The 57,671-nt window shown below is 36.3% G+C and carries 57 protein-coding genes, 3 pseudogenes and 1 riboswitch (1 of these 61 running past the window's edge); of the genes and pseudogenes, 42 read left to right on the top strand and 18 right to left on the bottom strand.

The window, feature by feature from the left end; all coding sequences use genetic code 11:
* The 5 genes from glgB to glgP form a co-directional block, all read left to right on the top strand.
* Positions 1-1,566, top strand: partial view of a 1,4-alpha-glucan branching protein GlgB gene (glgB, locus tag ACQKNI_RS12560; RefSeq protein ID WP_144559518.1) — the 3' portion only. The gene continues 372 nt to the left of window position 1, outside the view; 1,566 of the gene's 1,938 nt are visible here — the last part of the coding sequence; its start codon lies off the left edge, out of view; the stop codon is at positions 1,564-1,566.
* Positions 1,514-2,644: a glucose-1-phosphate adenylyltransferase gene (glgC, locus tag ACQKNI_RS12555; RefSeq protein WP_088232903.1), complete on the top strand. Its 1,131-nt coding sequence runs from the start codon at positions 1,514-1,516 to the stop codon at positions 2,642-2,644. The genes glgB and glgC overlap by 53 nt, the downstream gene beginning before the upstream one ends.
* Before the next feature lie 18 nt (positions 2,645-2,662).
* Positions 2,663-3,697, top strand: a complete 1,035-nt coding sequence (glgD, locus tag ACQKNI_RS12550; protein WP_088232902.1) for a glucose-1-phosphate adenylyltransferase subunit GlgD — start codon at positions 2,663-2,665, stop codon at positions 3,695-3,697.
* A 109-nt stretch (positions 3,698-3,806) separates the two neighbouring features.
* Positions 3,807-5,237, top strand: a complete 1,431-nt coding sequence (gene glgA, locus ACQKNI_RS12545; RefSeq protein WP_088232909.1) for a glycogen synthase GlgA — start codon at positions 3,807-3,809, stop codon at positions 5,235-5,237.
* Positions 5,238-5,255: 18 nt separating this feature from the next.
* Positions 5,256-7,664, top strand: a complete 2,409-nt coding sequence (gene glgP / locus ACQKNI_RS12540) for a glycogen phosphorylase (protein WP_088232901.1) — start codon at positions 5,256-5,258, stop codon at positions 7,662-7,664.
* A gap of 155 nt (positions 7,665-7,819) precedes the next feature.
* Here glgP and ACQKNI_RS12535 read toward each other — a convergent pair whose 3' ends face one another.
* On the bottom strand, positions 7,820-7,954 hold the full coding sequence (locus ACQKNI_RS12535) for a hypothetical protein (protein ID WP_088232900.1): 135 nt from the start codon (positions 7,952-7,954) through the stop codon (positions 7,820-7,822).
* Positions 7,955-8,031: 77 nt separating this feature from the next.
* Positions 8,032-8,754 carry a lipase family protein gene (locus ACQKNI_RS12530; protein WP_088232899.1) on the bottom strand — a complete coding sequence of 241 codons (723 nt, stop codon included), beginning with the start codon at positions 8,752-8,754 and terminating at the stop codon, positions 8,032-8,034.
* A 142-nt stretch (positions 8,755-8,896) separates the two neighbouring features.
* On the opposite strand from ACQKNI_RS12530, the gene ACQKNI_RS12525 reads away from it, so the two are divergent.
* Complete coding sequence (locus tag ACQKNI_RS12525; protein WP_088232898.1) at positions 8,897-9,664, top strand: MerR family transcriptional regulator; 768 nt, start codon at positions 8,897-8,899, stop codon at positions 9,662-9,664.
* A gap of 22 nt (positions 9,665-9,686) precedes the next feature.
* Here the strand turns inward: ACQKNI_RS12525 and ACQKNI_RS12520 are convergent, their stop codons facing one another.
* Positions 9,687-10,469: a TIGR00266 family protein gene (locus ACQKNI_RS12520; protein WP_427282411.1), complete on the bottom strand. Its 783-nt coding sequence runs from the start codon at positions 10,467-10,469 to the stop codon at positions 9,687-9,689.
* A gap of 320 nt (positions 10,470-10,789) precedes the next feature.
* Between ACQKNI_RS12520 and cspD the strand changes: the two genes are divergently transcribed.
* On the top strand, positions 10,790-10,990 hold the full coding sequence (cspD, locus tag ACQKNI_RS12515; RefSeq protein WP_001193054.1) for a cold-shock protein CspD: 201 nt from the start codon (positions 10,790-10,792) through the stop codon (positions 10,988-10,990).
* A gap of 44 nt (positions 10,991-11,034) precedes the next feature.
* Here cspD and ACQKNI_RS12510 read toward each other — a convergent pair whose 3' ends face one another.
* Positions 11,035-11,766 carry a yteA family sporulation protein gene (locus ACQKNI_RS12510; protein WP_088232896.1) on the bottom strand — a complete coding sequence of 244 codons (732 nt, stop codon included), beginning with the start codon at positions 11,764-11,766 and terminating at the stop codon, positions 11,035-11,037.
* Between the two features lie 123 nt (positions 11,767-11,889).
* Entirely contained in the window at positions 11,890-12,843 is a 954-nt protein-coding gene (locus ACQKNI_RS12505) for a 1,4-dihydroxy-2-naphthoate polyprenyltransferase (RefSeq protein ID WP_088232895.1), read from the bottom strand.
* A gap of 194 nt (positions 12,844-13,037) precedes the next feature.
* Here ACQKNI_RS12505 and ACQKNI_RS12500 point away from each other — a divergent pair, with 194 nt between their 5' ends.
* The 12 genes and pseudogenes from ACQKNI_RS12500 to ACQKNI_RS12445 all read left to right on the top strand — a co-directional run bounded on the left by ACQKNI_RS12500 (position 13,038) and on the right by ACQKNI_RS12445 (position 24,674).
* Entirely contained in the window at positions 13,038-14,432 is a 1,395-nt protein-coding gene (locus ACQKNI_RS12500) for an isochorismate synthase (RefSeq protein ID WP_088232894.1), read from the top strand.
* The gene (gene menD / locus ACQKNI_RS12495; RefSeq protein WP_098841408.1) at positions 14,429-16,183 is read left to right on the top strand and encodes a 2-succinyl-5-enolpyruvyl-6-hydroxy-3-cyclohexene-1-carboxylic-acid synthase; all 1,755 of its coding nucleotides are present in this window, start codon (positions 14,429-14,431) and stop codon (positions 16,181-16,183) included. Before ACQKNI_RS12500 ends, menD begins: the two co-directional genes overlap by 4 nt.
* Positions 16,180-16,992 (top strand): 2-succinyl-6-hydroxy-2,4-cyclohexadiene-1-carboxylate synthase, encoded by an 813-nt coding sequence (menH, locus tag ACQKNI_RS12490; RefSeq protein WP_098253020.1) that lies wholly within the window; start codon positions 16,180-16,182, stop codon positions 16,990-16,992. Before menD ends, menH begins: the two co-directional genes overlap by 4 nt.
* Positions 16,993-17,061: 69 nt before the next feature.
* Entirely contained in the window at positions 17,062-17,880 is an 819-nt protein-coding gene (gene menB, locus ACQKNI_RS12485; protein ID WP_000963892.1) for a 1,4-dihydroxy-2-naphthoyl-CoA synthase, read from the top strand.
* 248 nt (positions 17,881-18,128) lie between these two features.
* The gene (locus tag ACQKNI_RS12480) at positions 18,129-19,574 is read left to right on the top strand and encodes an o-succinylbenzoate--CoA ligase (protein WP_141524781.1); all 1,446 of its coding nucleotides are present in this window, start codon (positions 18,129-18,131) and stop codon (positions 19,572-19,574) included.
* Positions 19,575-20,681, top strand: a complete 1,107-nt coding sequence (menC, locus tag ACQKNI_RS12475) for an o-succinylbenzoate synthase (protein ID WP_427282410.1) — start codon at positions 19,575-19,577, stop codon at positions 20,679-20,681.
* A gap of 248 nt (positions 20,682-20,929) precedes the next feature.
* On the top strand, positions 20,930-21,628 hold the full coding sequence (locus tag ACQKNI_RS12470) for a response regulator transcription factor (RefSeq protein WP_088232889.1): 699 nt from the start codon (positions 20,930-20,932) through the stop codon (positions 21,626-21,628).
* The gene (locus ACQKNI_RS12465) at positions 21,621-22,727 is read left to right on the top strand and encodes a HAMP domain-containing sensor histidine kinase (RefSeq protein ID WP_098253016.1); all 1,107 of its coding nucleotides are present in this window, start codon (positions 21,621-21,623) and stop codon (positions 22,725-22,727) included. Before ACQKNI_RS12470 ends, ACQKNI_RS12465 begins: the two co-directional genes overlap by 8 nt.
* A gap of 82 nt (positions 22,728-22,809) precedes the next feature.
* Positions 22,810-23,670 carry a M15 family metallopeptidase gene (locus tag ACQKNI_RS12460; RefSeq protein WP_088232887.1) on the top strand — a complete coding sequence of 287 codons (861 nt, stop codon included), beginning with the start codon at positions 22,810-22,812 and terminating at the stop codon, positions 23,668-23,670.
* Between the two features lie 278 nt (positions 23,671-23,948).
* A pseudogene (locus ACQKNI_RS12455) lies at positions 23,949-24,143 on the top strand (sugar kinase); the annotation flags it as partial.
* 21 nt (positions 24,144-24,164) lie between these two features.
* Positions 24,165-24,269 (top strand): annotated as a pseudogene (locus ACQKNI_RS12450) (GntR family transcriptional regulator); the annotation flags it as partial.
* Positions 24,270-24,482: 213 nt separating this feature from the next.
* Entirely contained in the window at positions 24,483-24,674 is a 192-nt protein-coding gene (locus ACQKNI_RS12445) for a YjcZ family sporulation protein (RefSeq protein ID WP_088232886.1), read from the top strand.
* A gap of 53 nt (positions 24,675-24,727) precedes the next feature.
* Here ACQKNI_RS12445 and ACQKNI_RS12440 read toward each other — a convergent pair whose 3' ends face one another.
* The 6 genes from ACQKNI_RS12440 to ACQKNI_RS12415 form a co-directional block, all read right to left on the bottom strand.
* The gene (locus tag ACQKNI_RS12440) at positions 24,728-26,707 is read right to left on the bottom strand and encodes an FtsX-like permease family protein (RefSeq protein WP_098253015.1); all 1,980 of its coding nucleotides are present in this window, start codon (positions 26,705-26,707) and stop codon (positions 24,728-24,730) included.
* Entirely contained in the window at positions 26,704-27,456 is a 753-nt protein-coding gene (locus ACQKNI_RS12435; protein WP_427282409.1) for an ABC transporter ATP-binding protein, read from the bottom strand. Before ACQKNI_RS12435 ends, ACQKNI_RS12440 begins: the two co-directional genes overlap by 4 nt.
* Before the next feature lie 20 nt (positions 27,457-27,476).
* On the bottom strand, positions 27,477-29,432 hold the full coding sequence (locus tag ACQKNI_RS12430; RefSeq protein ID WP_088232884.1) for an FtsX-like permease family protein: 1,956 nt from the start codon (positions 29,430-29,432) through the stop codon (positions 27,477-27,479).
* 68 nt (positions 29,433-29,500) lie between these two features.
* A complete protein-coding gene (locus tag ACQKNI_RS12425; RefSeq protein WP_098253014.1) occupies positions 29,501-31,480 on the bottom strand; it encodes an FtsX-like permease family protein in 1,980 nt (659 codons plus the stop codon).
* Positions 31,481-31,571: 91 nt separating this feature from the next.
* Positions 31,572-32,585: a sensor histidine kinase gene (locus tag ACQKNI_RS12420; protein ID WP_088232882.1), complete on the bottom strand. Its 1,014-nt coding sequence runs from the start codon at positions 32,583-32,585 to the stop codon at positions 31,572-31,574.
* A gap of 2 nt (positions 32,586-32,587) precedes the next feature.
* A complete protein-coding gene (locus ACQKNI_RS12415; RefSeq protein WP_000276738.1) occupies positions 32,588-33,283 on the bottom strand; it encodes a response regulator transcription factor in 696 nt (231 codons plus the stop codon).
* A 208-nt stretch (positions 33,284-33,491) separates the two neighbouring features.
* Between ACQKNI_RS12415 and ACQKNI_RS12410 the strand changes: the two genes are divergently transcribed.
* From ACQKNI_RS12410 to ACQKNI_RS12395, 4 genes are all read left to right on the top strand, one after another.
* A complete protein-coding gene (locus tag ACQKNI_RS12410; protein ID WP_088232881.1) occupies positions 33,492-33,764 on the top strand; it encodes an autorepressor SdpR family transcription factor in 273 nt (90 codons plus the stop codon).
* Positions 33,761-34,396: an SdpI family protein gene (locus ACQKNI_RS12405; protein ID WP_088232880.1), complete on the top strand. Its 636-nt coding sequence runs from the start codon at positions 33,761-33,763 to the stop codon at positions 34,394-34,396. The genes ACQKNI_RS12410 and ACQKNI_RS12405 overlap by 4 nt, the downstream gene beginning before the upstream one ends.
* A gap of 145 nt (positions 34,397-34,541) precedes the next feature.
* Positions 34,542-35,258 (top strand): ABC transporter ATP-binding protein, encoded by a 717-nt coding sequence (locus ACQKNI_RS12400; protein WP_088232879.1) that lies wholly within the window; start codon positions 34,542-34,544, stop codon positions 35,256-35,258.
* Positions 35,248-36,822 (top strand): putative ABC transporter permease subunit, encoded by a 1,575-nt coding sequence (locus ACQKNI_RS12395; RefSeq protein ID WP_098356921.1) that lies wholly within the window; start codon positions 35,248-35,250, stop codon positions 36,820-36,822. The genes ACQKNI_RS12400 and ACQKNI_RS12395 overlap by 11 nt, the downstream gene beginning before the upstream one ends.
* Before the next feature lie 65 nt (positions 36,823-36,887).
* On the opposite strand, the gene ACQKNI_RS12390 is transcribed toward ACQKNI_RS12395, so the two are convergent.
* Positions 36,888-37,760, bottom strand: a complete 873-nt coding sequence (locus ACQKNI_RS12390; protein WP_098253012.1) for an AraC family transcriptional regulator — start codon at positions 37,758-37,760, stop codon at positions 36,888-36,890.
* 305 nt (positions 37,761-38,065) lie between these two features.
* Here ACQKNI_RS12390 and ACQKNI_RS12385 point away from each other — a divergent pair, with 305 nt between their 5' ends.
* Together ACQKNI_RS12385 and ACQKNI_RS12380 are read left to right on the top strand one after the other, a co-directional pair.
* Complete coding sequence (locus ACQKNI_RS12385) at positions 38,066-38,836, top strand: ABC transporter ATP-binding protein (protein WP_000859663.1); 771 nt, start codon at positions 38,066-38,068, stop codon at positions 38,834-38,836.
* Positions 38,823-40,772, top strand: a complete 1,950-nt coding sequence (locus ACQKNI_RS12380; RefSeq protein ID WP_427282408.1) for an ABC transporter permease — start codon at positions 38,823-38,825, stop codon at positions 40,770-40,772. The genes ACQKNI_RS12385 and ACQKNI_RS12380 overlap by 14 nt, the downstream gene beginning before the upstream one ends.
* A gap of 94 nt (positions 40,773-40,866) precedes the next feature.
* On the opposite strand, the gene ACQKNI_RS12375 is transcribed toward ACQKNI_RS12380, so the two are convergent.
* Entirely contained in the window at positions 40,867-41,124 is a 258-nt protein-coding gene (locus tag ACQKNI_RS12375) for a YolD-like family protein (RefSeq protein WP_249278341.1), read from the bottom strand.
* 241 nt (positions 41,125-41,365) lie between these two features.
* On the opposite strand from ACQKNI_RS12375, the gene ACQKNI_RS12370 reads away from it, so the two are divergent.
* Positions 41,366-41,545: a hypothetical protein gene (locus ACQKNI_RS12370; RefSeq protein WP_088232874.1), complete on the top strand. Its 180-nt coding sequence runs from the start codon at positions 41,366-41,368 to the stop codon at positions 41,543-41,545.
* A gap of 88 nt (positions 41,546-41,633) precedes the next feature.
* A pseudogene (locus ACQKNI_RS12365) lies at positions 41,634-41,936 on the top strand (SRPBCC family protein); the annotation flags it as partial.
* Here ACQKNI_RS12365 and ACQKNI_RS12360 read toward each other — a convergent pair.
* Positions 41,934-42,881: an Rpn family recombination-promoting nuclease/putative transposase gene (locus ACQKNI_RS12360; RefSeq protein ID WP_098356923.1), complete on the bottom strand. Its 948-nt coding sequence runs from the start codon at positions 42,879-42,881 to the stop codon at positions 41,934-41,936. The pseudogene ACQKNI_RS12365 and the gene ACQKNI_RS12360 overlap by 3 nt on opposite strands.
* Positions 42,882-43,062: 181 nt before the next feature.
* Here ACQKNI_RS12360 and ACQKNI_RS12355 point away from each other — a divergent pair, with 181 nt between their 5' ends.
* A complete protein-coding gene (locus tag ACQKNI_RS12355) occupies positions 43,063-43,743 on the top strand; it encodes a DUF7003 family protein (protein WP_087966622.1) in 681 nt (226 codons plus the stop codon).
* 79 nt (positions 43,744-43,822) lie between these two features.
* On the opposite strand, the gene ACQKNI_RS12350 is transcribed toward ACQKNI_RS12355, so the two are convergent.
* A complete protein-coding gene (locus ACQKNI_RS12350; protein ID WP_088232872.1) occupies positions 43,823-44,725 on the bottom strand; it encodes a diacylglycerol/lipid kinase family protein in 903 nt (300 codons plus the stop codon).
* 218 nt (positions 44,726-44,943) lie between these two features.
* The gene (gene hpt / locus ACQKNI_RS12345; protein ID WP_088232871.1) at positions 44,944-45,471 is read right to left on the bottom strand and encodes a hypoxanthine phosphoribosyltransferase; all 528 of its coding nucleotides are present in this window, start codon (positions 45,469-45,471) and stop codon (positions 44,944-44,946) included.
* A 161-nt stretch (positions 45,472-45,632) separates the two neighbouring features.
* On the opposite strand from hpt, the gene ACQKNI_RS12340 reads away from it, so the two are divergent.
* The 6 genes from ACQKNI_RS12340 to ACQKNI_RS12315 all read left to right on the top strand — a co-directional run bounded on the left by ACQKNI_RS12340 (position 45,633) and on the right by ACQKNI_RS12315 (position 50,178).
* Positions 45,633-45,848: a hypothetical protein gene (locus tag ACQKNI_RS12340; protein WP_098253009.1), complete on the top strand. Its 216-nt coding sequence runs from the start codon at positions 45,633-45,635 to the stop codon at positions 45,846-45,848.
* A 184-nt stretch (positions 45,849-46,032) separates the two neighbouring features.
* Positions 46,033-46,365, top strand: a complete 333-nt coding sequence (locus ACQKNI_RS12335) for a hypothetical protein (RefSeq protein ID WP_088232869.1) — start codon at positions 46,033-46,035, stop codon at positions 46,363-46,365.
* A 176-nt stretch (positions 46,366-46,541) separates the two neighbouring features.
* Positions 46,542-46,946, top strand: a complete 405-nt coding sequence (locus ACQKNI_RS12330; protein ID WP_088232868.1) for an LPXTG cell wall anchor domain-containing protein — start codon at positions 46,542-46,544, stop codon at positions 46,944-46,946.
* A gap of 89 nt (positions 46,947-47,035) precedes the next feature.
* A complete protein-coding gene (locus ACQKNI_RS12325; RefSeq protein ID WP_088232867.1) occupies positions 47,036-47,656 on the top strand; it encodes a class D sortase in 621 nt (206 codons plus the stop codon).
* A 39-nt stretch (positions 47,657-47,695) separates the two neighbouring features.
* Entirely contained in the window at positions 47,696-48,385 is a 690-nt protein-coding gene (locus ACQKNI_RS12320) for a response regulator transcription factor (protein WP_098253007.1), read from the top strand.
* On the top strand, positions 48,382-50,178 hold the full coding sequence (locus ACQKNI_RS12315) for a sensor histidine kinase (protein ID WP_088232865.1): 1,797 nt from the start codon (positions 48,382-48,384) through the stop codon (positions 50,176-50,178). The genes ACQKNI_RS12320 and ACQKNI_RS12315 overlap by 4 nt, the downstream gene beginning before the upstream one ends.
* Before the next feature lie 207 nt (positions 50,179-50,385).
* On the opposite strand, the gene thiT is transcribed toward ACQKNI_RS12315, so the two are convergent.
* A complete protein-coding gene (gene thiT, locus ACQKNI_RS12310; protein ID WP_088232864.1) occupies positions 50,386-51,045 on the bottom strand; it encodes an energy-coupled thiamine transporter ThiT in 660 nt (219 codons plus the stop codon).
* An 86-nt stretch (positions 51,046-51,131) separates the two neighbouring features.
* A riboswitch (TPP riboswitch) is annotated at positions 51,132-51,233 on the bottom strand.
* A 194-nt stretch (positions 51,234-51,427) separates the two neighbouring features.
* Between thiT and ACQKNI_RS12305 the strand changes: the two genes are divergently transcribed.
* Genes ACQKNI_RS12305 through ACQKNI_RS12295 form a run of 3 tightly spaced genes read left to right on the top strand, consistent with a single transcriptional unit; the run spans position 51,428 to position 53,824 of the window.
* Positions 51,428-51,655, top strand: coding sequence for a FeoA family protein (locus ACQKNI_RS12305; RefSeq protein ID WP_088232863.1), 228 nt, complete (start codon positions 51,428-51,430; stop codon positions 51,653-51,655).
* Positions 51,652-53,640 (top strand): ferrous iron transport protein B, encoded by a 1,989-nt coding sequence (gene feoB, locus ACQKNI_RS12300; protein WP_088232862.1) that lies wholly within the window; start codon positions 51,652-51,654, stop codon positions 53,638-53,640. Before ACQKNI_RS12305 ends, feoB begins: the two co-directional genes overlap by 4 nt.
* A 16-nt stretch (positions 53,641-53,656) precedes the next feature.
* Positions 53,657-53,824 (top strand): FeoB-associated Cys-rich membrane protein, encoded by a 168-nt coding sequence (locus tag ACQKNI_RS12295; protein ID WP_000989597.1) that lies wholly within the window; start codon positions 53,657-53,659, stop codon positions 53,822-53,824.
* A gap of 36 nt (positions 53,825-53,860) precedes the next feature.
* On the opposite strand, the gene ACQKNI_RS12290 is transcribed toward ACQKNI_RS12295, so the two are convergent.
* The gene (locus ACQKNI_RS12290; RefSeq protein WP_088232861.1) at positions 53,861-54,439 is read right to left on the bottom strand and encodes a lipoprotein BA_5634 family protein; all 579 of its coding nucleotides are present in this window, start codon (positions 54,437-54,439) and stop codon (positions 53,861-53,863) included.
* A gap of 403 nt (positions 54,440-54,842) precedes the next feature.
* On the opposite strand from ACQKNI_RS12290, the gene ACQKNI_RS12285 reads away from it, so the two are divergent.
* The 5 genes from ACQKNI_RS12285 to ACQKNI_RS12265 all read left to right on the top strand — a co-directional run bounded on the left by ACQKNI_RS12285 (position 54,843) and on the right by ACQKNI_RS12265 (position 57,665).
* Entirely contained in the window at positions 54,843-55,508 is a 666-nt protein-coding gene (locus tag ACQKNI_RS12285; RefSeq protein ID WP_071710946.1) for a PspA/IM30 family protein, read from the top strand.
* Positions 55,509-55,587: 79 nt separating this feature from the next.
* The gene (locus ACQKNI_RS12280; protein WP_088232860.1) at positions 55,588-55,992 is read left to right on the top strand and encodes a DUF350 domain-containing protein; all 405 of its coding nucleotides are present in this window, start codon (positions 55,588-55,590) and stop codon (positions 55,990-55,992) included.
* A 21-nt stretch (positions 55,993-56,013) separates the two neighbouring features.
* Positions 56,014-56,520, top strand: a complete 507-nt coding sequence (locus ACQKNI_RS12275) for a DUF4178 domain-containing protein (protein WP_088232859.1) — start codon at positions 56,014-56,016, stop codon at positions 56,518-56,520.
* A 12-nt stretch (positions 56,521-56,532) separates the two neighbouring features.
* Positions 56,533-57,348, top strand: coding sequence for a DUF4247 domain-containing protein (locus ACQKNI_RS12270; RefSeq protein WP_088232858.1), 816 nt, complete (start codon positions 56,533-56,535; stop codon positions 57,346-57,348).
* A 98-nt stretch (positions 57,349-57,446) separates the two neighbouring features.
* A complete protein-coding gene (locus ACQKNI_RS12265; RefSeq protein WP_088232857.1) occupies positions 57,447-57,665 on the top strand; it encodes a hypothetical protein in 219 nt (72 codons plus the stop codon).
* The last annotated feature ends 6 nt before the right edge of the window (positions 57,666-57,671 follow it).

Genomic DNA, 57,671 nt, shown 5'->3' with positions numbered 1-57,671 from the left:
AAGGGATATGAATGGAATGATAAAAACTGGAGTCGCAAGAAAAAGAAAAAATCAGTGTATAAAGAAGCGATGGCAGTGTATGAATTGCATTTTGGCTCTTGGAAAAAGAAAGAAGATGGAGCCCTGTATTCTTACAGGGAAATGGCAGAAGAACTCATTCCGTATGTGGTGGAACATCAATTTACACATATTGAAATTATGCCACTTGTTGAGCATCCGTATGATCGTTCTTGGGGGTATCAAGGAACGGGATATTATGCAGCGACGAGTAGATTCGGCACACCGCACGATTTGATGTATTTTGTCGATGAATGTCATAAATATGGAATCGGTGTCATTTTAGATTGGGTGCCGGGGCATTTTTGCAAAGATGCTCACGGTTTATATTTGTTTGATGGGACACCGACCTATGAATATAAAGATAAAGATGTACAAGAAAACACAGTATGGGGAACTGTCAATTTCGATTTAGGAAAGAGGGAAGTACGTAATTTCTTAATTTCAAATGCGTTATTTTGGATGAGATATTTCCATATTGATGGTTTCAGGGTGGATGCAGTTGCGAATATGTTGTTCTGGAATAAAGAAGGACAGGAGCAAAGTAATGAGCATGCTGTTTCATTTTTACGAGAATTAAATGAGGCGGTATTTGCAGAAGACGAAGATTTTCTTATGACAGCAGAAGATTCAACAGCTTGGCCGCTTGTAACAGCTCCAACGTATGAAGGTGGGCTTGGGTTCAATTACAAATGGAATATGGGCTGGATGAATGACGTGCTGAAATATATGGAGTGTGCACCTGAATATAGGAAACACATTCATGAAAAAATGACGTTTTCTTTACTATATGCTTATTCAGAAAACTTCATATTACCGCTTTCTCATGATGAAGTCGTTCATGGGAAAAAGTCATTGTTAAATAAAATGCCAGGAGATTACTGGGATAAATTTGCTCAACTTCGTTTATTATATGGATATTTCTTTACGCACCCAGGAAAGAAATTACTTTTCATGGGAGGAGAATTCGGGCAGTTTGATGAGTGGAAAGACCTTGAAGATTTAGATTGGAATTTACATGATTTTGAAATGCATCGTTATATGCATGATTACTTTAAAGAGCTCATAGCATTGTATAAGCGCTCCAAACCACTTTGGCAGCTTGATCATTCACCTGAAGGGTTTCAGTGGATTGATGCTAATAATAAGGAGCAAAGTATTTTCACATTTATCCGCCAAGGGGATAAGAAAGAAGATGCGTTAGTTGTCGTATGTAATTTTACGAAAGCTACATATGAAAACTATAAAGTAGGTGTACCAGATTTTGAGTATTATAACGAGATTTTAAATAGTGATGCTGAGCAATATGGCGGTTCGGGTCAAGTGAATAAAAAACGTCTCAAGACGATTCTAGAACCGTATCATAATCAAGCGGCACATGTAGAAATTACAATTCCACCATTTGGCGTATCCATATTACGACCAGTGAAGACAAGAAAGGGGAGCAAAAAACAAGATGGCTCAAAAACAAAAGTGCGTAGCAATGTTACTAGCAGGGGGAAAAGGTAGTCGTTTAAGTGCATTAACAAAAAATTTAGCCAAGCCAGCTGTTCCATTTGGTGGTAAATATCGCATTATTGATTTTACGTTAAGTAACTGTGCGAATTCTGGTATTGAAACTGTTGGGATTTTGACGCAATATCAACCACTTGAGCTTCATAATTACATTGGAATCGGCAATGCGTGGGATTTAGACCGAGTAAACGGCGGAGTCACAGTGTTACCTCCTTATGCGGAGTCTTCAGGGGTGAAGTGGTATACAGGTACGGCAAGTGCCATTTATCAAAACTTAAACTATTTAAGTCAGTATGAACCGGAATATGTCCTTATTTTATCAGGCGATCATATTTATAAAATGGATTACAGTAAAATGCTAGATTACCATATTGAAAAAGAATCAGATGTTTCAATTTCTGTTATTGAAGTGCCTTGGGATGAAGCGAGTCGCTTTGGTATTATGAATACGAATGAAGAGATGGAAATTGTTGAATTTGAAGAAAAACCGCAATTTCCAAGAAGTAATCTTGCATCAATGGGCATTTATATTTTTAACTGGGCAATTTTGAAAGAGTATTTAGAGATGGATGCAAGAAATCCTGAATCTAGTAATGATTTCGGAAAAGATGTACTTCCGCTTTTATTAGATGAAGGGAAGAAGCTCATGGCGTATCCGTTCGAAGGATATTGGAAAGATGTTGGAACAGTGAAAAGCTTATGGGAAGCGAACATGGATTTACTTCGTGATGAAACATCACTGAACTTAAATGACCGTAATTGGCGTATTTATTCCGTCAATCCAAATGAGCCACCTCAATATATTGCACAGCAGGCAAAAGTAGAGGAATCACTTATTAACGAAGGATGCGTTATTGAAGGGGACGTGAAGCATTCTGTTTTATTCCAAGGAGTAACGGTAGAAGAAGGTAGTATGGTAATTGATTCTGTCGTTATGCCAGGAGCGAAGATTGGTAAAAATGTTGTAATTGAAAGAGCGATTGTTGGATCAGAAATGGTTATTGAAGATGGAACAATCATTCGTCCGGAAAAAAATGTTGACGATGTAGTATTAATTGCTGAAGGGAAATAGAAAAGGGGGATGAAATGAATGGGAGAAAAAATGTTAGGAATTATTAATGCAACGGGAAGTTTTCCTTCCTTAAAGAAAGTAACAGGGCATCGCTCACTAGCGGCGTTACCGTTTGGGGGCCGTTATCGACTCATTGATTTCATGCTTTCAAATATGGCGAATTCTAATATTCATAGTGTGGCGGTGTTTACAAGTCATAAAAATCGTTCATTGATGGACCATGTTGGATCAGGCAAACAGTGGGATTTAGATAGAAAACGAGACGGGCTGTTTTTATTCCCGCCAAACTGCCAATGTGACCAAGATGAATTTGGGTCATTTGCACACTTTAGAAGACATATTGATTATTTTCTAAGAGCTAGAGAAGAATACGTTGTTATTACGAATAGTCACCTCGTAACCGCATTAAATTTCCAAGCGGTGTTAGAGCGACATATACATACGTCAGCTGATATTACTGAAGTTTGTCATGAAGGGGTTTCGCTTCAAACATACGTGTTAAATAAACAATTATTGTTAGATTTATTTGAGACATATAAAGATGTGGAGCAATATAGTTTATTCGATGTAGTGAGAGAAAAGCGCGGAAAATCACTGCATATTGCTACATATGAGCATACAGGATATGTAGCTATTATTGACTCAATTGAAAGTTACTATAAACATAGCCTAGAAATTTTGAAGCCTGCTATTTGGAAGCAAGTATTTAAGAAAGAAGCACCGATCTTTACGAAAGTAAAAGATGAGCCGCCAACACGTTACGTAAAGGGTGCAGTTGTGAAAAATACAATGATTGCAAACGGCAGTATTATTGAAGGGGAAGTAGAAAATAGTGTGGTTTCCCGTTCTGTTAAAATTGGAAAAGGTTCAATTGTTCGTAATAGCATTATTATGCAAAAGAGCCAAATTGGAGATAACTGTATAATAGACGGTGTTATTATTGATAAAGATGTGAAAATTGGTGACGGTGTCGTGTTAAAAGGAACCGTCGATGAGCCATATGTTGTAGAAAAAGGAAGCGTTCAAAACAGTACGATTAATAGTTATTCTTAATGAATCAGTGGGGGAGTCCCCACTGATTAAAGTTTTAATTTAAATGAAAACTCGAAGGGAGGAAGCTGCAAGAGAAGGAGTTTTAGCTTTTCGCGCAGTGGGACAACAAGTGAATATTTTATTTGCAGTATCAGAATGTGTACCGTTTGTGAAATCGGGAGGATTAGCTGATGTAGCGGGTGCGCTCCCAAAAGAGCTAAAAAAATTAGGTGTAGATGTTCGCGTTATACTTCCGAATTATAGTCTTATTCCGCAAAAATTAAGAGATGGATGCACGCTTCATAAAGTCATCAACGTTCCGCTTGGGTGGAGAAATCAATATTGCGGTATTTTCAAAGGCGAACAAGACGGGATTACGTATTACTTAATAGATAATGAATATTACTTTAAGAGAGATTCCCTATACGGTCATTATGATGATGGGGAGCGTTTTTCTTATTTTTCGAAAGCAGTGTTAGAGTGTATTCCGCATCTTGATTTCGAAGTGGATGTTCTTCATAGCCACGATTGGCATACGGCTATGGTTAATTTCTTGCTTCGTGAAAAGTATCAAGATAACCCTTTATATGAGCGTATTAAAACGGTATATACGATTCACAACTTGCAGTTCCAAGGAGTATTTCCTCCTGAAGTGATGTATGACTTGTTAGAGCTTGGTGATGAATATTTTCATAGTGAGCAGCTAGAGTTTTATGGAAACGTGAACTTTATGAAAGGCGGTATTATCGCTTCGGATCAAATTACAGCGGTTAGCCCGACATATAAGGAAGAAATTCAATATGAATTTTTTGGTGAGAAGTTAGATGGATTATTACGAAAATATAATGATAAGCTTAGTGGCATTGTAAATGGAATTGATACGAGCGTATATAATCCAGAAACGGATTCGTATATTAAGGCTCAGTATGATGCAGATTCATTATATGAAAAGAGTAAAAATAAGCGCGCCTTGCAGCGTTATTTTGGTTTGCCAGAAAAAGAAGATACACCAGTCATTTCGATGGTCACACGATTAACGAAGCAAAAAGGACTTGATTTAGTACGTACTGTATTCCGCGAAATAATGGAGGAAGATGTACAATGTATTATTTTAGGTTCGGGCGATTCGGAATACGAGCAGTTCTTTGAATGGATGGCATATGAGTATCCAGAGAAGGTGAAGGTGTATATTGGGTTTAATGAGGAACTTGCGCATCAAGTGTATGCAGGAAGCGACCTGTTTTTAATGCCGTCACTGTTTGAGCCATGTGGACTTGGACAACTTATTGCATTAGCATACGGTACGATTCCGATTGTAAGAGAGACAGGTGGATTGAACGATACTGTACATTCTTACGATGAAGAAACAGAAGAAGGAAATGGTTTTAGTTTCACGAATTTCAATGCACATGACATGTTGCATACGGTTCACCGTGCAATTGAGTTTTATCACGATAAACCGGTGTGGGATAGGCTTGTAAAGCAAGCGATGACTGAAGATTATAGCTGGGGGAAATCAGCTCTTGCCTATAAGGAATTGTATAAAAGTCTCATGGAATAACATGTAGGTGGTGAAAAAATGTTTACTCATGTTGAAAGTTTCAAATCAGCTTTTCTAGAAAAGTTAGAGACGATGTACGGAAAAAGTTTCAAAGACTCTACAACTCGTGATCAATATAATACACTCGGCCATATGGTACGTGAGTATATGAATAGTCAATGGATTGCAACGAATGAAAGTTACCGAGCTGGAGAGCAAAAGCAAATGTATTACTTATCCATTGAGTTTTTACTTGGACGTTTGCTTGGAAGTAACATATTAAATTTAGGCATCAAGGATGTATGTGAGCAAGGACTGTCTGAGCTCGGGATTTCTTTGCACGATTTAGAAGAGGTGGAAGCAGATGCAGGTCTTGGTAATGGTGGACTTGGACGTTTAGCAGCCTGTTTCCTTGATTCACTCGCTTCGTTAAACTTGCCAGGACACGGCTGTGGAATTCGTTACAAACATGGCTTATTTGATCAAAAAATTGTTGATGGTTATCAAGTCGAATTTCCAGAACAGTGGCTTCTTCATGAAAACGTATGGGAAGTAAGAAGATATGATCAAGCCGTAGAAGTAAGTTATTTTGGCAATGTTGAACCGCTAAACATTGACGGACGTTTAGAGTTCAGGCATACGAATGCAGAAGTGATTATGGCAGTGCCATATGACGTTCCAGTAGTAGGTTATGAGACAAGTACTGTAAATACGCTCAGACTTTGGAATGCGGAACCAGTTCCTTTCCCGCAAAATTGCAAAGATATTTTGAAGTATAAGCGTGAAACAGAGGCTGTATCTGAGTTTTTATATCCAGATGATACGCATGATGAGGGGAAAATACTTCGTTTGAAACAACAGTATTTCCTCGTATCAGCAAGCTTGCAAAATATCGTTCGTATGCATAGAGAAAGATACGGTAGCCTTCGTCAGTTGCATGAAAAAATTGCGATTCATATTAACGATACCCATCCGGTTTTAGCGATTCCAGAATTGATGCGTATTTTATTAGACGAGGAAAAATTAGCATGGGAAGAAGCTTGGCATATAACGACGCAGACGATTTCTTATACGAATCATACGACGTTATCAGAAGCGCTTGAGAAGTGGCCAATTCACATTTTTAAACCGTTATTACCGAGAATATATATGATTATTGAAGAGATTAATGAACGTTTCTGTCATGAGCTTTGGGAACGTTATCCTTATGAATGGCATCGCATTGAAAATATGGCGATTATTGCGCATGATCTTGTGAAAATGGCTCATTTAGCGATTGTTGGAAGCCATAGTGTCAACGGTGTAGCGAAAATTCATACGGAAATTTTAAAACAGCGTGAAATGCGATTGTTCTATGAGTTTTACCCAGATAAGTTTAATAATAAAACGAATGGAATTGCTCATAGGCGCTGGCTCATGAAAGCAAATCCGCAGCTAACAAATCTCATTTCCGAGGCGATTGGAACGGAGTGGAAGAAAGAACCGATTAAACTGCAAGCATTGCAAACTTTTCAGTATGATGCTAGTTTCCAAGAGAAGCTTGCGGATGTAAAGCAAGAGCGTAAGATTATTTTAGCGGAGCGCATTCATAATCAAATGGGGATTACGATTGATCCAAATTCCATTTTTGATGTGCAAGTGAAAAGATTGCATGCATACAAACGACAATTATTAAATGTTCTTCATATTTTATATTTGTATAACCGTTTGAAAGAGGATGCTAGTTTTTCATTTTATCCGCGTACTTTTATTTTTGGAGCAAAAGCATCTCCAGGCTATTATTATGCGAAGAAGATTATTAAATTAATTAATGAACTTGCAAGAAAAGTAAATAATGATCCGTACGTAAGTCAATTTATGAAAGTTATCTTTCTAGAAAACTACCGAGTTTCTTTAGCGGAAGATATATTCCCAGCAGCTGACGTAAGTGAGCAAATTTCAACTGCGAGTAAGGAAGCATCGGGAACAGGGAACATGAAATTTATGATGAATGGTGCGATTACACTCGGAACGTTAGATGGAGCTAATATTGAAATAAAAGACCGAGTTGGTGATGGAGCCTGTTTCATTTTCGGCTTAACGGCGGATGAGGTTCTTCATTACTATCAAAATGGTGGATATCGTGCAAGTGATTATTATCACCACAATATGCACATTAAAAAAGTGGTAGATCAGCTAACGAACGGTTTCTTTACACATGTAGGGGCTGAATTTGAAGCGATTTATGATTCTCTCGTTATTCAAAATGACGAATATTTCGTTCTTCGAGATTTTAGTCCATATGCGGAAAGACAGGAAGCTGTCGGTAGAGCCTATGAAAATAGGAGGAAATGGCTAGAAATGTCGATTTTGAATATTGCACAATCTGGTCATTTCGCGAGCGATCGAACGATCTTGCAGTATAGCAATGAAATTTGGGGTATTGGTAATACCGTTAAACTATATTAAGTGAAAGTCCCTTTTGAAGGGACTTTTCTTTATTATGTTGAAATGTGCAAAATTGTATATGAGAGGAAAAACGTATTTACTTTTAAAACAAAAATTTAATCGCTTAGAAAAGTAAAACGAGCTTAATGAGAGTAAGCTCGTTTTACTTATTTTGCTTAAGAAAGAAATGGAATAGCGGTATATATTATGCCTGTTCCACCATATTCTCCTGTCGCAAAGTATGAAAATGTAAAGAAACCTGTAAATGAAAAAATTGCAATGAGCAAAAGTGCAAAGATAAATTTTAGCATGTAAGGTCCCCTCATCCAAAAAATAATTTCATATATTATTATAGTATAAGAATATATGATTTCCAAATGTTTACTGGTTAAAAATGAGAAGTCAGACATGTTTTGTATGTTGTAATGGAATGATTATTCGTAATGGATTTTGTGTTTTTCGTAAATGTCATATTGTGATGAACGTGTACATATTCCCAGTCTTGATCGTTAAAATGGACATTTCGCGGTGGAAGAAGAGGAACGACATCAAATAAATTGACGAAGCGAAAGCTACTAGCTACTTGCAGTTTATAATAATTTCGAAAGGCAACATCTCCAACCTTTGGAGAGGCGAATGTATAAATTCCATACTGTGCGAAGGCAGTGTTAATTCGTGCATCTAATATGTGTAGTGTGGCGAGTGCTCCCCCTAAGCTATGGCCTGTTGCAAGAAGTTTCTTATGGGCTGGTAACGATACGAGCATATCCATAATAGAATCCCGGCATGATTCATAAATAGAAAGAAAGCCATTATGGACATTTCCGCTATTGAGAGCATATGGATATGGTTTTTGGTTGACGAGTGAATCGATAATCCAGTCTGTATCTGTTTGCGTACCTCGAAAAGCTATAATAATTGTATCCTCAGACTCCAGTATGAATCCAAACCAATCTGTCGTTTGAATGGTTTTACCTTGAAAGCCTTGTACATATTGAAAACCATCCGGTATTTCGAAAATCCCATTTTGTTTATATTGTTCATATGTTAGATCGCAGCAAGATGCTAACAGTATGGCAGTATCTTTATCGAAGGATAAAGGAGTACGCATTAAGGAAGCCCTCCTTAAGAAAAGGTATAGTTTAAATATATGCAGTGAGGAACTTGATTCATTCTTTTTGAAAAAAGGCTTGCACCTACAGTTACGTGAGGAAGTATGATTTTTATAAATATATTGTTAGGAGGCGGGAAGGATGAGTAAAGGGGAAAGTTATTCGATTGGTGAATTCTCAAAGAAAACAGGAACATCGATACGAACGCTACAATATTACGATGAAATTGGATTGCTTAAGCCTGAAAAAAATATGAATTCTGGACACCGCATATATAAAAACAAAGATGTATTGGAATTACAAAAAATAGTGAGTCTAAAAATATTAGGATATAGTTTAGAAGAAATCCGCGTTATGCTTAAAATGCCAAGTTTGAATGTAAGTTTAAAAGAAACATTGGAACAACAAAGAAAGGCCTTTGAAGAAAAGAAAAAACAAATTGAAGTCTCGATAAAGGCGATTGAAAGAACGATAATATGCCTTGAAGAAGAACAGGTAGATAGTGGCATAGTAATGAGTTTAATTAACAGTATTCAAAAAGAAAATGAGCAACGTTTATGGCTTGAAGAATATGTATCAAAAGAAGTGGTTGATGGATTATATAATAAGCCAGAAGAAGAGAGCATAGCGCTTGATAAAGAATTTGTGCGTTTAGCAACAGAAGTGAAAAGGTTGTTTGGAAGACGAATTGAGGATTCAGAAGTGCAAAAGCTAGTTGATGAACATATGAAAGCGACTCTTAAGTATGTCGGTGAAGAGACGATGTATTCTCTAGGTAAATTAGAGAATGTAGAAGAACAATATAATAATATGATGCCTTCTCCTTATACGGAAGAAGAAGAGGCGTGGCTTAATGAAGCGATGGAATACTATATGATTCAAAATGGTTTATATAGTCCACCTAAATAAAAAGTGCCCAATAAGGGCACTTCTACTCTTTCCCATCTAAAAGACGACCAAGTCCACCTAAAACACTACCTTCACCACTGCCTTGAGCTGCTGGGCTTGTAAGGCGTGCTGCTAAGCGGCTAAGTGTTAAGGTCTGAATCCAAACAGTTCCAGGACCTTCTAGCGTTGCGAAGAATAAACCTTCGCCGCCAAATAGAGCTGTTTTTACTTTTCCTACGAATTCAATATCATAGTTAACGTCTTTTGTCATAGCAACGAGACAACCTGTATCAATGCGAAGCTTTTCGCCAGGTTTCAATTCACGCTTATATACTGTTCCACCAGCGTGCATGAAAGCAAGGCCATCACCTTCCAGTTTCTGCATGATGAAACCTTCACCACCGAAGAAACCACTACCTATTTTTTTCGTGAATTCAATACCGATAGAAACACCTTTTGCAGCGCAAAGAAAGGCATCTTTTTGACAAACTACTTTTCCTTGATATTCTGTTAAATCAACAGGAATAATTTTACCAGGGTAAGGAGCAGCAAAGGATACGTGGCGTTTGCCGTGACCTGTATTTGTAAATACAGTCATAAACATGCTTTCCCCTGTAACAAGACGTTTACCAGCGCCCATTAATTTACCGAATAGACCACCAGATGGTCCAGAGCCATCGCCGAAAATCGTTTCCATTTCGATATGATCTTCCATCATCATCATTGCGCCAGCTTCAGCAATAACGCTTTCTTTTGGATCTAACTCAATTTCAACAAACTGCATATCATCGCCATATAATTTATACTCGATTTCATGTGCTTGCATTTTTTCACCTCATCATGTGTAATACTTATATTGTACAGAAGTTAAAAGAATTAGAGTACTGTATTTTTGTTAATTTTGGAATAAAATAGAATAAAAATTTAAGGTTATACTAGTGTTATAAAAACCGATGAAATGAAAGTGTTCTCATTTGACGTTTTGGATATAGCGTGATATAGTTGAGTCACTATTGAGCTACATAATGTGGTACGGAAATAAAGCACGTTGAATTAAAGGCTGTAAGCTTGTTATACATTCATGTCCTTTATATCCACCTTTTCATGTGGATTCATAGTTTCATTTTTATTTAGGAGGTACATGACATGCAAACAGGTAAAGTTAAATGGTTCAACAGCGAAAAAGGTTTCGGTTTCATCGAAGTTGAAGGTGGAGACGATGTATTCGTTCACTTCTCAGCTATCCAAGGTGACGGATTCAAAACTTTAGAAGAAGGTCAAGAAGTTTCTTTCGAAATCGTTGAAGGTAACCGTGGACCACAAGCTGCTAACGTTACAAAAAACTAATTAGCTAGCGATAAAAAGCATTCCGATTTTCGGAATGCTTTTTTTTATTCTTTGGAACTAGATTCATTTGAAGATAATTCGCCTTTGAAGGTACGTTCTTCAAAATCATCAAGCATTTGTTCATATTCTTCGTGTTCTTCTGTTGCAAAAACTTGCGGATTTTTCCCATACATATCCGTACCGATAAAGTTTTCGAAATCCTCTACGTAGCCTACGTTTTCCTCACTATTTACGTACATGCCATTATAATTTTTGGAATCTTGTCTTTCTAAATCAGACGGTGTTTCAGATGTTCCGTAATTTGCGACATCTTGCCAAGCATCTTCTGCATCATATTCAACAGAATGGTCTTCATCGTGCTTGTGGAAAGAAGGAGATAGCACTTCTTCTTCAACGGGCCTCGTCTCCATATTTAATTTATTTGTCGCGTGCTGTATACACGTTGTAGCGGTCGGCATTGCTTCTAGTCTTTCAAACGGAATTTCCACGCCAGATACTTCGCAAATGCCGTACGTACCAGCTTCTATTTTTTGTAGGGCGTGTTTTGTATCTTCTAGCTGTTTATGCCAAAGTTCGATGAGTCCGAAATCTTTTTCACGTTCATATAATTCTGTTGCCATATCGGCCGGATGGTTATCATAGCTAGATAATTCTCCAACGGAATCGCGTTCAGATGCACGGTCTTCATTTTCATGTGTTTGAATCGTTTGCTCTAGTTCTTGTTTTTGTTTTTCTAAAACGGATTTAAATTGATTTATTTGTTGTGGAGTTAGCATAGTCGTCCACCTTCCTACAATTCAGTTTCTTTACATAGTATGAGCGTTGGGAGTAGGAATTATGAGATGAATTTTAGCTTAGAAGTGAGGATATGAAAAAAGAGCTGCATAAGCAGCTCCTTTTTATAGGAAATATCCAAGTAGTAATCCAATTCCCATTAGGAAACCGAAGATTGTATTTGTTTTTGCTGTTGCGATCATCGCAGGTGCCATTTCCATTGGAATGCTTTTCCCGATAAAACCTTTCGTCGCTTTAAATGCTTTCGGTGCACTTAAAAATACGATAAGCATCCATGGTGATACGATGCCCACGATAATTAAAGCAATTGTCCAAATGTAAGCAACGATAAACATAGAAGCGAGAACACCAATGGCTCTTTCGCGTCCAACGAGAATGGCTAACGTTTTACGACCATTTTCCTTATCGCCATCTAAGTCACGAATGTTGTTAGATAGTAAAATTGCACCAATTAAAATGGAACTTGGGATAGACAGTAAAATCACTTCAGATGTTACTGTTCCTGTTTGAATAAAGAATGAAATCCCAATAATAATGACGCCCATAAATAATCCTGCTGTTAATTCTCCGAACGGTGTATACGCAATTGGAATTGGTCCACCTGTATAAAGGTAAGCGACGGCCATACAAACAAGACCGATTGCAGCAAGCCACCAGCTAGAATTCATACAAATATAAACACCTAATAGCATTGCGATGCCAAAAAATCCAAATGCTAAGTTCAGTACCGTTTTTGGCTGAATACCATCGCGAACGATAGCACCACCGATACCAACTGAACCTTCATGATCGAGTCCTCTTTTATAATCAAAGTATTCGTTAAACATGTTTGTTGCTGCTTGAATGAGAAGACAAGCAAGAAGCATCATAAGGAAAAGAGGGAGATGTATTTGATTTATACCTCCGACCTGCATCGCATATGCTGTTCCGATGAAAACAGGAACGAAAGCGGCTGTTAATGTATGGGGACGTAGTAAACTCCACCAAATGCGCCAGCCTGTTTGTTTACTTGGCTTTGGCGCCGTAGGAGAGGAATTCGTTTCGACGTTCATTTCCATGTTGAATCCTCCTTAAGTCACATATTGTACACAATTAAGTGTAGAAAAAGCATCATTTAGTGTCAACGTTTATTTTCTAGGAAGAGAAGGTGAATTTCTCAGAAATGCTAAACGTTGACAGGCCTTTCGTTTGAGGTGTATCTTAAAATCAAGCGTAATTATGACTATTTTTCGCCCATAGGGGGGAGACAATTGTGATTCAAACGAAACAAAAAGGCTTGCAAGAAGTTCTGATTGCAGCCATTAAGCGTGCAACTAACGAAAAAACATTAGTTAGTTTTGTAAAACAAATAGACTGGGTGGATCCACTTCTGTTTTATGCAGCAGGAGAAAGGACTTCATTCGAAAATAGATGTTATTTTGCAGACCCAGCTCAGCATGTAATATTTGCAGGACTTGGTTCTGTTTTCACTATAGCAAATTCTTCTCATAAGCGCTTTCAAACTGCTCGTAATGAGTGGGATAAAGTAAAAGAGAAAGCATTTGTACAAAGGGATAAATATGAATTTGGCACCGGACCTCTTTTATTTGGTGGATTTTCATTTGATCCGGAAAAAGAGAAAACGGACTTATGGAAAGAATTTAAAGATACGACGTTTTCACTACCAGCATTTTTATTAACTGTAAAAAATGAAAAAGCATGGTTAACGATGAATACATTTGTTTCAGCGACAGATTGTGCAGACACTCTTTATAACGAAATGATTTCTTTAGAAGAGAAAATTTTTGGGGAAAGTAAATGTGCGCTAGAAGGATTGAAATTAACAGTTACTTCTAAAGTAGAAGTTGATCCGAAAGGCTGGATGAAGGCAATTGAAAAAGTGCAAGATGAGATGAAGCAGGGGAACGTGCAGAAGGTTGTATTAGCGAGGGAGTTAAAAGTAGAGATGGATCACCGTATTGATTCTGCTCTTGTTTTAGAAGCGCTGCGCATTGGACAACCGGATTGTTACGTATTTTCTTTTGATTATAAAGGAGCATGCTTCTTAGGAGCGACGCCAGAGAGATTGATTCGTAAAGAAGATGAGAAATTTACGTCGATGTGCCTTGCTGGTTCAATCGGTCATGGTCATTCTATAGAAGAAAGTAAACAAAATGGTAATACGCTTCTTCATGATGAAAAGAATTTAGCTGAACACGGTTATGTTGTTAATATGATCCGATCGGTATTAAATGAGCACTGCGAATCCGTTAATATTCCGGAAAGTCCGGGCTTATTAACAACGAAAAACTTAATTCATTTATATACGCCCGTAGAAGCAAGAGGGGATGCGAGTCTTTTGACGATGGTAGAAGAACTGCATCCAACGCCAGCTCTTGGCGGGACACCTCGTTTGGAAGCGATGAAACTGATTCGTGATGTGGAATTGTTAGACCGAGGATTGTACGGTGCGCCGATTGGGTGGATAGATGATGAAGGAAATGGTGAATTTGCGGTTGCGCTTCGCTGTGGCTTATTAAATGGCGAGAAAGCATCCTTATTTGCCGGTTGTGGGATTGTAATAGATTCAGTACCACAACTTGAATATGAAGAAACAAGTTTGAAGTTTAGACCGATGCTTGGTGCTTTGGAGGAATTAATGAAATGAACAATCATATAGAAGCATTATCATATTATTTAGGCGCGTTCGTGGATGAACTGACGCGTCTAGATGTATGTGATGTTGTCATTAGTCCAGGCTCACGATCAACGCCGATTGCTTTACTAATGGAACAACACGAAGGAATGAACACGTATTTACATGTAGACGAAAGATCTGCAGGATTTTTTGCGCTCGGTATCGCAAAAGCGAAGAAACGTCCAGTAGCATTATTATGTACGTCAGGAACGGCAGCAGCGAACTATTATCCAGCTGTATGTGAAGCTTTTCATTCACGAGTGCCACTTGTCGTCTTAACAGCGGATAGACCACATGAATTAAGAGGTGTGGGTGCACCACAAGCGATGAATCAATTTAATTTATACGGTACTTTTGTGAAGCAATTTACAGAGATGGCACTTCCACAAGCAAGTGAAGCGATGTATCATTACGCTCGCATGACAACGCAACGTGCGATAGCAAATGCTTGTTTAGCGCCGCAAGGACCTGTTCATCTCAATTTTCCAGTTCGCGAGCCACTTATTCCGGATTTCTCATTAGAGAGTTTATGGGATAAAGGACGTGGTGAATATACAGGAGTAGTTCAGCAAGGAAACGCGGTGATGCCGAGTGAATATGTAGATTCTCTTGTAGGGCGCCTTTCACATATGGAAAAGGGGCTTATTATTTGTGGAGACGATAGTCATTCAGAAATTGCAGCATCGGCAGTAGAACTAGCCGAAAAAATGGGATATCCAATATTAGCAGATCCGCTTTCTCATATACGTAGCGGACATCACGATAAAACGATGGTGATTGATTGTTACGATACATTTTTGCGAAATGAACTGTTAAAAGAAACATGGAAGCCAGAGGTTTTAATTCGCTTTGGTGGTATGCCCGTTTCGAAAGCATTAACGCAGTTCATAAAAAAACAAACGAAAGCGGTTCATATCGTTGTTGATGAATCTGGACAATGGAGAGATCCAGCTCTTGTTGCGACAGAAGTTGTACAAGCAAGTGATATTGCATTCTGTAAGGCATTAATAGAAAAAATGCCAGTTATGAAAAAGAATGATTGGTCCCAAATGTGGCAACATATAAACGAAAAAACGAAGGAAACACTTCTTGAAGTAGAAGGATATGAAACGGCATTTGAAGGAAAAGTTATTACGGATATTGTACGCGTACTACCAGAAGGTGCAACATTATTTGCGAGTAATAGTATGCCAATTCGTGATACAGATTCATTTTTCTTCACATCGGATAAAAACATTCAAGTGATGGCAAACCGCGGTGTAAATGGTATTGATGGAATCATCTCGACAGCTTTAGGAGCGAGTATTATTTGTGACCCGCTCGTATTAGTTATTGGTGATTTATCGTTTTATCATGATTTAAATGGACTGTTAGCAGCGAAATTACATGAATTAAACATAACAATTGTCGTTGTAAATAATGACGGCGGTGGTATTTTCTCATTCTTACCACAGTATGAGAAAAAGGAACATTTCGAATCCTTATTTGGAACACCAATTGGACTTGATTATGAGCATGTTGTCAAAATGTACGGCGGTTCATTTAGCCGTGTAAATGGTTGGGAAAACTTCCGAGAAGAAGTGCAAAAAGGAACAAGGGCGGAAGGTTTACACGTTGTGGAAATTTGCACGAACCGTGAGGAAAACTTAACATTGCACCGTACATTATGGGCAAAAACAATGGACGTAATTACTACATCTCTGCAAGGTGAATCACGATGAAAGTAACGCTGCAAGGTGTATCGTATGAATATGAGGTAGTCGGAAGCGGGGAACCACTTCTACTCCTTCATGGTTTTACGGGAAGTATGGAAACGTGGCGTTCTTTTGTTCCTTCTTGGAGCGAGCAGTTTCAAATCATTCTAGTAGATCTTGTTGGGCACGGTAGGACCGAAAGCCCTGAAGATGTTACGCATTATGATATCCGAAATGTAGCATTGCAAATGAAAGAACTACTAGATCATCTTCATATTGAAAAAGCGCATATACTGGGCTATTCGATGGGCGGTAGATTGGCAATTACAATGGCTTGCTTATATCCAGAGTATGTACGATCTCTTATATTAGAAAATTGTACAGCTGGTCTTGAAAGTGAAGAGGATAGAAAAGAACGTCGTGAAAAAGATGAACGACTTGCTCATAAAATTGAGCGAGAAGGCATAGAAAGTTTTGTATCGATGTGGGAAAATATTCCGCTGTTCGAAACGCAAAAACGTTTAGCACAAAATGTACAAGAAGCGGTGCGAAAAGAAAGACTTGCTAACAATCAAAAAGGACTTGCAAATAGTCTGCGCGGCATGGGAACAGGGGCTCAGCCTTCATGGTGGAATGAGCTTGAAAGCTTCAAAATGCCCGTTCTTTTATTGAATGGGGAGTATGATGAAAAGTTCTTTCGCATATTAAAAAACATCAAAAAATACGTCTCTGACGCGAAATTTGTCAAAATTGATGGTGCTGGCCATGCAATTCATGTGGAACAACCGGAAAAGTTTGATACAATAGTAAAGGGATTTCTAAAAACTATGCAGTGATGCTTTTTTCATCTAAGAAGGAAGTCACACTTATAGAGGAGATCAGAAATATACAAGGAGGTAATAGTAATGGCTATTGAATGGGTAACAGAAGGCAATTATGAAGATATTATTTATTCAACATACAATGGTATCGCAAAGATTTCGATTAACCGCCCTGAAGTACATAACGCATTCCGTCCTAAAACGGTAATGGAGTTAATCAATGCTTTTGCACACGCTCGTGATGATGCAAATGTTGGCGTTATCATTTTAACAGGAGAAGGTGGACGTGCATTCTGTTCTGGCGGCGACCAAAAAGTTCGCGGTCATGGCGGATATGTAGGTGACGACCAAATCCCACGTCTAAACGTATTAGACTTACAACGTCTAATTCGCGCAATTCCTAAACCAGTTATCGCAATGGTAGCAGGTTATGCAATCGGTGGAGGACACGTACTTCATATCGTATGTGACTTAACAATCGCTGCAGACAACGCTGTATTCGGACAAACAGGTCCTAAAGTAGGAAGCTTTGACGGTGGATACGGAGCTGGTTACTTAGCTCGTATGGTAGGCCACAAGAAAGCTCGTGAAATTTGGTACCTATGCCGTCAATACAACGCACAAGAAGCGCTTGATATGGGCTTAGTAAACACAGTAGTACCATTAGAAGAACTTGAAGCAGAAACAGTACAATGGGCACAAGAAATTTTAGCAAACAGCCCAATGGCACTTCGCTTCCTAAAAGCTGCATTCAACGCAGACACAGACGGTCTAGCTGGTATTCAACAACTAGCTGGAGATGCAACGTTATTGTACTACACAACTGACGAAGCAAAAGAAGGCCGCGACGCGTTCAAAGAAAAACGCAGTCCGGACTTCGGTCAATTCCCTCGTTTCCCTTGATCAAACCAAAAGCGGAGCCGACTGTTTAGCCCCGTTGGCTAAGGTTCTTTCGCACAGAAAGTGTTTTTTACTTTCTCGTGCGGAAGGTTCTTAGACGGAAGGGGCTAGGAGGCGCAGCTGGATGAAACCAAAAGCGGAAGCGGCTCGCCTACAAAGTGAGACGCCACCGACGATCAAACCGGAAACAAAACAACTAAGAGACTTGATGTCATATCAGGTCTCTTTCTTTCATGAAAGGAGAATGGATGATGACGACGATGCCAAATTGGTTAAAGCAGCGTGCATTTTTAACACCAGATCGCACTGCAATTGAAATAGAGGAAGAGAAAGTTACTTTTATGCAGCTGCATGAAAAAGTAGTATCTGTTTGTGCGCACCTCCCGCATGTAGGAGTGAAGCGTGGGCAAAAGGTGGCTGTTCTGATGAAAAATGGTATGGAGATGATTACAGTTATTCACGCCCTATCTTACGTAGGTGCAGTAGCTGTACTTTTAAATACGCGTCTTTCAAGAGAAGAGCTACTTTGGCAAATGGATGATGCTGAAGTTGTTTGTTTAGTGACGGATCAACATTTTGATGCTAAAGATGTTCCCGTCTATCCATTCGCCGAGGTGATGAATGGATCGAAGGCGGAAGCATCTATACAAGAAGAATTCGTTTTAGAAGAAGCGATGACAATTATTTATACGTCTGGGACGACAGGAAAACCGAAAGGCGTTATTTTAACGTACGGAAATCACTGGGCAAGTGCAGTCGGTTCATCGTTTAACTTAGGACTTCGCGATGATGATTGCTGGTTAGCTTGTATGCCGATGTTCCACGTTGGCGGATTATCTCTTTTAATGAAAAATATTATGTACGGTATGCGTATTTTACTCGTTCCGAAATACGATGCTAATTTTATTCATAAAGCACTTCAAACGAGGGGCGTTACGATTATTTCTGTCGTTTCTAAAATGTTAACTGATTTATTAGAGAGACTTGGAGAAGGGACATATCCATCTTCTTTACGATGCATGTTACTTGGCGGAGGACCAGCGCCGAAACCGTTATTAGAAACGTGTGTAGAAAAAGGAATTCCTGTTTATCAAACGTACGGCATGACAGAAACATCATCGCAAATTTGTACGTTATCAGCAGATTACATGTTAACGAAAGTAGGGTCAGCTGGAAAGCCACTATTTCAGTGCCAACTTCGTATTGAAAAAGACGGTGTAGTAGTGCCGCCGTTTGCGGAAGGCGAAATCGTAGTAAAGGGACCAAACGTAACAGGCGGTTACTTTAACCGTGAAGATGCGACGCGCGAGACTATTCAAAACGGATGGCTTCATACTGGTGACCTCGGTTATTTAGACGAAGAAGGATTTTTATACGTATTAGATCGCCGCAGCGATTTAATTATTTCTGGCGGAGAAAATATATATCCGGCTCAAATTGAAGAAGTGTTGCTTTCTCATCCCGCGGTAGCGGAAGCTGGTGTTGTCGGTATGGGTGATGAAAGATGGGGACAAGTACCGGCTGCTTTTATTGTCAAAAGCGGAGAGGTAACAGAAGAAGAGATACTTCATTTTTGCGACGAGAAGTTAGCGAAATATAAAGTGCCGAAGAAAGCATGCTTCTTAGAGGAATTACCACGAAATGCTTCGAAGAAATTGTTAAGACGAGAGTTAAGACAATTAGTGGAGGAGATGTAAGTGGAAATAAAAAAAGCGACCCTTTATATAACAGAAATGCCACTCGTCATCCCGTTTGCTGCAAGCTATGGGACTTATGAAAAACGTGAGAGTATCGTTATTGAATTAGAAGATACGGACGGGTACATTGGATTTGGCGAAGTTGTTGCATTCTCTGAACCGTGGTATACGGAAGAAACAGTGAAGACAGCGCTACATGTACTTGAGGATTTTTTATTACCGGATTTATTGAAAGCTGAAATTTCTCATCCAAATGAAATACCAGATTTGTTCCAGTATATAAAGAGAAACCGAATGGCAAAAGCGGGAATGGAAGGAGCTGTTTGGGATTTATATGCAAAGCGTCAAAAGAAGTCATTAGCGACATTACTTGGGGGAACGAAGCCAAAAATTGAAGTTGGTGTTGTGATCGGGATCAATACGATTCCGGTTATGTTAAAACAAATCGAGAAGTACGCGGAAGAAGGATACGAGCGCTTTAAAGTAAAAATAAAGCCAGGGCATGACTACGAGTTATTGAAAGAAATTCGTAAAGAGTTCCCGCACATCCCGTTAATGGCTGATGCAAATTCAGCGTATACATTAGCGGATGCGGAGAAGCTAAAACGACTAGATGAATTTCAATTAATGATGATTGAACAACCGTTAGCGGATCACGATTTTCTTGATCATGCACAGTTGCAAAAGAAAATTGAAACGCCGATTTGTTTAGACGAAAGCATCCATAGTTTAGAAGATGCGCGCGTTGCAATTACGCTTGGCAGTTGCCAAATCGTGAATATTAAGCCAGGACGAGTGGGCGGATTAACTGAGTCGGTTCAAATTCATAATTATTGTATGGAGCATAACATCCCCGTTTGGTGCGGCGGTATGGTGGAGATGGGGATTTCACGAGCGCAAAACGTTGCCCTCGCCTCGTTGCCGAATTTTACAATTCCAGGAGATATATCAGCTTCTAGTAGACATTGGGAGAGGGATATTATTTCGCCGGAAGTGATGCTTGAGGGCGGAAAAGTGATTGTACCGCAAAGTATGGATACTGAGTATGAAGTAGACCGCGGGAGACTGGCGGAAATAACGAAGCAACGGATTATTTTGGAGCGGTAGGGCTTCTGTCGTTAATTATCGGTAAGTCGATATAATTCAATAATCGCTGATATAATTCGAGTTACGGTCGATATAATTCAATAATCGTCGATATAATTCAAGTTGTGGTCGATATATTTTGAAAATCGCCGATATAAATTTCATTTACTAAGGTTACTCTTATGAGTAGCCTTTTCGTATTGTACAAATTGGATAGACTAGTTTACAATCGAGCATATAAAAATGGAACGAGAAACAGGGGGAGTAAAATGAAGCACATTTCAATCTTGATAGCTGATGATGAGGCAGAAATTGCTGATTTAATTGAGATACATTTAGAAAAAGAAGGATATCATGTTGTGAAAGCAGCTGATGGAGAAGAGGCGATTCGAATTATTCAGTCTCAGCCAATCGACTTAGTTGTTTTAGATATTATGATGCCGAAAATGGATGGCTATGAGGTTACGCGTCAAATTCGCGCTAAATATCATATGCCAATCATTTTCTTAAGCGCGAAAACATCTGATTTCGATAAGGTGACAGGGCTTGTACTAGGTGCGGATGATTATATGACGAAGCCTTTTACACCAATTGAATTAGTTGCGCGTGTAAATGCACAACTGCGTAGATTTCTTACGCTAAATCAATCGAAAGTAGAAGAAAGTAAATCTGCTTTAGCAATAGGCGGAGTCGTTATTGATCCTGAGCGAAGAACAGTAAATGTGTACGGAGAACAAGTTGAATTAACACCGAAAGAGTTTGATATTTTATATTTATTAGCGAGTTACCCGAAGAAAGTGTACAATGTGGAAAATATTTTTCATCACGTATGGGCAGATGATTATTATGAAGGCGGAAATACAGTGATGGTACATATTCGTACGTTGCGGAAAAAACTTGGGGAAGATAAAAGAAAGGATAAATTAATAAAAACAGTGTGGGGGGTAGGTTATACTTTTAATGGATAAAAAGATGAGAAGTTTTCGTTCGAAGATGGTTATGCTATTCGCGTTAAGTATGATATTAGCTGGTGGCGTAACATATATAATTTATGAAGGGTTACGGATTTATTATAAATCAGAAGTTCTTTATGAGGATCGTTTAGCCGAAGTGCGTTTTATGATAAGACAAATTGGGGATGTTAATTTCTTTTTAATTATTTTCATCCCTCTATCCATTATGTTTTTCTTCTTTCTTACAAAACCGTATTTAAAATATTTTAATGAGATTTCAAGCGGGATCCATCATCTTGCGAATGGAGATTTTACAAATCAAGTGCGCGTTTCATCGAATGATGAGTTTGGATATATCGCACGTGAAATAAACGTAGCGAGTGAAAAATTAAAGGAAGCAGTGGAACGAGGAGACTTTGCAGAAAGTAGTAAAGATCAGCTTATTGTTAACTTAGCTCATGATTTAAGAACACCGTTAACATCTGTTTTAGGTTATTTAGATTTAATTCTTAAAGATGAGAATTTGACGAAGGAACAAATTGAACATTTTTCCAAGATTGCTTATACGAAATCACAAAGGCTGGAAAGTTTAATAGATGAGCTATTTGAAATTACACGTATGAATTATAGTATGTTGAAATTAAATAAACAACCGATTGATGTAGGTGAGCTGCTTATGCAGCTAGACGAAGAATTGTATCCGTCACTAGAGAAACATCATTTAGAAGCTAGATTGAATATTGATCCCCATTTACCGATTAACGGTGATGGGAAATTACTAGCAAGGGTATTTGAAAATCTTTTAACGAATGCGATTCGTTACGGATATGATGGACAGTTTGTTGATATGAACGGATATATGGACCAAGAAGAGGTAGTAGTACAAATTATCAATTACGGAGATAGCATTCCAGAAGATGATTTACCGTTTCTTTTTGATATGTTTTATACAGGTGATAAAGCGAGAACAGAGAACCGTGGCGGGACAGGTTTGGGACTATTTATTGCAAAAAATATCATCGAGCAACATAACGGGACAATCTCTGCTGAAAGTAATGTAGTTAGAACGATATTTGAAGTGAGATTGCCAAAAGATGAGAACTTAACAATTTAATAAAAATTTAAACTTTACCCCACTTTTTATTTTAATAGTTTTTTCTATTCTATACGTAAGTTACGTTAAGGAGGAACTAGAAATGAAAAAGTGGGTATTTGTTTTTCTTTTTATAGCATGCACAGTATGTGTAGGCTTTTATATATCACCGTTATTTCAAAAGAAAATTGATGTGAAAATCGGCGGGAAAGATAGTACGGTAAAGGCTGTAAATACGGAAAAGATAGAGATTACAGAAGAACAAATTTATAAAGGGGATCTATTATTAGTTAACAAAGATTACCCAGTAAAAAAAGATAGTATCAGGTCTGATATTATAAATGTAAATCATAATAGTGAATTAGTAAGAGGCTATGTAATATTTGATAGAAACCTTCGTTTATCAAAGGATGTTGTGAAAAAGTTTTTGAACGTTGTCGATGCAGCTGGGAAAGATGGAATACAGCATTTCTTAATGAGTAGCGGGTATCGAAATTTTAAAGAACAAAGTAAATTATATAAAGAAAGGGGATCTGATTATGCACTCCCAGCAGGATACAGTGAGCATAATTTAGGGTTATCACTGGACGTTGGGTCTACTCAAATGAAAATGGAGAAAGCTCCTGAAGGAAAATGGATTGAAGAGAACGTGTGGAAGCACGGCTTTGTATTACGCTATCCGAAAAATAAAAGTAACATTACAGGCATACAATATGAGCCTTGGCACATTCGTTATGTCGGCTTACCACATAGCGCAATTATGCAAAAGAAGAAAATTACGTTAGAGGAATATTTGGACTTCTTAAAAGAGAAAAAAGAAATTTCAACGAATGTAGAAGGTAAGAAATACACGGTTTCTTATCATAAAGTTTCTGGGAACATGAAAGTGAATGTTCCAGTAAATAAGCAGTATGAAATTTCGGGGAACAATATGGACGGGGTTATTGTGACGGTTCAGGAATAGTGAAAAAATATCTGAGGTAGATAGATTGTTGTATTCTACACTACATATTATTAATAATTACCTCAAGATATTGTTAGATGGATGCTAGTATGTTTAAAGTTCATTTTATCCCGCTATTTGTGGATATTCCGATTGGTGAGGGCTAATAATCAGTGGAGGATGAATCCCCGCTGATTAAAGTTTCACTTTATTTAAGGGGAGACCATGTATACCCCATACATCGGTTATTTAGCTTGATAGACATTGTAGTTGAAAATAATAAAATCGCTGAGGTGACGAAAGCTGGTGCTGGGGATACTTATACGAGCGGGGTTATTCATGGCGAGATAGAAGAGTTTGCACCAGAGAAAGCTGTTTCATTTGCGTCAGCAACTGGAATGCTTGCACATACAATCGTCGGTGATACGCCAATGTCATCAGAGAAAGATATACTTCGGGCAATGATGGCATCAGTAGGTGATGTAGAAAGGTAGTGGGTGTAACGGTGAACGTAACGAGGTATACATTTAGAAAACTTTAGAGATGAAGTTGGCGAAGTAATTGAATATAGTGAAGGCTACTACAATACAGAAATGCAGCATTATGTAGTGAATTACGATAAAGAGGAAGCAAATGCTTCCTCTTTTTTTGCGGAAATCTATAGGAAAGGAGTATCGATTTTTACTTTTACGAATGAAGCTCAATTTCTAAAACAAGCCCGTTTTTAGATGAGCCAAGCTTCCTATTCGCCCTGAAAACATAATATAAATGGAATCCCCTCATTTAGAGCAAGGTGAACTTGTTATGAATGATACTAAAGGAGGAATAGAGTAATGAGCGAAAAGTGTGAACACAGACATGATGATTGTCACCGTAGACATGGTTGTGGAGGCGGTTTTGCGCTTCTAATCGTATTGTTTATTTTATTAATCATTATCGGTGCTAGCTGCTTCGGCGGTGGCGGTGGTTGTGGTTACGGCGGTTATGGTGGATATGGCGGCGGCTATGGTGGATACTGCTGCTAATTATTAAAAACTATTGAAAATGGCTTTGTGCGTATTGCACAAGGCCATTTTATTCATATTTTTATATGCTGTGATAATTTATTAATGTACAGAGAACGGATTAAGAAGAAGAAAATAATCTCGATAATCCCGAACAAAGTAAGTATAATCACTAATTCCTTTAATAAAGAGAAAGAGAACATGCTTTGTAAAAACTGAATCGCAAATATTGTATGAACACCAGCAACGATATAAGGAATGAAAAATAAAATTCCTAATTGAATCGTTGCAGAACGAAACATTTCCGATTCTGTTAAGCCAAGTTTTGTAATTGTAATGTACTTTTGTTTTTCAGTCGTTAAATCATTATACATACGGAAGTATAAAACACTAGCTGCCCCGATAAAGAACATAAAGCCAAGAAATGTCCAAATAAAGAAAGTAGCAATTGAATTTCCTTTACTGTAGTTTAGATAATCAGTAGCTGTATGAATATTAAATGGAGTGTTAGGAGCCGATTCTATATCTTTATATGCCTTATAGAAGCTATCCGCATCATTACTAATATGTTTTAACATATTTTTTGTCGGAACAATTGCATCTTCCCAGTTTTCAACGAAGTAGTTATAAACTGTGGTCGTTTCAATATGAGGAATCACATTATTAAATGCATAATCTTGTACAACAATTATATGTGGGAATGCATAGGCTGGTTCGATCCCTTTATTAATAAATCCTTTAATATGAAATTCTTTTTTATTTGATCCGAGTGTAATTGTATTTTGTTTTGCAAATGGATTGGATACAAGGTTTAATAGTTCTGGCGAGTACCGAGAAATAATATAAACTTGTGTAGAATCAAGGGTTATTTCCGGCCTCTGTAATTGTTTCGCAAGTGTGTTATAGTCACTCATTTTCATAAGAGTAATGTCTTCTTTTAAAGCTGTATCTTGTAACACTGTGAACTTATGCTTATTGTATTGAAAATTAGCATTTGTAAGCTCCGTTTCAATTGTAGTAATGTGCTTTTGTTCAAATGAATTTTCACCTTTGGACGTATAGGTGAAGGGGAAAGGATATCGTTCTAATGTCGATGCTTTCGTATTATTATTAGCAGCAAATAGCCCAATGATAATTGTGAATGCAAGTGCTGACAACATAGAAACGATAAAGAGCACATTAATATTACTACGCGTACGGCTAGCTAAATCTGAAATCCATAACATGTTTATTTGTTTCATATAAAACTTTCTCCGCTTTTTTAAGATAAAGATAAAGAGGAGAAATGTTTGTGAAAAGAATAAATATGTCCCGACTACTACGAGCGGTAAAATAGATAATATAATAAAGGCTACCGATCCATTCCGTACATTTTTTTCTGTTACGTAGCCTTGCGGATAACCAGCAATATAATAGCACAGTCCTAAACAAATTAAGGCAAATAATGAAATGAGTATAGACGGCCTTTTTTCGTCTTTTTCATTTTTATTATTTTTAATTAATCGAGTTGTTTTACGAGTACGAATGAACATCGGTGTAAATGTAGAAACGATGAAAAATAAAATAATAAATGTTACTGTTGTAACGATAATTGCTTCTGTTGGCCAATATAAATAGAGGCCTTTAGCATTTGTTAATTTAGAAGTAACGAGTAAGAAAAGGTTAGAAAATACAAGCCCGCCTTGAATACCAGCAAAAATAGCGAGCATTCCGATAATCATATTTTCAGTAAACAAAAGACGTTTTAATTGTTTTTGAGATATACCGAGAACAGTTAAAACGCCAAATTGCTGTTTCCGGACATTTAAAAATGTTCCAATAGAATATAAGAGAAAGAAGAACGAGAACAAAACGATAACAAACTGTGCCATGCCAGCTAAGTTCATGAGAGGGTCTTGTTCATGTGATTGATTCATAATTTGTAACTGTGGGTGATATGCGTATACAGTAAATGAAAAGAAAACCATGATAGCAAACGCACTACTTACAAAGTAGGCGAAATATGCTTTCGAATTACGCGAGACATTTTTAAATGCGAATTGCCAAAATGTCATCCACGTCTTCCTCCTAATAAGGCTAAAACATCTAATATTTCTTGATAAAATTTCTCACGGTACAATCCGCGGTGTAGTTCATTGTAAAGTTCTCCATCTTTAATGAAAATAACACGGTTACAATAACTTGCTGCAAATGGATCGTGTGTAACCATTAAAATTGTTGCATCTTCTTCTTTGTTTAACTTCGTAAATAGCTCCATTACATCGATGGCTGCTTTTGAGTCCAAGTTTCCTGTCGGTTCATCAGCTAGTAAAAGAGACGGATGATGAATAACAGCACGTGCTACTGCAGTACGCTGTGCTTGTCCTCCTGATACTTCAAAGATACGCTTGTCTAAAATATGATCAATTCCAAGTTTTTTTGAAATGTTATCAAGCTTTTCATCCATTTCTTTTAATGGAACATTATCTAATGTTAAAGGTAGTACGATATTTTCACCGATTGTTAGTGTATCTAGTAGGTTAAAGTTTTGGAAAACAAATCCTAATTCTTGGCGACGGAAAATAGCTAACTTCTCTCTACGAAATGTGTGCGGTTTTTTTCCGTTAATAACGACATCACCAGAAGTAGGAGAATCAATTGTAGAAATAACGTTTAAAAACGTAGATTTACCGCTACCAGATGGCCCCATAATCGCAACGAATTCACCTTTATCTACGTGTAAATTTATATTTTTTAAAGCAGTATGAGAGACCTTCCCCTCATACACTTTTGAGACGTTTTTAATGTGTAATACTTCTTCCATAGTAATCACCTTTCTATTTTCTAAAACTTAATGTGTTGTGATAATTTTTGCATATAAAAGGAACGAATTAAAAGGAAAAATAAAATTTCAACTGTTCCAAAAATCATAAGTACGACTGTAATTTCAGCGAAGAACGAGAGATGTAATATTTCTTGTAGCATCTTTGTCGCAAACATCGTATGGATCGATGCCATAATATAAGGGACGAAGAATAAAATAGCCAGCTGAATTGTCGCTGAACGTTTCATTTCAGATTCAGTTAAGCCGATTTTCGTGATCGTTATATACTTTTCTTGCTCGTTTGTTAAATCTGTATACATGCGGAAGTAAAGGACACTACCAGCACCGATAAAGAAAATAACGCCAAGGAAGGTTCCGATTAAAAAGAATGAAGCGACATTTAGTTTCGTGTTATATAGAGAGTTACTCGCTTCACTTGCATGGAACGGCGGGTGCTCTGCTTGGATAGCTGCATTGTCGTTAGCGATTTTTGTTATAAATGCTGAACCGATGTTATGTGCTTTTTCCCAATCCATAACTTTGAAGCTATATACACTCATTTGTTTTGAAATAGTTGATAGGGCTTCTACATTTTCATCAGATAGTATGAGCAATTGGTATATTAAGTTATTTGGTAATGGGTTATAACTTTTATATTCTTTCACTTGTAGTTGTAAATTGTTTTGAGTAAGTGTAAGAGTATTTTTCTTTTCGTTATTTTGAAGTGTTCCAAAGACTTGATCATCTAAGTCTTTCATAAGAATATAAGATTCATCCTTATTCAACGTAAGAGTTTCCCAATTTAACGCCTTAGCAAGTACATTATAGTCACTTTGTTTAATGGCATAATAGAGCTGCGGGTTATCTTCAGCTGAAGATACTTCATATATATCCGTTTTAAATTTTGTATACGTAAAGTGCTCTTCATTAAATTTTTGCTCTAACCAGTTTAAATGTTCGTTAGCCAACGTATTTTCAGTATGTGATAAATATGTAAAAGGGAAAGGGTTTTGCCTAATTTCATCAAACTTTGTAAATTTCCCGAATCCATATAAGAATGTAATCATTGTAAAAGCGAGCGTTGATAGCATCGCGACGATAAACAACATATTAATATTTGTTCGAATGCGCGTTGCTAAATCAGAAATCCAAAGCATATTAATTCGTTTCATATAAAATTTTCTTCGCGTTTTTAATATACGAATGAGTAAAAAACTAATCTGTGAAAAGAAAAAATATGTTCCAGCTGCAACGAGTGATGGAATGACCAATATACTAGAGACGGCGTACAAAAGTCCAATTACAGTTCCAAGTGACATGAAATATAACGGATTTGCTGCTAATACGTATCCAGATATTAAACATAGCGCACCAAATAAAGAAATAAGCACGGATGCTTTTCTTTCTTTATGTTGTTTTCCTTCTTTTAAAAGTCGTACAGCTTTTCTCGTGCGGATCAGCATCGGTGTAAAAGACGATACGAGAATAAAGAGACCGAGAAAGATTACAGTTGTTAAAATAATAGCGCCTGTAGGCCAATATAAATATAGACCAGGCACATGCGTAATTTTGGCGGTAACTAATAAAAAGAACTGTGAAAAGACAAGTCCAAGTTGTATGCCAAAAAATATAGAAAGAATACCAATTAACATGTTTTCTAAAAAGACGAGTCTTTTTAATTGTTTTTGGGATATGCCAAGTACTGTTAATATCCCGAACTGTTTTTTTCGTACTTTTAAAAACGTACCAATAGAATAGAGTAAAAAGAAAAATGAAAAGAACACAATGACAACTTCTGAAATTGTCATTAATACGTTCAGAGCATAATTTACGTCTGTCATGTGCAATTTCGGATGAAATAAATAAACTGCAAATGAGAAAAAAATGGCGATGGAAAACGCACTGCTTACAAAATAGGCGAAATAAGCTCTGGCGTTCCTTGTGACGTTTTTAAATGCAAACTGCCAAAATGTCATTCACCTAAACCTCCTAATAGAGTAAAGATGAAAAGAGTATAAGAGATACTCCTTTCATCAAATTTGCTTTAAATATTTTGTCCATTCGTATATTGTGATAACTTTTGCATATAAAGCGAACGAATGAATAAGAAAAAGATGATTTCAACTATGCCAAAAATAATAAGAACGGCTGAAACTTCTTTGAATAATGATAGATCAATTACATCTTGGAGCATTTTTGTCGCAAACATTGTATGAATGGATGCCATAACGTACGGAACAAAAAATAAAATGCTAAGTTGAATGGTCGCAGAACTTCGCATTTCTGCATCGGTTACACCTATTTTAGAAATCGCCACGTATTTTTCTTGCTCGTTCGTTAAATCGGTATACATTCTGAAGTAAAGAACGCTGCCTGCTCCAATAAAGAAAATGACTCCTAGGAATGTCCCGATTAGGAAGTATGCGGCACTACCAGATGTGATTCTATATAATGAGCCTGCTGATTCAAAGTAGCGAATGAGAGACCCTTCGTGCTGAGAATTTTGTCGGTCTTTTTGTATTTTTTGTATAAAATCATCGGCAATTTTATACGTCTGTTCCCAGTTTTGTATTTTGTAATTGTACGCTGATATATGCATTGTTGTATTTGGTAAGTTGTTTATAACAGCGTCAGGTACAACCAACGTTTGATAGGAAAAACTAGATGGAATTGCATTGACAGGTTCATAGCCTTTTACTCGTAATTTCGTATTTGTACTAGAGAGTGTAATGTAATCTCTGTGGTAGCTTTGCTCAAATTCGTTGAATATGGTGATATAAGATGTCCCATTTAAAACATATGCTTCGTTATCATCTATGAATAGTTGTTTCATTCGTAAAGAATCTGCAAGTTTGTTATAGTCACTTTGCTTAATTGCGTATACGTCATTATAAATAGCTATATCTTTATCTTCCTCTAGTGGTGCTTCATATATATCAACTTTTATTTTCTTATAAGAGAAATGTTCTTTTTGTAATTGTTGCTCAAGCCAATTTAAATGCTCTGTAACAAAAGGATTCGCATCATAAGAAAAATAAGAAATTGGGAAGGGGGAGTTTCTCGTAACTTCTAATTTCGTAAATTTCCCGAGCCCATATAAAAACGTAATCATTGTAAAAGCGACAGTAGAGAGCATCGCCACAATAAAAAGCATATTAATATTCGTTCGAATACGGCTTGCTAAATCAGAAATCCAAAGCATATTAATTCGTTTCATATAAAACGTTCTTCTTTTCTTTAAAATATAAATAAGTAAAAAACTAATTTGAGAAAAGAAGAAATACGTCCCAATTGTAACAAGCGTTGGAATCACGAAAATACTTGAAACCATATATATAACGCCTACTTGTGGATTTATTGAAACGAAATATTTAGGGTTCGCTGCTAAAAGATAACCACCTAATAAGCAGATAGCACCAAATAGAGAGACGAATATGGATGGTTTTCTTTCTTTTTGTTTTCCACCATTAACTTTTAAAAGATGTACCGTTTTTTTCGTACGAATTAGCATTGGTGTCAATGAAGATACAGCGATAAAGAGACTAAGAAATACAATCGTTGTTAAAATAAAAGCATTCGTAGGCCAATATAAATATAGTCCTGGTAGATGTGTAATTTTCGCTGTTACTAATAAGAAAAATTGCGAAAAGATAAGACCGAACTGCATACCGAAAAAGATAGATAAAATCCCAATTAACATATTTTCAGTGAAAATGAGTCGATGTAATTGCTTTTTTGATATACCTAAAACGGTTAACACACCAAATTGTTTTTTACGAACTTTTAAAAACGATCCGATTGAATAAAGTAGAAAGAAGAACGAGAACAAGACAATGACAACTTCTGAAAACATCATTAATCCTGAAATTTCAGAGATCATACTGAAATTTTGTAATTTCGGATGAAACAAATAAACAGCGAATGAAAAGAAAACAGCAATTGAAAACGAGCTACTTACGAAATAAGCGAAGTAAGCTCTTGCATTACGTGTTACATTTTTAAATGCAAATTGCCAAAAATTCATATGCTATACCTCCAAGTCGAAAGGATAGCCCTATTTGTATTACAAAAAATGTATGAGAGTAAATTCTCATACATTTCAGGAGTAACTAAGTTCATTCCTCAGTCACCTTCTCTAACGGATTGTTTGCGGCGTTATGGAAGATGATTTTAATCGTCGTTCCTTTACCAACTTCAGAATCTAGTTTGACAGAGTGCCCTAAATAATCACAAATTTTACTTACAATATAAAGGCCCATACCAGTAGATTCTCCGAAGGTACGACCATTTTTCCCTGTGTAAAATGGTTCAAATACTCTTCGAATATCTTCTTGCGGAATACCTACGCCTTCATCACGAACTTCTAAAATAATATCTTTTCCGTTTCGATAAGCTGATAAGAATACCTTCTTCCCGCGCTCACCAGAGTAACGAACAGCATTGGTCATTAACTGATAGATAATGAATTTTAACCATTTCGCATCAGACGCAACTTTTAAATCAGAATGAACTTCTAAAACGGGGAAGACGCCATTACGAATGAATAGTTCTTTTAGACCGTTAATATTTTTTGTTACCGTATCTTTTAATGAAATCGTCTCGACATGGAAATCTTCATGGAAGTTATTTAACCGAGCCATGTATAAAGCCATATCAAGCCCTTGGTTTAGGCGCTCTAATTCCTTCTTGAACTTTGGAATTAAATGTTCATCTTCCATTTCGAGCACCATAAGCTGCATGACAGAAACAGGTGTCTTCATTTGATGCACCCAGTGGTTAATGAATAATTGATGTTCTTGTTGTTTTACTTCATATGATTGTAGTTCTTTTTGGAAGAGACGGTACTGCGTACGTACGAGTTCATTGACACCGTGAGGCATTGGAGCGGTTGCTCTTTCAATAAATGCGTCTTCCATTTTTTCTGGTTGCTCACTTAATCTATGATACATTCTACGATTGCGAACGTAACGATAAGCGAGAAAACAAATGAATAAGTATAAGCTTAAAACTACGAAGTAAAATTTATTATTTTGAAATCCATCTACTGCATCATAGAGAACGAAAATGATACCGAAGTTTAATACGTACAGTAGAAAAAATGCAAAATGATCACGTAAAAATAGCTTCATGCTTATTCACTCCAAGTTGCGTTAAAACGATATCCAAGTCCACGTACTGTTTCAATAGAGTTCTCAATACCAAGCTCATTAAACTTCTTACGAAGACGCGTAATATTTACGTTTAATGTATTTTCTTCCACGAAGCTTTCATCGTCCCAAAGCGCAGCTAATAAATCTTCACGGCTTGCTGTACGCGGGAATTTAGATAATAACATTTCAGCTAAAATTGCCTCTTTCTTCGTTAAAAGAACTTGTTCAGATCCGAAGTGAATTTCAGGGCGTTCTGGGAAGAGTTTTAAGCCTTCTACTTCAACGATACGCTCAGAAATGTTTGGTGCATAATCACCGTAAATACGGCGTAATTGTCCTTTAATTTTCGCCATTACAACGTCATAGTGGAACGGTTTTGTAATGTAATCATCAGCACCGCTTTCAATCGCCATAATTTGTTCCATCTCACCAGCACGCGCGGAAATGAAAATAATTGGACAAGTAGATTCATGACGAATTTGACGGCACCAGTAGAAACCATCGAATTTCGGTAAGTTTACATCCAGTAAAACAAGATGTGGTTTCACAGCGTTAAACGATTCCATAATATCATCGAAATTCTCCGCTACAACAGCTTCATAACCGTACTTTTGAATGTGAGATTGCAGTAATGATGAAATATTTGGATCGTCTTCAACGATTAAAATTTTGTACATATGTATATTCCTCCTAAAAAAACAATTGTAGCTATAGTGTATCATGTGTTTCAAGTCTTTTCATTATGTTGAAATATAAGCTAGTAAACAGTATAGGTCAAAAGTGTGAAAAGTAAAAAGGGCGCTGGATGTGATTGACAGATGTTAGTAATCGGTTTAATATTTAGATAAATATCTAAATGTCTAATTAGTGAAAGGAAGAAAGACATTGAATCAAGCATTCAAAGCATTAGCAGATCCAACAAGGCGAAAAATTTTAGACTTATTAAAAGAAGGTGATTTAACCGCTGGTGAAATCGCTGAACATTTCAATATGACAAAACCAAGTATTTCACACCATTTAAACGCACTTAAAAATGCTGAACTTATTCAAGATGAGAAGAAAGGGCAATTTGTTTTGTATTCTTTAAACACGACTGTTTTTCAGGATGTATTGAATTGGGTGTTTACGTTTACGAATAAGGGGGAAGAGGGGAAATGAAAAAACATCTTTTTGCAATTATATTAATTCTTATAACTTGTATCGCATGGGCGTTTGCTTGGCCACATTTGCCGGATACAATCGCGACACATTGGAGTGGTGGTAAGGTAGATGGTTATTCATCTAAACTTTACGGAATGATTTCTATGGTTGGAATTATGATTGTTTTATATATTTTTCTAAACGTGTTACCAAAGATTGATCCAAGGAAAGCAAATTACGAGAAATTTTCTAAAGCTTTTATGATGATGAATAACGGGATACTGCTACTACTATTTGTAGGGAATATAGATATTATTACAAGTGGACTCGGATATAACTTATTCATTAATCGTGTACCGGAATTATTAGTGGGTGTTTTGTTTATAGTAATAGGAAATTATTTACCACAATGCAAGCCTAACTTTTTCGTCGGGATGCGTAATCCTTGGACATTAAGTAATGAAGAAGTATGGAGAAAGACACATCGATTTAGCGGGAAAGTATTTGTGGCTTTGGGACTTATTATGATTATAAGTGTTTTCGCTCCGGCTGATTGGAGATCTTATATGATGCTTGGGATTATAGTAGTTGCTGTCATTATAACGAATTTATATTCTTACGTTTTATATAAAAAAGAAGTACAACTGTGAGCTATATTCGTCAAATTTTATAGTTATAGTTTCTAGGCTTTAAGAGATTTAAATACTCAGTGGAGATAACAAAGGCCACTGAGTAAATTTTTTATCAAGAGGTCTGAAAATTCAGTCAAAAAACAGATGGTTTGGAGGAAATCACATGTTAGAAATTGTGAATTTTAGCAAGACATACAAAGGTGGTAAGAAAGCAGTAGATCATTTAAATATTACTGTGCAAGCAGGAGATATCTTTGGATTTATCGGACATAACGGCGCGGGGAAAAGTACAACAATTAAGTCATTAGTAGGAGTTATCGAGTTTGAAGAGGGTGAAATTTTTGTTGATGGCCATTCAGTAAAAAAGGATCCAATTGCATGTAAGAGAGTAATGGCGTATATTCCTGATAATCCAGATTTGTATGAGCAATTAACAGGAATTCAATATTTGAACTTTGTTGCGGATGTATTTAAAGTGTCTGCGAAGGATCGGGAAGAACAGATACAGAAATATGGGGATGCCTTTGAGATTACACCTTATTTAGGAGACTTAATATCTTCTTATTCACACGGTATGAAACAAAAAGTAGCGATTATATCGGCGGTTTTGCATAAACCGAAATTATTAGTTTTAGATGAACCTTTCGTTGGTCTTGATCCAAAGGCAGCCGTAGTATTGAAAGGTATTATGAAAGAGCTTTGTGAAAAAGGAAGTGCGATTTTCTTTTCTACGCACGTTTTAGATGTAGCTGAGAAGTTATGTAATAAAATAGCGATGATTAATAGAGGGAAATTAGCACTTTCAGGGGAAGTGAATTCTTTAATAAAGGAAGGCTCATTAGAAGAGCTCTTTATGAAGGAGCTTGCTAATGAATACTAATAGTTTAGGTCTTTTGAAAATCCGGTTGATAACGCAGCTCGGTTTAAACACTTTTAAATACGAAAAAGATAAGAAAAAGAGGCAGAATAAAATTTTACTGACAGCATCTATTGCCTTAGCTGGTGTCCTGTTCATGTTATATTGCGGAGCCTCGGCATATGGATTGGTGAAACTAGGAATGAGTGAAATTATTCCAGTCTATGCACTAGTTATTAGCAGTGTATTAACGTTGTTTTTCACTATATTTAAGGCAAATGGAGAAATTTTTGCTTTTAAGGATTACGATTTTTTAATGTCATTACCGATTCGTGTAAGTACGGTTATCGCAAGTAGATTTTTGTATTTATACTTGCTGAATACACTCTTCTCAATCATAATCATGCTACCAATGGGAGTTGTGTATGGCATCTATGAGAATCCATCATTTTCTTTTTACTTTATGTGGTTCATCAGTATGTTTATAGCATCTTTAATTCCAACCACAATAGCAGCGATTTTTGGAGCTGTGATTACGGCAATCGCTTCTAAATTTAAAAATACGAATAAAATAACTACGATTTTAAGTTTTATAGTAATTATTACATTCGGCTTCTTTATGCTAAAAAACGGAAATGCTCAATATAGCCTTACTGATATGAACGGAATTGGTGCGATTGTTTCGGAGCAATTAACGAAAGTGTATCCATTAGCTAACATGTTTCAAAAAGCAATTGTTCATGCTGATATTGTAGCTTTCATCCTATTCGTTGGGATATCAGTTATTTGGTATTATCTTTTTATAAAAATACTTTCGTTTAAATATAAGCAAATAAACACAGGAATTTCCACTTATCATATGCTTTCAAATTATAAGATTAATAGTATGAGAAAAGAAAGTGTATTGGTCGCATTGTATAAAAAAGAACTGAAGCGTTTCTTCTCTTCTACAGTGTATGTCATAAATAGTGGAATGGGAGTCGTGATGGCGATAGCTTTCTCGCTGGCTATAGTTGTAGTAGGGCCAAGTCAATTAATAGCGTATCCTGGAATTGAGTCGATTTTGCAAAAGATTGCGCCATTTACTATTGCAGCAGCGATTTCGATGACATGTACAACATGTGTGTCATTGTCTTTAGAAGGAAAAAATGTATGGATTATTAAGTCATTGCCTATAGCGCCAAAGATGATTTATGACAGTAAAATTCTTATGAATCTTTCATTAAGTATACCTGCATCACTTATTAGTGCTGTATTACTAATAATAGGGTTAAAATTAGATGTTTGGAGTTCTTTTTTAATCATAATAACACCGATAACATATTCAGTATTTTCGGCAGTATGGGGGATTTTTATTAATAATCGATTTGGTTATTATGATTGGGTATCAGAAACGCAAGTAGTAAAACAAAGTGTAGGATCATTTGTTGGTATGTTTGGTGGCTTAATTGTGGCTGTTATACCTGCCTTATTAATCGGTACGGCTGCTATCTCGAACTACAGAGTATTTACTTTTTTAGTTGTTATAGTGCTTGCGATTATTACTATTTTCTTGTATAAGAACGAGTCGAGAAGAAGTATAAAATAAGAAGCTGCTTTTCCTTTAAAGAGGAAGAGCAGCTTCTTTATTTTGAAACAGTTTAGCCCTGTATATTACTTTTTCAAAACAGGTACCCATATCTCGCTTTTGAAATTCGGCGAGGATACGTCTTTACTTTCATTCCACAATATTTCCGGTCCTTCTGCTAGTTCATAATTCGAAGAAGGGAACCATTCGGAATAAATACGCCCCCATACATTTTGCAGTGCATCAGGAAATGGACCGACCGCTTCAAATATAGCCCACGTTGAAGCTGCAACTTCCAGTTGTGCGAATTGCTCTGGACAATCCTTTGTTGTGGCTACTCCAATGTAGTGATCAAGTTCGCCTTTTTCCTCCATTCTTCCTTCAGAGAAATTAGTAGAGGCACTAATGATTCCGTTTGGTTCCACATTTGAAAGTGACTTTAATGTTTGAATAGCCCCCGGATCTAAACTTTTCCACATCGAAGCAATTTCTTCATTTACACCGTTAAATACAATCGGTACTCGTTTTGTAATGCCTATAATTCGAAATGGTTCTTTTTCTTCAATTCGATAATTCATTTCATGTCCTCCTTGAATCGATAATTGGAAGGTCATTGGGGAATATGCTTTCAAAGAATGACTACTATTTCGGGCCTCTGAAGGTGTTATGCCGTGTAAGTTTTGAAAGGCACGAGAGAATGAATCTGGTGAGTTGTAGCCATATTTAATAGCGACATCAATGACCTTTACATTGCTGTTTTTTAGTTCAAAGGCAGCGAGAGTAAGACGTCTACAGCGAATATAATCAGATAGTGATATGCCAGCTAGAAATGAAAACATCCTTTTAAAGTGATATTCAGAGCAGAGAGCTAGCCTCGCAACTTCTTTAAAATCAATTTCATCTGTCAGGTTGTCTTCAATATATTGCATTGCTGCATTCATATTTTTAAGTGAATCCATACTATGACCTCCTCTGTACATAGAATAGCAGGAACGAAATAGCCCCATCCGACATTTCGTGCACAACTTTGTAGGTAGTTTTTTCACCTTACAAAAATGTAATGTTCCTGTAAGGAGAATGAATGGATGGTATGTTATCCCAATGTTATAGTAACAAAGTACTTTCATTCATGAGGTTAAATTTTGATGTCTTTACTTATGCGCCTTACATAACTGTCATGTTTGTGTAAGAAACATCGATAGTGGCAAGGGTAGAGAGTGTATATAGTTGAAAATAGAGAATAGAAGAAATGAGGGATGTCGAGATGAAAACAGTGTTAGAAGCAAAAAATATTAAAAAAGTATATGACACAGGTGGAAATAAATTTGAAGCGTTAAAAGGTATTAACTTACAAGTAAAAGAAGGAGAGTTCGTTGGAATTATGGGACCTTCTGGTTCTGGTAAGACGACTCTTTTAAATGTTCTTTCTACAATTGATAATGCGACGGACGGTGAAATTTTAATTGATGGAAAAGATATCGTGAAGATGAATGATGATAAGTTAGCGTTGTTCCGCCGCGATCATTTAGGTTTCATTTTCCAAGATTATAACTTATTAGATACGTTAACGGTGAAAGAGAATATTGCTTTACCACTTGCGTTATCGAAAGTAAAGGCAAATGAGATTGATCGCCGCGTTCTTGAAATCTCAAAGAAATTTGGCATTGATCATATTTTAAGTCAGTTCCCATATCAAGTATCTGGTGGACAGAAGCAAAGATGCGCGGCATCGCGTGCGATTGTTACAAATCCAAGTATGATTTTCGGGGACGAGCCGACTGGAGCGCTTGATTCTAAATCTGCAACAGATTTACTTGAAAGTATGAAGTCGTTAAATGAATATGATAACTCAACAATTTTAATGGTAACGCACGATGCATTTGCAGCAAGTTATTGTAAACGAGTTATTTTCATTAAAGATGGTGAGTTATATAAAGAATTGCACCGCGGCGAATTAACACGTAAACAGTTCTTCCAACAAGTCGTTGACGTAATGTCTTCTATTTCTGGAGGTATGGCTGATGACCTTATCTAGCATTGCCCTCCGCAACATACAGCGGAATTTTAAAGACTACTTTGTATATTTTGCATCTATGATTTTTAGTATTGTAATTTATTTTACATTTAAAGCACTGCAGTACAATTCCCAAATGGAAAAAGCAGCGGAAGCTTCTAAAAAAATTAGTGGCGCATTCCAAGTTTCAAGTGTCATGCTTATCATTTTCGTAGCAGTGTTTATTATATATTCAAACGGATTCTTTACACGTAAACGTAAAAAAGAAGTTGGATTATATTCTTTACTAGGTATTCGTAAAAGACAAATTGGTAAAATGCTTTTTTATGAAAATATGTTAATGGGGTTAATGTCTTTAATTATCGGGATTGCGATTGGAAGCGTCCTTTCAAAATTATTCCTTGAGTTATTAGTAAGCATGATGGGACTAAACTTAAATGTTCATTTTGAAGTACCGATGGGTGCAATTATTGATACAGCAATTATTTTCTTTGTGATTATTTTATATACATCACTTCAAGGATATCGTTTAATTTATCGCTTTAAGTTAATTGAACTTTTCCGTGCAGAACGCGAAGGGGAAGCAATGCCAAAGGGATCAGTCGTTATGGCATTAATTTCATTGTTCTTAATCGGTTCAGGTTATTTCTTAGCGTTAATGTATGTGAAGGCACTTAAGTATGCAGACTTTATGGCAGTCGCACTTTACATTTTGCTGGCGACAGTATTAGGTACGTACTTACTATTTATGTTCTTTACAGTATTCGTATTAAAGCGTGCACGAAATAATAAATCGTCGTTTTATAACGGTATGAATATGGTAACAACGTCACAGTTACTATATCGTATTAAAGGAAATGCAAAGTCACTTGCGACAATTTCTATTTTAAGCGCGGTAACATTAACAGCGGTTGGTACGTCAGTTACGATGTATTACAACACATTTACGCAATCAAAAGCATTCACGCCGTACAGTTATTCTTATGAGAAAAAAGATGCAGCACTTGATAAGAAAGTAAATGCGATTTTTGCAGAAGAGAAGAAAGATCACCCGATCAAAGATCAATTTGAAATTGAGACAGTTCCTGTAAAAGGGAAGTTTGAAGGAGATAAAGTTGATTTCATTCTTAATATGAACTATACGATTTCAGAGAAATATCAGTTTATGTCTCAGTCGGAATTTAACAAACTCGCTAAAAAAATCGATGCGGAAACAGTGAATGTAGCTACTGGTGAAGCATTTATATATGATAGTTCGTATATTGAAGGGCATGAGTTTAGTCCTCACTATAAAGGAAATAAAGTGGTATTCCAAATTGGAGACGAAACGAAGCAATTAAAAATTCAAGGTGCAAATGACGTTGCGATTACAAACTTAGGAGAATTAGTTGTTGTCGTTTCAGATGAAATGTATGAACAAGCGAAGCAAACATTTGGAACACGCGTTGTAAAAAATATTGATGTAAAAGATGAAAAAGATAGTAAAGTGTTAACAGAAAAATTAACAAAAGTGATGCCAGCTGGTGAATCAGAAATGGTACCATCGTTTAGAGATTTCTATACTGGTTTCCATATGGGGCTTGAAGGAACAGGATTAATGATGTTTATTGGAATGTTCTTAGGTCTTGTATTCTTATTAGCAACAGGTTCTATCATTTACTTCAAGCAATTAACGGAAGCAAATGCTGACCGTGAGCGTTACGTTGTACTTCGTAAAGTCGGAGTAACGAAACAAGAAATGAAAAAGGCTATCGCAAAACAAGTAAGCTTTATCTTTGCAATCCCGTTAGTAGTCGGAATTCTGCATAGCTTATTTGCACTAAAGGGTTTAGCAAACTTATTACCATTTGAAATTATGATCCCGCTCCTAATTAGTATCGGGGTATACAGTATTATTTATATTGGATATTACTTCATAACAGTTCGTTCGTATCATAAGATTGTGAGTGCGAAGTAATAGGGGATAACCGTAAGAAGCTAAAGAGCCATTTACCTAATTTTTTATGAGGTAAATGGCTTTTTGTTTTTGTATATAAGTGCGACAGACATACTTAACGCGCATCAATTATGTCTATAAGACTAAAAGCATGTTTATGACCAAAGATATCTATGCATATTACAGTACGTTTTAAAGGATGTATTTCCAATACGGTCATGTACATTGTAGGAAAATAACCATTTTTATAATACGTGATCAATACTTCTACTTCTGAAATGAAGGAGCGCAATAAAGTGTCTTCAATTCTTTCTCTATCATCGTATGGTGATACTTCTCGTATGTCTTTCATGTCAGTATATTTTTTAGACATAATATTTACTTATTCTTACTTTTTATAAAAAGATTGCATATATTTACGGATTCATTTACTTAGGTGTTGTATAACAATAGACGTATTGATGGTGGCTTCCATAAAAGTTTTCTTTTATATCTATTATACCAAATAAACAAATGCAAAAGAGGTATTTATATCCAAAACTACTCCCTAATTATTAGTTGAAATAATCGAGTTGTTATTTCATGGTAAAGTATAGAAAAAGGGGGCGGGAGGTATGCTACTTATTGTTAGCCTTATATTAATTGGGATTATGTGTAGTATGAGAATAGTGTCCTTACATATGATAGAACGACAAATAATAGTGGAGCGATATGTATATTGCTCAAAATGTGATGCGAAAATTAGAAGAGGAAACTCTGCTCCTTTTTGTTCGAAGGGTAATTTAATATTTTAAAGAAGATAAAAAGGCCACAACGAACATATTTCAGTTCGTTGTGGCCTTTTTTGAATGAAGAATAATAACAAATTTCTATGTTCCACTGATAATTTCTACAGTTATCTCTATTGAAATTCCAGCGTCACCTGAACAAGTATGGCAATTAATTGGAGGTTTTGATGCACTTCCAGATTGGTTACCATATATCCCTAGCAGTAAAGTAACTGAAGGCGGACGTTTACGTCATTTGGCCAATCCTGATGGTGATGCGATCTTAGAGCGTTTAGAAGCATTTAATGAGAAAGAGCGCTACTACACATATTCAATTATGCAAGCGCCATTCCCTGTGACGAATTATTTATCTACAATCCGTGTTAAAGAAGGTAAAGATGCTAACACATCATTATTATTTATGTTCTAAAATATGTTCAACCTCATGCACACTTAATTTACTTGCCTTAGCAATCGTTTCAATTGGCATACCAAGATCATACATGCTTTTAATCATTTGCATTCTTCCCTGTTGAACGCCTTCTTTTCGACCTTTTTCCATGCCTTTTTCCATGCCCTTTTCCATGCCTCTTTCCATGCCTCTTTTCATTCCTTCTTTTTCTGCGTGGGCGAATTTTGCAGCCTCATCCATTAAAACCTTTTCTCTTGCGTCATAGGCTTGTCGGAAAGAGGAATCTTGACTCATACGTTCCCACTTGTTTATTGCTTTTTGTAAAATAGGATCTCGATTCATAGCAATGTCCTCCAATGTTTTAGTTAAGTGCTCATCCTCATTTGCTGAAAGTAATAAAAGCCAACGAGCAAATGGATCCTTCCACGGATTGACTTTTTCTTCATGCCATTGTTCTGTTAACTTTGGAATTTCTACAATGTGTATTTCTATGTCGTCACTCAGGAGTTTTTGTTGTTGTGTATTCCATAATGTGCCCGCTGTATGAAATTCTTTGTGATCTGAAAACATTATGAAGTTCAATAAATTAATGGTGATGGTTTTATGAAGCGAACTGTAGGGCATCCCTTTTTGTAATTGAGATGTGTATAATTTTCCCCAATAATATAAACTGCGTTTCATCATATCGTGATTATTATTAAGTTGTATTTCTACATTTACTTTTGTTCCCGTGTTTAACGTAGCTGAAATGTCTAGAATTGATAACTTATCCTCTTCATATTCCCGGTGTAAATGTGGATCTTCTAGTTGTAGAGAAGCGATAGGCGATTCTAAAGACTCTTGTAACATAGCGTTTAAAAATGTAATTAGGATATCTTCACTACCATTCGTACCAAACAATTGTTTAAATGCAAAATCAATGCGTAAATTAACTAACTGTTGGTTGAACAAAGTTTGTCCTCTCCCTTATATCAAGGTGCTTCTTTCCTTCATTTTACCTAAAAATAACTAGGGCATGCAAATAGACCATTCTGCTATTTTTAAGTAGTATTATTAGAATTTCACAGGCAAGTGTGGCTATGTTATACTCTAGTGAATTTGAAAAGTTTATATAGAGGTGAAGATGATACAGATGCAAAAAGATATTTTGAAACTATTAGATAAAAAGCAAAGTAACTATGAATTTCCTGCCTTTGATAATGAAGATATGGATATTTCGCAAGTGAAATTCTCTCTTTTCTTTAAAGATAATAAAGATTGGTTAATGGTGTTTCAGGTTGTCGGTGTAGGATCATTAGGCATATGTAATGATATTCAAATATATGGTGATGGGGTGGATCATTTAATTGGTGATGATGGCATTTTGCAATTAAATGATGGTGATGATGAATTATTTGATGATGAAGGTGAATTTATACCGGATATTCATAAAGGCATTGTGAAAATTCGGGATCATCATTTTGAATATGAATTTACAGAAGAAGATTATGTGAATCATGGAATAGAAGTACAAACGACAGAGTCTTATCCAACATATTTCATGCGTATGCTTGCTACTTATGAAGAAGCTCGAAAATTAGTATGGTGGGATAAAGAAGAAATTTTAGAAGAGTGCGGTTTAGAAGGTGATTGGGAAGTAGCGTATGAAACGGAAGAGTGGAAACACGTTGAAGAAGAGAAAGTAAGTGAAAATGAATTTTTCCAATCAGTAGCTGCTGCAATAGAGAAGAAAGATCCAAGTGTTATTGTGAATAAGGATTGTAATACGCATTGGAAAAATTGGGTGGAGTTTGATTATGAAAACTCATATTAAAAATGAAAGCGTAGATTAAAATACCTTTCTAATAAAAAAGACGAGCTAACATGTTAAAACTTTAGCTCGTCTTTTTGTATTACACAACCGCAGGATTATAAACCATCGTAAAGTGTCCTTGTAATAATTCAATATGACAAGGCGTATGCAGCGAACTTTCTCCATCTGTATCTACTTCTTTTTCTTCTTCTGTTTCAATATGAATGGATTTCGCTTTTACGTGGAAGATGTCATTTTCATTTGAGTCTTCAAATAGTTTCTTTCCGATATAATCTTTAAATGCTTGAATGCCTGTTGATTTGACTACGAAAATATCAAGTGTTCCGTCGTCACATTTTACGTTCGGAATAAAGGATGGGATACCGCCAAGATATTCACCGTTTCCAACCATAACAAGGACAGCTTCGTCTTCATATACTTGTTCGTCGTAAGTGATTTTTACTGGGAATGTTTCAGCATTTTTGACAGTTCGAATGGTGCTTAAGTAGTAACCGATTTTACCAAGCTTTGCTTTTTCTTCTGCATCAATATTGTTTGATACTTCAGATACGAGTCCAATGCCCCAGAAGTTTAAGAAATGTTGGCCGTTTGCTTTTGCGACATCAACTGGTTTTACATGCCCTTTTGTAATGAGTTTTGCTGCTTCTGCAATATTTTGCGGAACGCCGAGTGTGCGAGAGAAGTCGTTGCAAGTTCCGCCTGGAATGATTGCCAGTGTAGGTCTAGCTTCAAGCGGTGCTAAGCCGTTTGTGCATTCAAATACAGTTCCGTCACCACCAAAGACGATAATTAAATCTACTTTACTAGCAAACTCTTGGCAATATTTTGTTGCATCACCTTGCTTTTTCGTATGAAGGATATGTAGGTTAGGAAAAGCTGCGGCAAGAGGTGGTACGATTTTCGCTAAATTTGTATGTAAGTCACCTTGCCCGGCTTTCGGATTTACGATGAGGAGTACTTTTTCAAATTTTGTCTTTGTCATTTTTCATCTCTCCCTGTAGTTTGTAATAGAAAGAAAGGAGCTGTTCCGGTGTATTTCAGAACAGCCCCTTCCTATTAATAGGGTGCTAAGATTGTCAATTATTGTCGGTAAGTCGATATATTTAAAAAATCGCCGATATAATTTAAGTTACGGTCGATATATGTAAAGAATCGCCGATATAAATTTCATGTACTATCAATTTTTTAAAAGCTAAACAATTACTCTGTTACAACTGAAGCGATAAACGGTAAGTTACGATATTTTTCTGCACAGTCGATACCGTATCCAACGATGAACTCATCTGGAATTTGGAAGCCAACGTATTCAGCTGTTAAATCAACTTTACGACGTTCTGGCTTATCAAGTAACGTACAGAATTTGAGTGCCTTTGGTTTATGCATAAAGAAGTGATCTTTTAAGAAGTGAAGCGTTAAACCAGAATCGATAATATCTTCTACGACAATTACGTTTTTCCCAGTAATGTTTACGTCGATATCTTTTAGTAGTTTCACTTTTCCTGTTGTTTCTGTTTGATTTCCGTAGCTAGATGCAGAGATGAAATCAATTGTTACATCATTTTTAATGTGACGAATTAAATCAGCAGCAAATACGAATGAACCTTTTAATACTGCGATGACTACGATTTCTTCTCCTTCAAAGTCACGCTCGATTTGAAGTGCTAGTTCTTTTACTTTTGTTTGTAATTGTTCTTCAGAAATTAAAGTGTCTTTTATTTCAATATTCATTGGAATCCTCCTACAGTGTAAAACTTGTGAACATTTCGACTGTAAAGGATAGAATAGAAAAAGTCAAAGAGGATAGTAATTTTTCACGAAAACAACGACAAAATCATCTGATGATATGATATACTAATCACAGAAGGAAAACGTTTCCAAAAAGGGTGATTATGATGAAGAAGAAGCAGTACACAAGTGTAACATTTATAAAGGCATTACTTTTAACAATTGTTCTTGGTCTGTTGGCTTATATAATTGATGTACCTGCAATTCGCATTTCACTCATTGGAATGACGCTAGTATTAGGTGCAATTTCCCATGGCATGATGTCGCAGCTGCAAGAAGCTGGACTTGATAATATGAAAAATCATATAGATAAAGAGTGAGAAACCTTCATGTATATATAATGAAGGTTTTTTCTTTTCTTACAAAAATGTAAGGTAGTTGTAAGGCAAATCGATAGTTGCATAGTAGTGTTTTGGATAAACTATGGGTGTAAGGTAAAAGGCAAGCATATTTTAGGTAAATGAAGTTTTAGGCACTCTATATGTGAAGAAGGAGTAGGAGGGCATGGAGAAACGTTGGACAACCTTTTCTTTTTTAGCGACTAGTAACACCGTAATGCTAGCTGGAGAAATGGATTTTTTGCACTTGTTTGATCAAGAAGAAGATCATTCTTCTCCCAAATTTACAATGAAATGGCGTAAATGGAGCGAAAGTTGTAGATTGGAAGAAGAGGCCCCTAACGAAGAGCAAAGAATTATTTTAACAAATCCTATTAAAGCGTGGGTTGTTCAACGTCGCAAGTGTAACGTCAAAAATCACTTCAAGAAAACTGAGCCGAGACAATTAGTTATCGCTCCGGCCCATTCTACTTCTGAATCACGCGAAAGTAACATGTAAATATTGAGACACACACCCGAAAAAACATCGTATAGATTACGATGTTTTTTCTTTTTTTACAATGAAATCTTTAAATGAACTATATTTCATCTGCATCTTATATTTATATCTCTTGTTTATTCTAGTGATACATCCGATGTGAAGTGATGTAAAACGTATAAGAGGAGAAGGATAAAATGAAAAAGAAACTATTACCAATCTGTGCAATGGCACTTTTAACAGTAGGATATTCATCAGTAGCAAGCGCAGATACTGGCACAGTAACAAAGGAAGAAGCGACGCAACTGCAGCAAGATAAAGCTAAAAAAGAAGCCGCGATTAAGGAACAGCAAAAAAATGATGTAGCGAAAAAGCAAGCCGCCCAAGTACAAGAAAAAAGTGATATGGCAAAAAAAGAAGAAGCGATAAAAGCCGAACAAAAAAATGCTACCGCTAAAAAAGAAGTAGCAAAGCCAGTTGTACAAGGTGAAAAATTACCAAACACAGCATCAAATAATGTCGCAATGATGGGTTTAAGTGGCTCTCTTATAGCGATAGGTACATTATTTGGTTGGAATCGTCGTAATAAAGTTAAGGCGTAATTAAAATATTGTCCTATAAAGAATGGGATAATTTCATATATTAAAAATGGTAGGTTATTCCTACCATTTTTTGCATGGAGGGATGAAACATGAAGTTACGCAATTATATCGGTATCATATTGATGGCTATAGGGCTATTCATGGGATCGTATTACACTTTGGAATGGTATAGAGGAAAAAGCTCTGCTCAACAATTAACGACAGAAGAAATAAAGAACCTTGAAAATATACAACATAATCAACTTTCTCATGAAGCGCCTGTAACTTCCCAAGTGCCTTCTTCTCAAACAGAACATAAAGAAGGAGAAAAGGTAGCGATGTTAAATATACCGAAAATAAAGAAGAGGTTTTCTATATATTGGGAAGCGAATGATGTGACTTTGAAAAAAGGAGTTGGTATGTTCGTTAGTGATTTAACGACAACGCCATCTGGAGGAGGACATACTGTACTTAGTGGGCATCGAGATACTGTATTTACAGATTTAGGAGAGTTAAAAGAAAAGGATACCCTTATGTTAGAGTATGATAATAAAAATTACACATATGAAATTCAGAAAATATGGATTACCCGTGCGGATGATCGTACTGTTATTATAAAAAAAGAAGAACCAATATTAACACTGACAACTTGCTATCCATTTGATTATATAGGTGATGCACCAGATAGATATATTATCGAGGCGAAGCTAACTGCTAGTTATTCAAAATAAAATTGTAGTTTCTGAAAGCGGGAGGGGGATACATAAGTTATGTCAAAAAACATTTTAATTGTGGAAGATGAAGATATATTGCGTGAAATATTAAAAGACTATTTTTTAAGTGAGCAATATGTAGTGTTTGAAGCAAGAGATGGGAAAGAAGCTTTAGTTGTATTTGAGGAAGAAGAGGTTGATTTAGTTATTCTAGATATAATGTTGCCGGAACTTGATGGGTGGTCCGTTTGCCGAAGAATCCGTAAGACATCCGAGGTTCCTATTATTATGCTGACGGCACGTGTAGATGAAGATGATACATTACTTGGATTTGAACTTGGAGCAGATGATTATGTGACGAAGCCGTATAGCCCGCCAATTTTATTAGCAAGAGCGAAAAGGCTATTAGAAAGCAGAAAAGTGACAAAGCAACTTTTAGAGAATGAAGATGATACATTATCAATCCATGGTATTCACGTCCATTTCCCGTCGCGTACGGTTACTGTAGATAGAGCAGACATTAATTTAACACATACTGAATTTGAAATATTAGCGTATTTTATGAAAAATCAAGGGATTGTTTTAACGAGAGAGCAACTCATTTCAAGAATTTGGGGATATGAATTCGCTGGCGATGATCGAACGGTTAATAGCCATATTCGTAATTTGCGAAATAAATTAGGAGAGAAAGCAAAGTACATTACAACTGTAGTACGAACGGGATATAAATTTGAGGGGAATGTATGAGAAAAGGGATTGTACTAAAATTATTTACTCTTACGACAGCATTATGCATGCTAATTTTAGTGACAATATTTATTGGACAAACGATATTTTTTAAACAATATTATGCGAATCGAAAAGTAGAAGATATTAAAGTGAATTTAAATTCCTTTGAGAAAAATTATTTGAATGACGCAGGAAATAAAGAAGAAGTTCAGAAACTGGAGCAAGACTTTTTAAGAGAAAATAATACGTGGATTACGACATTAGATCAGAATGGGAATTTAAAGCATGCAGATGATTTTTATTTTGAGGTAACGATAGATCGTAGGCAACAAAAGAGCTTTGGACAACAAATATTCAAAATGCCCTTATATAATCTCGTCAATATAGAGGAGATTGATAATAAATCATCAGAGCAGTTTTTAGGCCAAGAAATTTATTTTTCTGGATTGAAAAAAGAAGATAGTTTTATTCCATTCTCTTTCTCGTTATCTAAGCAGAATTTAAGCGGCTCGAATAAACCGTTAGAAAAAGCATTTAAGGAGAAAAAGAAGCCGGCCGTTCAGGAGCAAGCTGCTCAAGCACCAGATGTTTACATAGGAGGACGTGTTACGAAAGTACAGTTTCCAGATATAAAAGGCTCCGTAAATCCAATTTATAAAAATACTTTATTCTTAGATAGTATAAAAGAATTTCAAACGGATGTATTACTAAAAGAGAGTAACCAAATAGAGTATTCAACAAAGACAATGGATTATGAAAAGAATGATATAAAATATAAATTATTAATGAAACCGATAAAAGAAAAAGATGGCTCCGTAACGTATATATATGCGATGGCTTCCTTACAGCCTGTAGATGAAGCTGTACAAATGGTGCAAGATTATTATATCTACATTATTGCATTTGTAGTCGTTCTCATTTTTCTAGCTTCGTTTTATTACTCAAAACAAATCGCAAAACCGTTATTAAAAATAAATGATACAACGAAGAAAATAGCACATTTAGATTTTACAGAAAAAATACCGATTACTTCAAAAGATGAAATTGGTGATTTATCGAAAAATATTAATACGCTATCGAATAAACTCCATTCCCATATTGGACAGCTAGAACAAGATATTGAAAAGGAAAGAAAGTTAGAAAAGACGCGGAAAGAATTTATTTCTGGTGTTTCACATGAATTAAAAACACCGCTGAGTATTATGAAAAGCTGTATTTCTATTTTAAAAGATGGGGTAGCTGAACATAAAAAAGAATACTATTTTCAAGCGATGGAACGAGAAGTAGACAAAATGGATACGTTAATTTTGGATATGCTTGAGTTAGCTAAATTTGAGTCAGGTACATACAAAATGAAAAAGGATTCATTTTATATTGATACAGTAATTGAAGATATATGTGAATACCTTTCTGTGGACATAGAAAAAAAAGAACTTTGTGTTCATAAAAATATACGTTCATTTGAAGTGATAGCAAATCAAGGTCGGATTGAACAAGTCATCGTAAATTTCATTACGAATGCAATTCGTTATACACCAAATAAAGAGGATATTATTATTTCTACAATAGATGAGAAGGATCGCATAAAAGTATGTATTGAAAATACAGGTACTCACATTGAAGAAGAACAATTAGATAAAATTTGGGATCGTTTTTATCGTGTGGATGTAGCTCGTCAGCGTTCACAAGGTGGAACGGGGCTTGGTCTTGCCATTTCGAAGAATATTTTAGAACTACACGATGCTGAATATGGGGTAAAGAATACAGGGGATGGTGTGTTATTTTACTTCTATTTACCGAAAAAGGCGTAGACAATATGATCTACGCTTTTTTTATTTATTTTTATATTATCTTTATCTAATCTTTATTTTTAAAGGGTATAATTTAGTTAGAAAATGAGGTTGTGTAAGGAGTCGATAAACCGTGCATAGCAAGTGGCTAAGTATAATGGTATTTATTTTCTTTTGCGCATTTATTGTATTTTTAATTGATATTACGATATGAAAGAAGAGCGCTAATTAAGCGCTCTTCTTTGATGTATTCATTTGAGAAGCACCGATGCTTTTGAATAAGCGTGGTGAAGTTCTAAATAAAAGGAGTAGTAATACTGTACATAAAGCGAAAGAACCAATCATTGTACTACCGTTTACAATTAATGAATATAGCACAGCAGATTGACCTTTTGGTGCATATTGTCCCCAGAAAATAATACCGGCGATAAAGTGACAGAAGTAGCGAGCGAAACTACCGACAAATGTGGCAAGAATAATGTAAACAAGTGCGTTCTTTTTTTTGTTTTGTTTTGATGCGGGTTTATCTTTACGGCTACCCAAACTGGATTGGTCTTCGTTAGATACTGCAAGTGCTTTTTGAATTGGACGATAGAATAAACCAGCAAATCCGATAAAAGCAAAGGCAATGAAGTATTCAATGAATGCTTGAATAGGTGTTAAAATGTAAGCATCACCTACAACAATTTGTAATAGTCCCCAAATTAAGCCTCCTAAGAAAGCCATTTTGAAGCCCCAGCGGTATGCGATAATAAAAATAGGAATCATTGCAAATGAAATGGAACCACCTGTTGGAAGTTTAAGTGATAGTGGTAAAATGTCGATAATCATGGCGAAGGCTGCAAGAATAGCAGATTCGATCATCGCTTGTAAATTGGTGTTACGCATGTTGTCTCCCCCTAAATCCAAGTTATACAAAAAAGAATAGATATCATAGGAGGATACGAAATACGTAAATAAAAAAGAGGTATGTATTTCGGACGTTTGCACAATCCCTGCGTTAGCATTAACTAACAGGTTCGAAGGGTCGGAACGAAGTGTTCCCTCTCAGCGGCATGGCTCCCCCTGTAATAACGAGATTCTTTATTTGCTATTGTTTATTGTAAGCGAAATGGATGAGAATGGCAAATGAATCTAGTATGACAATTATTGAAATATAATTGTATTGAAATGTTAATAAATATGAAGCAAAAAGGTATAGTCCAAATGAAATAGAGTATGCTATAATTTTCTTGAAAATAATTATCATTCTCTTCTGAGGGGGAAGGTTATGAGTTTAGTAGATATTAAGATTGGTGAGAAAGTGTTAGTAAAAAGTATTCAGTCGTTAGATCAGTTATTAAAAAGAAGACTGGCTGCTTTTGGTCTTTCTGAAGGAAGCGAGCTTCGTATAAAGCAGAAAGCGATGTTTAAAGGTCCTTGTACATTGGAGTGTCGTGGGCAGTTAATTAGTATTCGTCATTGTGACGCGAAAATGATAAAGGTGGAATTAGCGTGAATAAGGTAGCTTTGCTAGGGAATCCGAATACAGGGAAAACATCATTATTTAATGCGCTTACTGGTTCTTATGAGTATGTAGGAAATTGGAGCGGTGTAACAGTAGAAAAAAAGGTTGGTAAATTAAAAGATAAGCAAGGAACATTAATTGATTTACCAGGCGTCTATGATTTAAATCCAGTTTCACGTGATGAAGGTGTCGTTACGAATTTTCTACTAACAGACGAATTTCATCATATGTTAAATATTGTGGATTCTTCGCAATTTGAGCGAAATATGCATTTAACGTTGCAATTACTTGAGTTTGGTAAGCCGGTTTCAATTGGTTTAAATATGGTTGATGTGGCGAAGCAAAGAGGAATTGTTATTGATGTAAAACGATTATCAGAAATATTAGGTGTAACAGTCGTTCCTGTCATCGCAAGAACCGGAAAAGGCTGTGAAGAATTACTTACGACTCTTAAAGAGAATGGCAAAAAAGAGAAAGAACCATTCATTATTTCATATGGTGTACAAATGGATGAAGGAATTGGAGAAGTAATTGCTCTTTTAGAGACAGCGAATTATGAGCATCCGAGATGGTTAGCCCTTCAATTTCTAAGCAATAACGAAGTAGTAGAAAAAGAAATGAAAGCACTACCAATTTATAAGGAACTTGTAGCCGTTCGATCTCGCTTAGAAGGAAAACTTGATTGTACGTTGGAGGAGCACATTTACAAAACTCGTGAAGCGTATATTGAAAAGTTAAAAACAAATGTTATGAAGCATGAGAAAGAAGGGAAAATTCCTTTTTCGGAAAAAATCGATAAGTTAATTACACATAAAATTTTAGGACTTCCAATCTTTTTAGCAGTTATGTTTTTTATTTTTCAGGTTACGTTTACGTGGATTGGGACACCGTTATCTGATATGTTAGATGGCTTTTTTGGTGGGCAGCTTACGGATTGGGTAACGGCTGGACTTACAAGTGTTGGTGCCTCTGATTTTATTCAAGCACTCGTTACAGAAGGTATTATCGCCGGCGTTGGTGCTGTGTTAGTATTCGTGCCACAAATCTTTGCACTATTCTTTTTCATTTCATTATTAGAAGACTCAGGATATATGGCGCGAATTGCAGTTGTTATGGATAGAATTATGGAGTTCTTTGGCTTAAACGGTAAAGCTTTTATTCCGATGATTATCGGTTTTGGATGTAACGTTCCAGGTATTATGGCGGCAAGAACAATTGAACAGGAGAAAGAGCGTTTACTTACAATTTTAGTAACACCATTTATGTCTTGTTCAGCACGTTTACCTGTATATGCATTATTTGCAGGAGTATTCTTCCCTAATAGTCAGGCGACTGTTGTATTTTCTTTATATGTTGCAGGGATTGTTCTGGCATTACTCGTTACAAAAATTATGTCTCTTACGATTTTGAAAGCGGAAAAATCTATTTTCGTAATTGAATTACCTCCTTACCGTGTGCCGCAAGCGAAAACGTTATGGCTGAGCACATGGGAGAAAGGGAAAGGATTTGTTCGTAAAGCTGGTACATTCATTTTCGGTGGTTCTGTTGTCATTTGGTTATTAAACTATGCAGGTCCATCAGGATTTGGTGTTGATATGGGCGACAGTTATTTAGCGATGATTGGTGGATTTATCGCACCATTATTTGCACCGCTCGGCTTTGGAACGTGGCAAGCTGGGGCATCCCTTTTAACAGGATTTTTAGCGAAAGAAGTTGTCGTTTCAACAATGGCGATTATTTATGCGGTGAAAGAAGATGTGCTAGGAAATGTAATGGGGGCACATTATACGGCATTATCAGCGTACGCATTTATGTTCTTTGTTTTATTATATGTTCCATGCTTAGCGACAGTAGCTGTTATTAAACGTGAAACGGGATCAGCGAAATGGACGATTTTCTCTGTCGTTTATCCATTAGTTGTTGCTTATGTATTAACGCTCATTATATACCAAGTTGGATCCTTACTCGGATTCTAGAAGGAGATGTATTAAGGTGATGGTCAATATTATAATTGGAGCTATCATTTTTGGTTATGCAGCATATACGCTAGTGAATTTTGTAAAGAGAAGTAAAAAAGGAAAATGCGCAGCATGTTCTTTAAATAAGTCATGTCAGTCACAAACGTGTAGTCCGGATATGGAGCAAATTGCTCACAAATAGAAAAGAGCTTTGCGATTTCGCAAAGCTTTTTTTCTATTATTTTTTAATTTTTACAAGTTGAGAAGCTTCTACTCCGTTGTAACCAGGGAATTCTTTACTTGGGTCTTTATCGAATTTTAATACACCTACAGATTTTTCATCACCTTTTACATTGCTGTAAGTTGCGTCATCAACAATTGCGTACATATCTGTATATGCGCGGCCACTTCCGATAATTGTGTTGCCTTCATATTTTAATTTCGCACCATCAAGTGTAGTATTTTCAACTTTCTCTTTTGCAAATAATACACCTTGTTCTGTCGTTACAGCGGGTAATTTATCAAGTGGTTTCGTGTTGTCATTTTCATCCACTTTGCTAAGTAACTCTTTTTTTACGAGTTCTTCACCAGTTTTTTTATCCATTACAAGAACTTTTTTACCATCTAATGTTGTCATTTTCATTTTATAGAAGTCTTTTTCTTTCACTTCTTTTTTGTTTTTATCTGTAATTTGCTGAACCTGCTCTTCTGATCCGTACAGTACAAAGCCGTTCGCTTTATCTCCTAATAAAGAACAACCTGATAATGCTCCAAGTGAAATTGCTGCCGCTAATCCGATACCTACTAATTTTTTCATGATGATTTCTCCTTTTTGTCTGTTATATAGAAAATACAATTTTTGTATTAGTACTTACATATGGAGAAGCTTGTTTGCTGCTTCTGGTATTAGTGTATAAGAAATATGGAAACGTAACTATCGAGTTAGCTTACAGTAACATTACAATAATGTAATTTAGAGAAAGTACGTGAAATAAGTTAATTCTAAGGATAAATAATGAGAATATATTAGGAATACAATATTATATATGGAATGTCATATTATATTAGATATATTTTGGAAATAACATGTAAGGACATCTTTGTTTTGTTATAATGAACACATAGGCTGTAAAAATGAATATTCTTTACTGTAAAGGAAGATTTTTACGTTTTCCAAGTAGTGAATTTGAAATATGAGGTATATCATAGGAGGAATTCGGATGTCTGTATTTAAACGATTACGAGATTTAACAATGTCAAATGTGTATTCATTAATTGAAAAAGCGGAAGATCCAGTTAAGATGACGGATCAATATTTACGTGATATGCAAGCGGATGTACAAGAAGCTGAGAAAAGTGTAGCAGCTCAAATCGCACTTGAGAAGAAATTTAAATTATTATTTGAAGAGCAAGAAGCACTTGTGAAAAAACGTGAAGAACAAGCTCATATGGCTGTTCAAGCTAGTAACTTAGACCTTGCGCGCCGTGCACTAGAAGAAAAACAAAACGCAGAGCAAAAGATGAATGAGTATAAAGCAAGCTATGAGCAAAACAAAGCTGCTGCTGATAATCTTCGTGCGAAGTTAGAAGAAATGCGTAAGCAATTAACGGAGCTGAAAAATAAACGTGAAACACTTGTAGCGCGTGTAAATGCAGCGAAAGCACAAAAGAATATTAATCAGGCGATGTCTGGATTTGATTCGAATTCAGCAAAAGCTGGTTTAAGCCGTATGGAAGAGAAAGCTCTTCAATTAGAGGCTGAAGCAGAAGCAAGCGGTGAAGTTTATAAAAAAGAAAAATCATTAGATGATGAATTCGCAAGCTTAAACAAGAATTCTGCTGTTGACGATGAATTAGCTCGTATTATGAAGCAGTATGAGAAATAATATAGAATAGAGACAAATGAACCGACATGTCTAAATACATTCATGTCGGTTTTCTATTACAGTTAGAGGAGGTTTTGCAATGTCGTGGATGAATGTAGTAGCCATGCTTGTATGGACTGGAGCGAGTGCAGCACTTTTATTTGCAATTATGTGGGTTGATTCGATTTTTACAAAATACAATGATTTAAAAGAAATAAAAAATGGGAATACCGCTGTAGCAACTCGTTTCGTCATGAAATTATTTGCGCAAGGGTACATTTTATCTCAATCGATTACGAAAGCAAATGACTTATGGCAGGCGCTTCTTGCTTCAGCAGTTTCTTTCGTCATTTTATTAGTAGTCGAAATGTTTATTGAATTTGTATTAAAGAAAATGGCTGGTCTTGATTTAGAAGAAGGTACGAAAGAAGGCAGTGTTGCGCATGCGATGTTAGCTGGATCCTTACATATTGTTGGGGCACTTATTTTAGGTGCTTGTTTATAAAGAGAAAAGGAGGGGTAGATCATGAGTTTATTTAAACGTATTAAAAATATAATGAAAAGCCCAGAGCCGCCGAAGCCAGAAAAGAGTCTTTTAACGTTAGCTCCTGGCGATATGATTGAAGTTTCGTTAGTCATGTATGAGTTAACGGGGAAAACGAGTATGCATTCTCGCAAGGAAATTGTTTTAACGTTGCAGGACGGGAAAGATATTCGTTATTTAAAAATTGAAGATCGTGAAAATACGTATTACAAATTATATACGCCAATTGATGGTCGTTTAGATTCAATTGATGAAATTCCGACGACAATTGAAATGGATGATATGGAGTACCATATGGAAGAACAATATAACGGACGTGTTGTTGTGATGGGGAAAACACCATTTTCTGCTTCAGAGGAACAGTACGTGTGGGAATTCCAATCTGATAACCGAAAATTATTACGTATTGAATGGCAAAATGGTCGCACAATGATGTATGAGGGAGAAGCAATTATTCCTGCTGATGTACAAATTATAAGAGCAACGTAAGGGGGCGTAATCATGTCAAACCGATTGTTTACCATGATTAAATCGTTTGTGATCCCTATACTTGCTATCGTTACATTACTTGTTGTTGCTGGTTATGCCTTATCAGGTTGTCAAGGCGGGCAGACAAAGTCAATTCAAGACCGTTATCCACTCGAGTCTGTCGCAAAGGAAGGTAAACAAGAATCTTACGTGTATAGGGCCGCCAATCGGTCAGTTCCTGAAGTCGCGAAGGAACTTATAGCCGAAAGGAAACCGAAGCAAGCATCCAAAGAAGACGAAAATCAAATGTTTCTCGTTTATTCGGATAAAATGTATAACCTTCAAAAGGATAAAGAGAAACCGTCTGATACGTTAATTGAAGTAAGTAATGAAGAATTTGTCCGTCAAAATTACCAACCGTCCTTCCTGCAAGGATATCTTATGGGAAGTATATTAAACGATATATTCGGTTCAAAAAAATCATCATCTGGTGATTACCGCGGATATAATGACAGACAAAATCATAAACCAGTTATACCGGAAAGGCCACCTACGAAAGAAGAAAAGAAAACCCCGCCTCCAATTACGAAGGAAGGGAAAGGATCTATCATTAAGCGAGGCGATAATGTAGATTCGAAATCTTCTGTAGGAGATACAGGAAGTATTACGAAAAAAGGAAGTAACACGCCTCCGCCTTCTACTGGAAGCAAAGGGAAAATCACGAAAAATCCAGGTGGGTCAAGCGGATCAGATGTGAAGCCGAAATCATCTATTAAAACGCCGCCAAAGAATACATCTCCCCCGAAAACAAGGGTTGGTGGTTCAGGGAAAGTTACGAAGAGAAGATAGTATAGAGACCGAGAAGTGGGATTTACTTTTCGGTCTTTTTCGTTATGGGAATTAATTCCTTGTAGCTGGTACAATTAAGGCATAAGGAGGAGATTGTTATGACTATGTATAAAAGATTTAGTGTAATTATGTTCCTCGTCTTATTCCTCAGTTTGTTTATTAGTACAACGATGAGATTTCACTTTTTAGTAGGTATTCTATGGATATTATGTACATGTACTCTCTTTCTATATATTCCGCTACGCTTTCAACAGGAAGTGCCTGCCTTTCAAAAATACGTAGCATGGATTAAAAGCGGGGGAAGATGGGGCGAGTAAAAATAT

Source organism: Bacillus sp. NPDC094064 (assembly GCF_050279585.1).
Taxonomy (GTDB): domain Bacteria; phylum Bacillota; class Bacilli; order Bacillales; family Bacillaceae_G; genus Bacillus_A.
The sequence above is the reverse complement of the archived record's forward strand: the minus strand, read 5'-3'. Positions and strand labels throughout refer to the sequence as shown.

Excerpts from the sequence above, each read along its gene's own strand:
- ACQKNI_RS12340 (WP_098253009.1), top strand. The coding sequence starts at position 45,633 with ATGATGAAGAAGAAGCAGTACACAAGTGTAACATTTATAAAGGCATTA.
- ACQKNI_RS12355 (WP_087966622.1), top strand. The coding sequence starts at position 43,063 with ATGCAAAAAGATATTTTGAAACTATTAGATAAAAAGCAAAGTAACTAT.
- ACQKNI_RS12265 (WP_088232857.1), top strand. The coding sequence starts at position 57,447 with ATGACTATGTATAAAAGATTTAGTGTAATTATGTTCCTCGTCTTATTC.
- glgD (WP_088232902.1), top strand. The coding sequence starts at position 2,663 with ATGGGAGAAAAAATGTTAGGAATTATTAATGCAACGGGAAGTTTTCCT.
- ACQKNI_RS12275 (WP_088232859.1), top strand. The coding sequence starts at position 56,014 with ATGAGTTTATTTAAACGTATTAAAAATATAATGAAAAGCCCAGAGCCG.
- glgP (WP_088232901.1), top strand. The coding sequence starts at position 5,256 with ATGTTTACTCATGTTGAAAGTTTCAAATCAGCTTTTCTAGAAAAGTTA.
- ACQKNI_RS12465 (WP_098253016.1), top strand. The coding sequence starts at position 21,621 with ATGGATAAAAAGATGAGAAGTTTTCGTTCGAAGATGGTTATGCTATTC.
- ACQKNI_RS12525 (WP_088232898.1), top strand. The coding sequence starts at position 8,897 with ATGAGTAAAGGGGAAAGTTATTCGATTGGTGAATTCTCAAAGAAAACA.
- ACQKNI_RS12280 (WP_088232860.1), top strand. The coding sequence starts at position 55,588 with ATGTCGTGGATGAATGTAGTAGCCATGCTTGTATGGACTGGAGCGAGT.
- menD (WP_098841408.1), top strand. The coding sequence starts at position 14,429 with ATGAACAATCATATAGAAGCATTATCATATTATTTAGGCGCGTTCGTG.
- glgC (WP_088232903.1), top strand. The coding sequence starts at position 1,514 with ATGGCTCAAAAACAAAAGTGCGTAGCAATGTTACTAGCAGGGGGAAAA.
- ACQKNI_RS12350 (WP_088232872.1), bottom strand. The coding sequence starts at position 44,725 with ATGACAAAGACAAAATTTGAAAAAGTACTCCTCATCGTAAATCCGAAA.
- menH (WP_098253020.1), top strand. The coding sequence starts at position 16,180 with ATGAAAGTAACGCTGCAAGGTGTATCGTATGAATATGAGGTAGTCGGA.
- ACQKNI_RS12435 (WP_427282409.1), bottom strand. The coding sequence starts at position 27,456 with ATGGAAGAAGTATTACACATTAAAAACGTCTCAAAAGTGTATGAGGGG.
- ACQKNI_RS12290 (WP_088232861.1), bottom strand. The coding sequence starts at position 54,439 with ATGAAAAAATTAGTAGGTATCGGATTAGCGGCAGCAATTTCACTTGGA.
- ACQKNI_RS12530 (WP_088232899.1), bottom strand. The coding sequence starts at position 8,754 with ATGCGTACTCCTTTATCCTTCGATAAAGATACTGCCATACTGTTAGCA.
- ACQKNI_RS12320 (WP_098253007.1), top strand. The coding sequence starts at position 47,696 with ATGTCAAAAAACATTTTAATTGTGGAAGATGAAGATATATTGCGTGAA.
- ACQKNI_RS12335 (WP_088232869.1), top strand. The coding sequence starts at position 46,033 with ATGGAGAAACGTTGGACAACCTTTTCTTTTTTAGCGACTAGTAACACC.
- thiT (WP_088232864.1), bottom strand. The coding sequence starts at position 51,045 with ATGCGTAACACCAATTTACAAGCGATGATCGAATCTGCTATTCTTGCA.
- ACQKNI_RS12480 (WP_141524781.1), top strand. The coding sequence starts at position 18,129 with ATGACGACGATGCCAAATTGGTTAAAGCAGCGTGCATTTTTAACACCA.
- ACQKNI_RS12285 (WP_071710946.1), top strand. The coding sequence starts at position 54,843 with ATGTCTGTATTTAAACGATTACGAGATTTAACAATGTCAAATGTGTAT.
- ACQKNI_RS12425 (WP_098253014.1), bottom strand. The coding sequence starts at position 31,480 with ATGAATTTTTGGCAATTTGCATTTAAAAATGTAACACGTAATGCAAGA.
- ACQKNI_RS12430 (WP_088232884.1), bottom strand. The coding sequence starts at position 29,432 with ATGACATTTTGGCAGTTTGCATTTAAAAACGTCACAAGGAACGCCAGA.
- ACQKNI_RS12380 (WP_427282408.1), top strand. The coding sequence starts at position 38,823 with ATGACCTTATCTAGCATTGCCCTCCGCAACATACAGCGGAATTTTAAA.
- ACQKNI_RS12535 (WP_088232900.1), bottom strand. The coding sequence starts at position 7,954 with ATGCTAAAATTTATCTTTGCACTTTTGCTCATTGCAATTTTTTCATTT.
- ACQKNI_RS12375 (WP_249278341.1), bottom strand. The coding sequence starts at position 41,124 with ATGTCTAAAAAATATACTGACATGAAAGACATACGAGAAGTATCACCA.
- ACQKNI_RS12460 (WP_088232887.1), top strand. The coding sequence starts at position 22,810 with ATGAAAAAGTGGGTATTTGTTTTTCTTTTTATAGCATGCACAGTATGT.
- ACQKNI_RS12270 (WP_088232858.1), top strand. The coding sequence starts at position 56,533 with ATGTCAAACCGATTGTTTACCATGATTAAATCGTTTGTGATCCCTATA.
- cspD (WP_001193054.1), top strand. The coding sequence starts at position 10,790 with ATGCAAACAGGTAAAGTTAAATGGTTCAACAGCGAAAAAGGTTTCGGT.
- ACQKNI_RS12330 (WP_088232868.1), top strand. The coding sequence starts at position 46,542 with ATGAAAAAGAAACTATTACCAATCTGTGCAATGGCACTTTTAACAGTA.
- ACQKNI_RS12470 (WP_088232889.1), top strand. The coding sequence starts at position 20,930 with ATGAAGCACATTTCAATCTTGATAGCTGATGATGAGGCAGAAATTGCT.
- ACQKNI_RS12325 (WP_088232867.1), top strand. The coding sequence starts at position 47,036 with ATGAAGTTACGCAATTATATCGGTATCATATTGATGGCTATAGGGCTA.
- ACQKNI_RS12445 (WP_088232886.1), top strand. The coding sequence starts at position 24,483 with ATGAGCGAAAAGTGTGAACACAGACATGATGATTGTCACCGTAGACAT.
- ACQKNI_RS12315 (WP_088232865.1), top strand. The coding sequence starts at position 48,382 with ATGAGAAAAGGGATTGTACTAAAATTATTTACTCTTACGACAGCATTA.
- ACQKNI_RS12390 (WP_098253012.1), bottom strand. The coding sequence starts at position 37,760 with ATGGATTCACTTAAAAATATGAATGCAGCAATGCAATATATTGAAGAC.
- ACQKNI_RS12510 (WP_088232896.1), bottom strand. The coding sequence starts at position 11,766 with ATGCTAACTCCACAACAAATAAATCAATTTAAATCCGTTTTAGAAAAA.
- ACQKNI_RS12520 (WP_427282411.1), bottom strand. The coding sequence starts at position 10,469 with ATGCAAGCACATGAAATCGAGTATAAATTATATGGCGATGATATGCAG.
- ACQKNI_RS12420 (WP_088232882.1), bottom strand. The coding sequence starts at position 32,585 with ATGAAGCTATTTTTACGTGATCATTTTGCATTTTTTCTACTGTACGTA.
- hpt (WP_088232871.1), bottom strand. The coding sequence starts at position 45,471 with ATGAATATTGAAATAAAAGACACTTTAATTTCTGAAGAACAATTACAA.
- ACQKNI_RS12370 (WP_088232874.1), top strand. The coding sequence starts at position 41,366 with ATGCTACTTATTGTTAGCCTTATATTAATTGGGATTATGTGTAGTATG.
- ACQKNI_RS12440 (WP_098253015.1), bottom strand. The coding sequence starts at position 26,707 with ATGACATTTTGGCAATTCGCATTTAAAAATGTCTCGCGTAATTCGAAA.
- ACQKNI_RS12305 (WP_088232863.1), top strand. The coding sequence starts at position 51,428 with ATGAGTTTAGTAGATATTAAGATTGGTGAGAAAGTGTTAGTAAAAAGT.
- ACQKNI_RS12505 (WP_088232895.1), bottom strand. The coding sequence starts at position 12,843 with ATGGAAATGAACGTCGAAACGAATTCCTCTCCTACGGCGCCAAAGCCA.
- ACQKNI_RS12405 (WP_088232880.1), top strand. The coding sequence starts at position 33,761 with ATGAAAAAACATCTTTTTGCAATTATATTAATTCTTATAACTTGTATC.
- menB (WP_000963892.1), top strand. The coding sequence starts at position 17,062 with ATGGCTATTGAATGGGTAACAGAAGGCAATTATGAAGATATTATTTAT.
- ACQKNI_RS12400 (WP_088232879.1), top strand. The coding sequence starts at position 34,542 with ATGTTAGAAATTGTGAATTTTAGCAAGACATACAAAGGTGGTAAGAAA.
- ACQKNI_RS12415 (WP_000276738.1), bottom strand. The coding sequence starts at position 33,283 with ATGTACAAAATTTTAATCGTTGAAGACGATCCAAATATTTCATCATTA.
- ACQKNI_RS12395 (WP_098356921.1), top strand. The coding sequence starts at position 35,248 with ATGAATACTAATAGTTTAGGTCTTTTGAAAATCCGGTTGATAACGCAG.
- ACQKNI_RS12385 (WP_000859663.1), top strand. The coding sequence starts at position 38,066 with ATGAAAACAGTGTTAGAAGCAAAAAATATTAAAAAAGTATATGACACA.